This is a genomic window from Pseudomonas sp. B6002 (genome assembly GCF_013385985.1).
Lineage (GTDB): Bacteria > Pseudomonadota > Gammaproteobacteria > Pseudomonadales > Pseudomonadaceae > Aquipseudomonas.
Window position 1 is genome coordinate 100,873 of the sequence record NZ_JACAOY010000001.1, and the last position, 56,306, is coordinate 157,178.

General features: G+C 60.2%; 56 protein-coding genes, 1 tRNA gene and 1 pseudogene (2 of these 58 only partly in view). 23 read left to right on the plus strand and 35 right to left on the minus strand.

Annotation, left to right across the window (positions count from 1 at the left end):
* Positions 1 to 216 carry the 5' portion of a hexameric tyrosine-coordinated heme protein gene (locus HX792_RS00470; RefSeq protein ID WP_016973255.1) on the minus strand. It extends 15 nt beyond the left edge of the window, so only the first 216 of its 231 coding nucleotides appear in the window; it begins with the start codon at positions 214 to 216; its stop codon lies beyond the left edge, outside the window.
* Positions 217 to 251: 35 nt separating this feature from the next.
* The gene (locus HX792_RS00475) at positions 252 to 1,241 is read right to left on the minus strand and encodes a catalase family peroxidase (protein ID WP_176994298.1); all 990 of its coding nucleotides are present in this window, start codon (positions 1,239 to 1,241) and stop codon (positions 252 to 254) included.
* A gap of 156 nt (positions 1,242 to 1,397) precedes the next feature.
* Between HX792_RS00475 and HX792_RS00480 the strand changes: the two genes are divergently transcribed.
* The 5 genes from HX792_RS00480 to pstB all read left to right on the plus strand — a co-directional run bounded on the left by HX792_RS00480 (position 1,398) and on the right by pstB (position 5,891).
* Positions 1,398 to 2,018 carry an ArsR family transcriptional regulator gene (locus tag HX792_RS00480; RefSeq protein ID WP_176994299.1) on the plus strand — a complete coding sequence of 207 codons (621 nt, stop codon included), beginning with the start codon at positions 1,398 to 1,400 and terminating at the stop codon, positions 2,016 to 2,018.
* Positions 2,019 to 2,166: 148 nt separating this feature from the next.
* Entirely contained in the window at positions 2,167 to 3,183 is a 1,017-nt protein-coding gene (gene pstS / locus HX792_RS00485) for a phosphate ABC transporter substrate-binding protein PstS (protein WP_176994300.1), read from the plus strand.
* A 64-nt stretch (positions 3,184 to 3,247) separates the two neighbouring features.
* On the plus strand, positions 3,248 to 4,243 hold the full coding sequence (gene pstC, locus HX792_RS00490) for a phosphate ABC transporter permease subunit PstC (RefSeq protein ID WP_176994412.1): 996 nt from the start codon (positions 3,248 to 3,250) through the stop codon (positions 4,241 to 4,243).
* A complete protein-coding gene (gene pstA, locus HX792_RS00495) occupies positions 4,240 to 5,112 on the plus strand; it encodes a phosphate ABC transporter permease PstA (RefSeq protein ID WP_176994301.1) in 873 nt (290 codons plus the stop codon). Before pstC ends, pstA begins: the two co-directional genes overlap by 4 nt.
* Entirely contained in the window at positions 5,112 to 5,891 is a 780-nt protein-coding gene (pstB, locus tag HX792_RS00500) for a phosphate ABC transporter ATP-binding protein PstB (RefSeq protein ID WP_176994302.1), read from the plus strand. Before pstA ends, pstB begins: the two co-directional genes overlap by 1 nt.
* Positions 5,892 to 6,018: 127 nt before the next feature.
* Here the strand turns inward: pstB and HX792_RS00505 are convergent.
* The 18 genes from HX792_RS00505 to HX792_RS00590 all read right to left on the minus strand — a co-directional run bounded on the left by HX792_RS00505 (position 6,019) and on the right by HX792_RS00590 (position 19,769).
* A tRNA-Lys gene (locus HX792_RS00505) sits at positions 6,019 to 6,094 on the minus strand.
* 63 nt (positions 6,095 to 6,157) lie between these two features.
* A complete protein-coding gene (gene queC, locus HX792_RS00510) occupies positions 6,158 to 6,832 on the minus strand; it encodes a 7-cyano-7-deazaguanine synthase QueC (protein WP_176994413.1) in 675 nt (224 codons plus the stop codon).
* Between the two features lie 16 nt (positions 6,833 to 6,848).
* Complete coding sequence (gene queE, locus HX792_RS00515; protein ID WP_176994303.1) at positions 6,849 to 7,496, minus strand: 7-carboxy-7-deazaguanine synthase QueE; 648 nt, start codon at positions 7,494 to 7,496, stop codon at positions 6,849 to 6,851.
* A gap of 165 nt (positions 7,497 to 7,661) precedes the next feature.
* Positions 7,662 to 8,498: a tol-pal system protein YbgF gene (ybgF, locus tag HX792_RS00520; protein WP_176994304.1), complete on the minus strand. Its 837-nt coding sequence runs from the start codon at positions 8,496 to 8,498 to the stop codon at positions 7,662 to 7,664.
* Positions 8,499 to 8,504: 6 nt separating this feature from the next.
* On the minus strand, positions 8,505 to 9,005 hold the full coding sequence (pal, locus tag HX792_RS00525) for a peptidoglycan-associated lipoprotein Pal (RefSeq protein WP_003209827.1): 501 nt from the start codon (positions 9,003 to 9,005) through the stop codon (positions 8,505 to 8,507).
* A gap of 55 nt (positions 9,006 to 9,060) precedes the next feature.
* The gene (tolB, locus tag HX792_RS00530) at positions 9,061 to 10,341 is read right to left on the minus strand and encodes a Tol-Pal system beta propeller repeat protein TolB (protein ID WP_176994305.1); all 1,281 of its coding nucleotides are present in this window, start codon (positions 10,339 to 10,341) and stop codon (positions 9,061 to 9,063) included.
* A gap of 17 nt (positions 10,342 to 10,358) precedes the next feature.
* The gene (gene tolA, locus HX792_RS00535) at positions 10,359 to 11,432 is read right to left on the minus strand and encodes a cell envelope integrity protein TolA (RefSeq protein WP_176994306.1); all 1,074 of its coding nucleotides are present in this window, start codon (positions 11,430 to 11,432) and stop codon (positions 10,359 to 10,361) included.
* Positions 11,432 to 11,884 carry a protein TolR gene (gene tolR / locus HX792_RS00540; protein ID WP_161634127.1) on the minus strand — a complete coding sequence of 151 codons (453 nt, stop codon included), beginning with the start codon at positions 11,882 to 11,884 and terminating at the stop codon, positions 11,432 to 11,434. Before tolR ends, tolA begins: the two co-directional genes overlap by 1 nt.
* A gap of 23 nt (positions 11,885 to 11,907) precedes the next feature.
* Positions 11,908 to 12,603, minus strand: a complete 696-nt coding sequence (gene tolQ / locus HX792_RS00545; protein ID WP_010208111.1) for a protein TolQ — start codon at positions 12,601 to 12,603, stop codon at positions 11,908 to 11,910.
* A 1-nt stretch (position 12,604) separates the two neighbouring features.
* Complete coding sequence (gene ybgC, locus HX792_RS00550) at positions 12,605 to 13,060, minus strand: tol-pal system-associated acyl-CoA thioesterase (protein WP_176994307.1); 456 nt, start codon at positions 13,058 to 13,060, stop codon at positions 12,605 to 12,607.
* A gap of 139 nt (positions 13,061 to 13,199) precedes the next feature.
* Positions 13,200 to 14,258: a Holliday junction branch migration DNA helicase RuvB gene (gene ruvB / locus HX792_RS00555; RefSeq protein WP_176994308.1), complete on the minus strand. Its 1,059-nt coding sequence runs from the start codon at positions 14,256 to 14,258 to the stop codon at positions 13,200 to 13,202.
* Complete coding sequence (gene ruvA, locus HX792_RS00560) at positions 14,259 to 14,870, minus strand: Holliday junction branch migration protein RuvA (protein ID WP_034100169.1); 612 nt, start codon at positions 14,868 to 14,870, stop codon at positions 14,259 to 14,261.
* 67 nt (positions 14,871 to 14,937) lie between these two features.
* Positions 14,938 to 15,462 carry a crossover junction endodeoxyribonuclease RuvC gene (gene ruvC, locus HX792_RS00565; protein WP_105695400.1) on the minus strand — a complete coding sequence of 175 codons (525 nt, stop codon included), beginning with the start codon at positions 15,460 to 15,462 and terminating at the stop codon, positions 14,938 to 14,940.
* Between the two features lie 158 nt (positions 15,463 to 15,620).
* A complete protein-coding gene (locus HX792_RS00570; protein ID WP_176994309.1) occupies positions 15,621 to 16,367 on the minus strand; it encodes a YebC/PmpR family DNA-binding transcriptional regulator in 747 nt (248 codons plus the stop codon).
* A 135-nt stretch (positions 16,368 to 16,502) separates the two neighbouring features.
* Positions 16,503 to 18,278, minus strand: a complete 1,776-nt coding sequence (aspS, locus tag HX792_RS00575; protein ID WP_176994310.1) for an aspartate--tRNA ligase — start codon at positions 18,276 to 18,278, stop codon at positions 16,503 to 16,505.
* Between the two features lie 107 nt (positions 18,279 to 18,385).
* A complete protein-coding gene (locus HX792_RS00580) occupies positions 18,386 to 18,607 on the minus strand; it encodes an FmdB family zinc ribbon protein (RefSeq protein ID WP_176994311.1) in 222 nt (73 codons plus the stop codon).
* 164 nt (positions 18,608 to 18,771) lie between these two features.
* Positions 18,772 to 19,113, minus strand: coding sequence for a ribbon-helix-helix domain-containing protein (locus HX792_RS00585; RefSeq protein ID WP_176994312.1), 342 nt, complete (start codon positions 19,111 to 19,113; stop codon positions 18,772 to 18,774).
* A gap of 182 nt (positions 19,114 to 19,295) precedes the next feature.
* A complete protein-coding gene (locus HX792_RS00590) occupies positions 19,296 to 19,769 on the minus strand; it encodes a Dps family protein (RefSeq protein ID WP_176994313.1) in 474 nt (157 codons plus the stop codon).
* A 417-nt stretch (positions 19,770 to 20,186) separates the two neighbouring features.
* Between HX792_RS00590 and HX792_RS30470 the strand changes: the two genes are divergently transcribed.
* Positions 20,187 to 20,789, plus strand: a complete 603-nt coding sequence (locus HX792_RS30470) for a cold-shock protein (protein ID WP_176994314.1) — start codon at positions 20,187 to 20,189, stop codon at positions 20,787 to 20,789.
* Positions 20,790 to 20,869: 80 nt separating this feature from the next.
* Here HX792_RS30470 and HX792_RS00600 read toward each other — a convergent pair whose 3' ends face one another.
* Together HX792_RS00600 and HX792_RS00605 are read right to left on the minus strand one after the other, a co-directional pair.
* Positions 20,870 to 21,076 (minus strand): SlyX family protein, encoded by a 207-nt coding sequence (locus tag HX792_RS00600; RefSeq protein WP_015885618.1) that lies wholly within the window; start codon positions 21,074 to 21,076, stop codon positions 20,870 to 20,872.
* Positions 21,077 to 21,092: 16 nt separating this feature from the next.
* A complete protein-coding gene (locus tag HX792_RS00605) occupies positions 21,093 to 21,518 on the minus strand; it encodes an HIT domain-containing protein (RefSeq protein ID WP_176994315.1) in 426 nt (141 codons plus the stop codon).
* Between the two features lie 755 nt (positions 21,519 to 22,273).
* Here HX792_RS00605 and HX792_RS00610 point away from each other — a divergent pair.
* Positions 22,274 to 23,545 carry an OprD family porin gene (locus HX792_RS00610; protein WP_176994316.1) on the plus strand — a complete coding sequence of 424 codons (1,272 nt, stop codon included), beginning with the start codon at positions 22,274 to 22,276 and terminating at the stop codon, positions 23,543 to 23,545.
* 191 nt (positions 23,546 to 23,736) lie between these two features.
* Here the strand turns inward: HX792_RS00610 and HX792_RS00615 are convergent, their stop codons facing one another.
* Positions 23,737 to 24,579, minus strand: coding sequence for a mechanosensitive ion channel family protein (locus HX792_RS00615; protein WP_176994317.1), 843 nt, complete (start codon positions 24,577 to 24,579; stop codon positions 23,737 to 23,739).
* A gap of 136 nt (positions 24,580 to 24,715) precedes the next feature.
* Positions 24,716 to 25,201 carry a YajQ family cyclic di-GMP-binding protein gene (locus HX792_RS00620; RefSeq protein WP_010208088.1) on the minus strand — a complete coding sequence of 162 codons (486 nt, stop codon included), beginning with the start codon at positions 25,199 to 25,201 and terminating at the stop codon, positions 24,716 to 24,718.
* A 123-nt stretch (positions 25,202 to 25,324) separates the two neighbouring features.
* Here HX792_RS00620 and HX792_RS00625 point away from each other — a divergent pair, with 123 nt between their 5' ends.
* Genes HX792_RS00625 through HX792_RS00635 form a run of 3 tightly spaced genes read left to right on the plus strand, consistent with a single transcriptional unit; the run spans position 25,325 to position 28,906 of the window.
* Entirely contained in the window at positions 25,325 to 26,242 is a 918-nt protein-coding gene (locus tag HX792_RS00625; protein WP_176994318.1) for a putative 2-dehydropantoate 2-reductase, read from the plus strand.
* Between the two features lie 46 nt (positions 26,243 to 26,288).
* Positions 26,289 to 28,325 carry an ATP-binding protein gene (locus tag HX792_RS00630; RefSeq protein ID WP_176994319.1) on the plus strand — a complete coding sequence of 679 codons (2,037 nt, stop codon included), beginning with the start codon at positions 26,289 to 26,291 and terminating at the stop codon, positions 28,323 to 28,325.
* Positions 28,326 to 28,327: 2 nt separating this feature from the next.
* On the plus strand, positions 28,328 to 28,906 hold the full coding sequence (locus HX792_RS00635; RefSeq protein ID WP_176994320.1) for a cob(I)yrinic acid a,c-diamide adenosyltransferase: 579 nt from the start codon (positions 28,328 to 28,330) through the stop codon (positions 28,904 to 28,906).
* 110 nt (positions 28,907 to 29,016) lie between these two features.
* Here HX792_RS00635 and HX792_RS00640 read toward each other — a convergent pair whose 3' ends face one another.
* The 3 genes from HX792_RS00640 to secA form a co-directional block, all read right to left on the minus strand.
* Entirely contained in the window at positions 29,017 to 29,961 is a 945-nt protein-coding gene (locus HX792_RS00640) for a Nudix family hydrolase (protein WP_176994321.1), read from the minus strand.
* A gap of 13 nt (positions 29,962 to 29,974) precedes the next feature.
* The gene (gene argJ, locus HX792_RS00645) at positions 29,975 to 31,192 is read right to left on the minus strand and encodes a bifunctional glutamate N-acetyltransferase/amino-acid acetyltransferase ArgJ (protein WP_176994322.1); all 1,218 of its coding nucleotides are present in this window, start codon (positions 31,190 to 31,192) and stop codon (positions 29,975 to 29,977) included.
* A 124-nt stretch (positions 31,193 to 31,316) separates the two neighbouring features.
* The gene (gene secA, locus HX792_RS00650) at positions 31,317 to 34,052 is read right to left on the minus strand and encodes a preprotein translocase subunit SecA (protein WP_176994323.1); all 2,736 of its coding nucleotides are present in this window, start codon (positions 34,050 to 34,052) and stop codon (positions 31,317 to 31,319) included.
* A gap of 305 nt (positions 34,053 to 34,357) precedes the next feature.
* Here secA and HX792_RS00655 point away from each other — a divergent pair, with 305 nt between their 5' ends.
* Positions 34,358 to 34,813: a DUF721 domain-containing protein gene (locus HX792_RS00655; RefSeq protein WP_176994324.1), complete on the plus strand. Its 456-nt coding sequence runs from the start codon at positions 34,358 to 34,360 to the stop codon at positions 34,811 to 34,813.
* A gap of 4 nt (positions 34,814 to 34,817) precedes the next feature.
* On the opposite strand, the gene HX792_RS00660 is transcribed toward HX792_RS00655, so the two are convergent.
* Complete coding sequence (locus tag HX792_RS00660) at positions 34,818 to 36,296, minus strand: helicase HerA-like domain-containing protein (RefSeq protein ID WP_176994325.1); 1,479 nt, start codon at positions 36,294 to 36,296, stop codon at positions 34,818 to 34,820.
* A gap of 204 nt (positions 36,297 to 36,500) precedes the next feature.
* Between HX792_RS00660 and HX792_RS30510 the strand changes: the two are divergent.
* Both HX792_RS30510 and HX792_RS30515 read left to right on the plus strand, forming a co-directional pair.
* A pseudogene (locus HX792_RS30510) lies at positions 36,501 to 37,532 on the plus strand (cache and HAMP domain-containing protein); the annotation flags it as partial.
* 93 nt (positions 37,533 to 37,625) lie between these two features.
* Entirely contained in the window at positions 37,626 to 38,390 is a 765-nt protein-coding gene (locus tag HX792_RS30515; protein WP_371319318.1) for a methyl-accepting chemotaxis protein, read from the plus strand.
* A 13-nt stretch (positions 38,391 to 38,403) separates the two neighbouring features.
* Here the strand turns inward: HX792_RS30515 and HX792_RS00670 are convergent, their stop codons facing one another.
* Together HX792_RS00670 and purU are read right to left on the minus strand one after the other, a co-directional pair.
* Positions 38,404 to 38,574, minus strand: coding sequence for a hypothetical protein (locus HX792_RS00670; RefSeq protein WP_176994327.1), 171 nt, complete (start codon positions 38,572 to 38,574; stop codon positions 38,404 to 38,406).
* An 86-nt stretch (positions 38,575 to 38,660) separates the two neighbouring features.
* Complete coding sequence (gene purU, locus HX792_RS00675; RefSeq protein WP_176994328.1) at positions 38,661 to 39,509, minus strand: formyltetrahydrofolate deformylase; 849 nt, start codon at positions 39,507 to 39,509, stop codon at positions 38,661 to 38,663.
* A gap of 350 nt (positions 39,510 to 39,859) precedes the next feature.
* On the opposite strand from purU, the gene mvaT reads away from it, so the two are divergent.
* A complete protein-coding gene (gene mvaT, locus HX792_RS00680) occupies positions 39,860 to 40,234 on the plus strand; it encodes a histone-like nucleoid-structuring protein MvaT (RefSeq protein ID WP_016970296.1) in 375 nt (124 codons plus the stop codon).
* 89 nt (positions 40,235 to 40,323) lie between these two features.
* On the opposite strand, the gene sbcB is transcribed toward mvaT, so the two are convergent.
* Positions 40,324 to 41,751, minus strand: coding sequence for an exodeoxyribonuclease I (gene sbcB / locus HX792_RS00685; protein WP_176994329.1), 1,428 nt, complete (start codon positions 41,749 to 41,751; stop codon positions 40,324 to 40,326).
* A 166-nt stretch (positions 41,752 to 41,917) separates the two neighbouring features.
* Here sbcB and HX792_RS00690 point away from each other — a divergent pair, with 166 nt between their 5' ends.
* The 6 genes from HX792_RS00690 to HX792_RS00715 are packed head-to-tail and all read left to right on the plus strand — an operon-like array spanning position 41,918 to position 48,591.
* The gene (locus tag HX792_RS00690; protein ID WP_176994330.1) at positions 41,918 to 42,610 is read left to right on the plus strand and encodes an RDD family protein; all 693 of its coding nucleotides are present in this window, start codon (positions 41,918 to 41,920) and stop codon (positions 42,608 to 42,610) included.
* On the plus strand, positions 42,607 to 43,587 hold the full coding sequence (locus HX792_RS00695; protein WP_176994331.1) for a stage II sporulation protein M: 981 nt from the start codon (positions 42,607 to 42,609) through the stop codon (positions 43,585 to 43,587). The genes HX792_RS00690 and HX792_RS00695 overlap by 4 nt, the downstream gene beginning before the upstream one ends.
* Positions 43,574 to 45,103, plus strand: a complete 1,530-nt coding sequence (locus HX792_RS00700; RefSeq protein ID WP_176994332.1) for a DUF4129 domain-containing protein — start codon at positions 43,574 to 43,576, stop codon at positions 45,101 to 45,103. The genes HX792_RS00695 and HX792_RS00700 overlap by 14 nt, the downstream gene beginning before the upstream one ends.
* Positions 45,100 to 46,260, plus strand: coding sequence for a DUF4350 domain-containing protein (locus tag HX792_RS00705; protein WP_176994333.1), 1,161 nt, complete (start codon positions 45,100 to 45,102; stop codon positions 46,258 to 46,260). The genes HX792_RS00700 and HX792_RS00705 overlap by 4 nt, the downstream gene beginning before the upstream one ends.
* Positions 46,257 to 47,252 carry a MoxR family ATPase gene (locus HX792_RS00710; protein WP_176994334.1) on the plus strand — a complete coding sequence of 332 codons (996 nt, stop codon included), beginning with the start codon at positions 46,257 to 46,259 and terminating at the stop codon, positions 47,250 to 47,252. The genes HX792_RS00705 and HX792_RS00710 overlap by 4 nt, the downstream gene beginning before the upstream one ends.
* Before the next feature lie 7 nt (positions 47,253 to 47,259).
* On the plus strand, positions 47,260 to 48,591 hold the full coding sequence (locus tag HX792_RS00715; protein ID WP_176994335.1) for a DUF58 domain-containing protein: 1,332 nt from the start codon (positions 47,260 to 47,262) through the stop codon (positions 48,589 to 48,591).
* A gap of 57 nt (positions 48,592 to 48,648) precedes the next feature.
* Here the strand turns inward: HX792_RS00715 and HX792_RS00720 are convergent, their stop codons facing one another.
* Both HX792_RS00720 and HX792_RS00725 read right to left on the minus strand, forming a co-directional pair.
* The gene (locus tag HX792_RS00720) at positions 48,649 to 49,008 is read right to left on the minus strand and encodes a PilZ domain-containing protein (protein WP_176994336.1); all 360 of its coding nucleotides are present in this window, start codon (positions 49,006 to 49,008) and stop codon (positions 48,649 to 48,651) included.
* 220 nt (positions 49,009 to 49,228) lie between these two features.
* Positions 49,229 to 49,603, minus strand: coding sequence for a tol-pal system YbgF family protein (locus tag HX792_RS00725; RefSeq protein WP_176994337.1), 375 nt, complete (start codon positions 49,601 to 49,603; stop codon positions 49,229 to 49,231).
* A gap of 173 nt (positions 49,604 to 49,776) precedes the next feature.
* Here HX792_RS00725 and pyk point away from each other — a divergent pair, with 173 nt between their 5' ends.
* Entirely contained in the window at positions 49,777 to 51,228 is a 1,452-nt protein-coding gene (gene pyk / locus HX792_RS00730) for a pyruvate kinase (protein ID WP_176994338.1), read from the plus strand.
* A gap of 167 nt (positions 51,229 to 51,395) precedes the next feature.
* On the opposite strand, the gene HX792_RS00735 is transcribed toward pyk, so the two are convergent.
* Entirely contained in the window at positions 51,396 to 52,145 is a 750-nt protein-coding gene (locus HX792_RS00735; protein ID WP_176994339.1) for an enoyl-CoA hydratase-related protein, read from the minus strand.
* Between the two features lie 30 nt (positions 52,146 to 52,175).
* A complete protein-coding gene (locus HX792_RS00740; RefSeq protein ID WP_176994340.1) occupies positions 52,176 to 53,108 on the minus strand; it encodes an iron-sulfur-binding ferredoxin reductase in 933 nt (310 codons plus the stop codon).
* Between the two features lie 217 nt (positions 53,109 to 53,325).
* Between HX792_RS00740 and HX792_RS00745 the strand changes: the two genes are divergently transcribed.
* Together HX792_RS00745 and HX792_RS00750 are read left to right on the plus strand one after the other, a co-directional pair.
* Complete coding sequence (locus tag HX792_RS00745) at positions 53,326 to 54,849, plus strand: fumarate hydratase (RefSeq protein ID WP_176994341.1); 1,524 nt, start codon at positions 53,326 to 53,328, stop codon at positions 54,847 to 54,849.
* A gap of 249 nt (positions 54,850 to 55,098) precedes the next feature.
* Positions 55,099 to 56,306 carry the 5' portion of an ATP-binding protein gene (locus tag HX792_RS00750; RefSeq protein ID WP_176994342.1) on the plus strand. It continues 559 nt past the right edge of the window, so 1,208 of the gene's 1,767 nt are visible here — the first part of the coding sequence; its start codon is at positions 55,099 to 55,101; its stop codon lies beyond the right edge, outside the window.

A 56,306-nucleotide genomic window follows, 5' to 3' on the forward strand; every position in this document is an offset into this window, starting at 1 on the left:
TTTATTGGCCGCCGCGATGGTTGCGAATTCTGTCGCCACCACCTGGCCGATGCTGATCAGCATCGCCGCGTCATTGGCGTACACATCGCGCAAGCGGCCACGCACCGCCTCGTCGGGTTGGGTGGCCTTGATCACCAGCCGCGCCATCTTGATCGCCAGCTCACGCCCCTCTTCCGGGGTGGCGGTGATCAGTGAATTGTTCGGTATCAGACTCATCAGGGCGTTCCTCTTATTATCGGTAGGGCGACGACTTACTGCCGACGGCCGAATGAAACAGGATAGGCGGCGGAACGCGCATTGATCATCGGATCCTGCGGTTCAATGCCGGCCGGCACGTTGTTGGGCAGGAACATCAGGCTTTTCTGCGCGGCAACGTTGTCGGCCACGGCCCGGGTGATTTCAAGCGTGCCCAGCTCCACCACCGGGCGGCTGGCGGGCCAGGCGATGGACGGATCGTCCAGCTTGTCGCCCTCGGCAGCTTCCTGCACCACCAGCTTGAAACGCACGGCGCCCTTGGCGATGCGCTGCTGGATCTCGTCGCTCAAATAATCCGGTGTGGCCTTGGCGGTTTGCGCCTCGCTGAGGAAGTGACTGCCGCTGACCGGCAGGAACTGGTAGCGACCGAAGGTGACCTTGCCCGCCGCGTTGATGAAGCGGAACGTGTTCACACCGTAGTACGGCAGCGTGGCGAAGCTTTGCGGCGCCGGCTTGGGGGCGGTGAGGAAGGCCTTGGCCACCGGGTGCGTGCCGAGGTAGCCGTCCAGCGGTGTGGGCTTGGCGACGTCCGGGCCGCTGGTGCCGAGGGCAATCAGCAGGTCGCGGAAATCATCGGCGGTGGGCGACGGAAAGCCGTTGAACGAGTGCGCGACGATATCGGTGCTGCCACCGCCCGGCAGGCTGAAACGCACCGCCAAGCCGCGTGGGCTGGCCAGGGCGTGGTTATCCGGAATGTCCGGGATACCGGCGAAGTTGGAGAACCGCACGGTCACCGGCACTGCAGTGTCCTGCAGGTGCGGCGCCTTGCTGATGGCCGCGGCGGAAGGGCTTGGGGTGAACCGGCCTTCGAGCACGATGCCTTTGGCATGCACCGCGCGAGCTCCGGCGTGTTTACCGAAGACGCCGTTCAGGGCGTCCACCAGTTGGGTGGGCGTGGACGGTGGCGGTGGGTCTTGCGCCAGGGCGCTGCCTATCAAGGTGAAGGCGAACGGGAGCGCGATCAACAAGCGTTGGGCGTTTTTCATGGGACGGACCTGCGGGTGGGTGGGTGATTTCGGCGAATTCTAAACACCTAACGACAATAATGACAATATGTTTTGTCATTATTGTTTTTCCTCTTCGATCCACCCCTTAAGGCGTTATACTCGGCCTCCCTCAAACCCCAGCGAACCGAGCCACTCGTGAGTACCAAAAGTGACATCCTGCACCTCCTTCAGCGCGAACCACTTACGGTGGTGCAACTGTGCGAATCCCTGGCGGTCACGCGCAATGCGGTGATCGTGCAGCTCAAGCAACTGGAGGCCGAAGGGCTGGTGCGGCGCAGCAAGGTTCGTCCGCGCAACACGGTGGGCAAGCCACCGGTGGTGTTCGAAGCGGCGCCGGGCAGTGAGGACGTGACGTCCACGGCCTACCAGGTGTTGCTGACCCAATTGCTCGCCACGCTCAAGGATCGCTACGACGTCGACGAACTCGGCGATGTGTTGGAACAGACCGGTCGACAGCTGGCGCAACGTGCTGGCCTGGCCAACCCCGTCACATTCGACAGTGGCCTGCGTGCCGCCATGGCCGCCGCCGATGCGTTGGGCGCCAGCACCGAGGCCGTGCCGCAGGAAGGCGGCGTGATGGTGCGCAACTTCACCTGCCCGGTGGGCAGCGTGGTGCGCGAAGAACAATGCGTGTGCCGGGCGATGGCGGCGTTTTTCTCCGAGGCCACGGGGATGCCGGCGAGTGAACAGTGCCTGCGTGAAGATCGGCTGATTTGCCAGTATTTCATCGAACAGCAGCAGGCAACGGCTGAATAAGGCGCTCGGCACCGTCAATCGCAAACATTTCTAAATGTTTCTTCATAAAGCCAAACCGTCATCAAAAAGACACATATCGGGAATTAAATCGTCACGTCTTAGACAGGTGGACCCTTCCACTTACCCCTTCCCTTGAGGTGTTGTCGTGATGTTGCCGACTAAAAAAAGTCTGTCTGTTTTGTTGACCGCCCTGTGCCTGAGCGGCGTCGCCCACGCCACCGACGTGACCGGTGCCGGCTCCAGCTTCGTGTACCCAGTGCTGTCCAAGTGGTCCCAGGACTACAGCAAGAATTCCAGCAACCGCATCAACTACCAGTCGATCGGTTCGGGCGGCGGCATCGCCCAGATCAAGGCGGCCACCGTTGACTTCGGCGCCTCCGACGCCCCGCTGTCGGCTGACGACCTGAAAGCTGGCGGCCTGGGCCAGTTCCCCAGCGTGATCGGCGGCATCGTGCCGGTGATGAACGTCGAGGGCGTGGCCGCTGGCCAGCTGAAACTCGACGGCGACACCCTCGCGAAAATCTTCCTCGGTGACATCAAGGCCTGGAACGATCCGGCCATTGCCGCCCTCAACCCGGGCGTGAAACTGCCAAGCGCAAACATCACCGTGGTGCATCGCTCTGACGGTTCGGGCACCTCGTACAACTTCACCAACTACCTGTCCAAGGTCAGTGACAGCTGGAAAACCAAGATCGGTTTCGGCACCACCGTACCCTGGCCAGTGGGTGTGGGCGGCAAAGGCAACGAAGGTGTTTCGGCCTACGTGAAGCAGATCAAGAACTCCATCGGCTTCGTGGAATACGCCTACGCGCTGCAGAACAAAATGACCTTCGCCCAACTGAAGAACGCTTCGGGCAAATTCGTCGAGCCTAACGCCAAGGCCTTCCAGGCGGCTGCAGACACCGCCGACTGGGCCAGCGCCAAGGACTTCAATCTGATCATGACCAACGCCCCGGGCGAAGGCGCATGGCCAATCACGGCCACCACCTGGATCATCATGTACAAACAACCGAAGAACGCCGAGCAAAGCCAGGCGGCTTTCAACTTCTTCAAGTGGTCGCTGGAAAAAGGTCAACAGCAGGCGGCGGCGCTGGACTACGTAGCACTGCCGGACTCCCTGGTGTCGCGAATCGAAGGTTACTGGAAGTCTGACTTCACCCACTGATTCGCCCTACGACCACCGCCCTCAGTCACCTGGGTGATTGAGGGCGACGGTGAGCACATCTGATATGAACGACACCGTCCAACCTCTGGTTATGACCACTCACGCCAGCGACACACACGGCGACCGCCGCGCCGCTCGTGATCAACGCCACGATCTGTGGTTCAAACGCTCGATGTTCGGGGCCGCCATGCTGGTGCTGCTGTTGCTGGCCAGTATCGCGGCCTCGACGCTTTGGGGCGGAGGCCTGGCCTTCCGCACCTTCGGTTTCGACTTCATCACCAGCACCGAGTGGGATGCGGTCAATAACCACTTTGGCGCCGTGGTGCCCATCTACGGCACCCTGGTGACCTCTTTCCTGGCCTTGCTGATTGCGGTGCCGGTGAGTTTTGGCATCGCGATCTTCCTGACAGAAGTGGCACCGCCCTGGCTGAAAATGCCGGTGGCATCGGCCATCGAGTTGCTGGCTGGCATTCCATCGATCATCTACGGCATGTGGGGGCTGTTCGTGTTCGGGCCGTTCATGGCCGAGCACTTGTCCCCGCTGATCAACGATTACTTGGGCGCGCTGCCCTTCGTCGGCTCGCTGTTCCAGGGGCCACCGTTGGGGATTGGCATGCTGACCGCAGGCATTGTGCTGGCGGTGATGATCATGCCGTTCATCACGTCGGTGATGCATGAAGTGTTTCGCAGCGTGCCGACACAGTTGAAGGAATCGGCCTACGCCCTGGGCAGCACGACGTGGGAAGTGGTGTGGGACATCGTCCTGCCCTACACACGCTCGGCGGTGGTCGGCGGCATCTTCCTCGGCCTGGGCCGGGCCCTCGGGGAGACCATGGCGGTCACCTTCGTGTTGGGCAACGCGCAGCAGTTTTCTGCGTCGTTGCTGATGCCAAGCAGTTCGATCGCATCGGTCATCGCCAACGAGTTCAGCGAGGCCTACACCGACCTGCACCGCTCCGCGCTGATCGCCCTGGGCTTCCTGCTGTTTATCGTGACCTTTGTCGTGCTGGCACTGGCCCGGCTGCTGCTCATGCGTCTGTCCCGCAAGGAGGGGTTATGAGTCCCAACGAACGCCTCTACCGCAAGCGCGCACTCAAAAATGGCGTGGCGATGTTCCTCAGTTGTGCCGCCACGGCCTTTGGCCTGTTGTGGCTGGCGTGGATCCTGCTGACAACCATCATCAACGGCTTCCAGGCGCTGAACCTGCGCCTGTTCAGCCAGATGACGCCACCGCCCGGCACCGAAGGCGGCCTGGCCAACGCGTTTTATGGCAGTGCGCTGATGTCGGCGATTGCCTTGCTGATCGGTACGCCCATCGGTTTGATGGCCGGTATCTGGCTGGCCGAGTTCGCGCGCCACTCACGCCTGGGTACCACGGTGCGGTTCATCAACGACATCCTGCTGTCCGCGCCGTCGATCGTGCTGGGGCTATTTGTCTACACCGCCGTCATCTTGCCGCTGAACCTGCTCACCAATCACCAAGTGGGGTTTTCCGCCATCGCCGGCGCGTTGGCCTTGGCCCTGCTGGTGATTCCGGTGGTGGTGCGCACCACCGATGAAATGCTCCAGCTGCAACCCTCGACCATGCGTGAAGCGGCGCTGGCCCTGGGTGTGCCGCAATGGAAGTTGACGCTGCAGATCGTGCTGAGGGCGGCCAAGGCCGGTGTGGTGACGGGCATCCTGCTCGCCTTGGCCCGGATCACCGGGGAGACCGCGCCCCTGCTGTTTACCGCCTTCGGCAACCAGTTCTGGAGCAGCAACCTGCTCAAGCCGATTGCCAGTGTTCCCGTGGTCATTTTCCAGTACGCCATGAGCCCGTTCGAAGACTGGCACGCCCTCGCCTGGGCCGGTGCATTGGTCCTGACGTTGTTTGTGCTGCTGCTCAGCCTGGCATCTCGCCTGATCCTTTTACGCAATAGGTCTCACTGATGGACGCCACCGGCATAGATCACGAAAAAACCAAAATCCGTGTGCGTGGGTTGGAGTTTTTCTACAACAACCAACGCTCCCTGAAATCCATCGACATTGATATCCCGGAAAAACGCATCACCGCCATCATCGGCCCGTCGGGCTGCGGCAAGTCCACGCTGCTGCGCGTGTTCAACCGCATCTACTCGATGTACCCGAAGCAGGAAGCGCGCGGCGAAGTGCTGCTCAATGGTGAGAACATCCTGGCCCCTGGCTATTCGATGAACCGCCTGCGCAGCCACGTCGGCATGGTGTTCCAGAAGCCTGTGCCGTTCCCGATGTCGATCTACGACAACATCGCCTACGCGGTGCGCCATCACGAGAAACTGTCGCGGCGCGAGATGAATGACCGTGTCGAACAGGCCCTGCGCGGTGGTGCCCTGTGGGACGAGGTGAAGGACAAGCTCAACCAGAGCGCCCAGAGCCTCTCAGGCGGTCAGCAGCAGCGTTTGTGCATCGCCCGCACCATCGCGCTGCGCCCGCAGGTATTGCTGCTGGACGAGCCTACGTCGGCACTCGACCCGATCTCGACCGGGCGCATCGAACAATTGATCACCGAGCTGAAGACCCAGTACACGGTGATCATCGTGACCCACAACATGCAGCAGGCGGCGCGGGTGTCGGACAACACCGCGTTTATGTTCATGGGCGAGCTGATCGAGTATGGCAATACCGATGAGATCTTCACCAAGCCGACGATGAAGCAGACCGAGGACTACATCACCGGGCGCTTTGGCTGATAGCCGCAAGGCCAAAAAAAACGGGGGAGCCCTTAAGGGGGCTCCCCCGTTGTGTTTTCGCAAGGCAAAAAAAAACCCGGAAATCCTCACTTGCGTGGGCCTTCCGGATTTTCTAAACCGCCAAATATGGTGGGTCGTGTGGGATTCGAACCTACGACCAATTGGTTAAAAGCCAACTGCTCTACCAACTGAGCTAACGACCCGCTGTGTGGTGGCGCGTATAATACTGATTTCTAAGGATTATTCAACACCTTATTTTAAATAAATCAGAAATAACGCGTTGGGTCCGCAATTCCGGCCGCTTGGAAGCCTTCTGCACGCAGTCGGCAGCTATCACATTTCCCACAAGCACGGCCGTCATCGTCTGCCTGATAGCAGGAAACAGTCAGCGAGTAATCGACGCCAAGTCCTACGCCAGCCTTCACGATATCGGCCTTGCTCAGGTTCTGCAGCGGCGCGAGGATACGGAAGCCCTGCCCCTCTACACCGGCCTTTGTCGCCAGGTTGGCCATGCGCTCGAACGACTCGACGAACTCCGGACGGCAGTCCGGATAGCCGGAATAGTCCACTGCATTCACGCCAATAAAGATGTCACGGGCGTTGAGCACTTCGGCCCAACCCAGGGCCAGGGACAGGAACACGGTGTTGCGAGCCGGCACGTAGGTGATCGGGATGCCTTCACTCGGTGCTTCCGGCACATCAATGCTGCTGTCGGTCAACGCAGAGCCGCCGATACCGTTGAGGTTGAGGCCAATCACCTTATGCTCGACTACGCCCATCTCACGGGCCACGCGCGCGGCAGCGTTCAGCTCGGCGCGATGGCGCTGGCCGTAATCGAAGCTCATGGTGTAGCAGCTGTAGCCTTCGGCCTGGGCCATCGCGACCACGGTGGCGGAGTCGAGGCCACCGGACAACAGGATTACAGCGCGTTTTTGATCAATCGTGGGTTCAGTCATATCAGCGTCCCGGCTCGTCATTCCAAAGGTATTTGTGTAACTGCAACTGCAGGCGTACGGGCAGGTTGTCGGCAACCACCCAGTCGGCCAGGTCCCGTGCGTTCAGGTCGTGATGGCTGGGAGAGAACAGCACCTCGCCCGCGCGACGATCCAGGCCATATTGGATCAGCTTGGAGTTCGCCCAGTCGTAGTCTTCACGGGAACAGATGACGAACTTGACCTGGTCGTTGGCCGTCAGCAGCTCGATGTTCTCGTAGCGGTTACGGTGCGCTTCCTTGGAGCCCGGGGTCTTGAGGTCGACCACGCGGCTCACACGCGGGTCGACCGCGGAGATATCCAGGGCGCCGCTGGTTTCCAGGGAAACCTCGTAACCGGCGTCACACAGCTGCTGGAGTAAAGGGATGGCATTGGGCTGGGCCAGGGGCTCGCCGCCCGTCACACAGACATAGCGCGGCCGGTAGCTGGCAACCTGCTCCAGGATGTCTTCGAGGGTGCGCACAGTGCCGCCACTGAAGGCGTAGGCGCTGTCACAGTATTGGCAACGCAAAGGGCAACCGGTCAGCCGCACAAATACAGTGGGCAGGCCAGCAGTTCGCGTTTCACCCTGTAACGAGTAAAAAACTTCGGTGATGCGTAATGTGTCTTGCATAGTCGCCACGGGCGTAACAGCTAAACAGGCTGTCCGCCTCCGTCAGGCACTTCAAGGGATCCCGCCAACGCGTAAACCCCAAGGAGCGTGTTTCATAAAAGGGCGTGGATTCTAACGAAAAAACCCGCGCCAGGCGCGGGTTTCTTCTAAACGGGCAAACATCGCTTACAAGCGCTGCAGATCCCGTTGGGCCAACTGGGCAGCGGAAGTCCCCGGATACTGGGCCACCACCTGCTGCAGAATGCCTTTGACCTTGTCGGTATGACCCAGGCGGCGCTCTACGTCAGCGAGTTTGTACAGCGAATCCGGCACCTTGGCGTGCTTGGGGTACAGCTGGCTGACCTTGGCAAAGGCCTGGCCTGCGGCTTGCAGATCCCCCTTGGCCAGGTTCACCTCACCCAACCAGTACTGGGCGTTGCCCGCGTACTGGCTGTTTGGGTATTTGCGCAGGAATGCGGTAAAGGCCTGGCTGGCCTTGTCGAAATCCTTGGCTTTGATCAGGTCGAAGGCTGCGTCGTAATACAGCTTTTCCTTCGCCGGATCACCCGGTTCGCTGCTGGCGGCAGGGGCTTGGCTAGCCGCCGCGGCCCCTGCTGCGGCACCACCGGCAGCAGCGCTTGGCGCGCCACCGGCAGAAGAATTATCAGGAGTTGCGGCAGGTTGAACGCCGGCTCCAATGCGTCGGTCAAGATCCTGGTATCGCTCCAGGCCTTCTTGTTTCAGCTGGTTCACTTGATTCTGCAGAACTTCAATGGTGCCTTGTTGCTGCGCCAATTGATCCTGCATACGTTGCAGCTGGTTGAACAGTTCGCCCTGTGCCGAGGGAGCGGACGTAGCCGCTCCCCCCGCATAGGCGCCGTTCGTGCCATAACCCGCTGGCGGATAACTGCTCCCGCTATTGTTATAGCCAGAGTTGCTATCTTCCACAGGAACCGCAGCCCACACCGCAAGCGGTGCGAGGCTGAGAGCCAATACAGTTAGAGCACGACGGCACGTTCGCATGACGAATTACTTACGCAGTTCGACGCGACGGTTTTGAGCCCAGGACTGCTCGTCGTGGCCAGTTGCAACTGGACGCTCTTTACCGTAGGAAACCAGTTCCAGTTGGCCTGGAGCAACACCTTGCAGTACCAGGTAGCGCTGAACGGCTTTCGCACGACGCTCGCCCAGTGCCATGTTGTACTCACGAGTACCACGTTCGTCAGTGTTACCTTCCAGAACAACGCGAGCGCCGTTAGCTTTCAGGTCCTTCGCGTGAACGTCCAGAGCGCGCATGGCTTCTGGCTTCAGGTCCGAACTGTCGTATTCGAAGTAGAAAGTGGTGATAGCGCGCAGAGCAGCTTCTTCGCTCAGGGAGCCGTCAACTGCACCAGTGTTAGCGCCGTAACCAGCGTTTGGATCAACAGCTGCGCCTTCACCGGCATTGTCGCCGCCTTTAGACGAGCAACCAACGGCTACGGACAGAGCCAGAGCCAGAGCAGCAAACTTACCAAACTTCAGCATTTCCATCGTGAAACTCCTAATGAACCCCAGTGTGTTAAGCAAATCTTTTTGTAGCGCCGCGTCAGTTCAGGTAAGGGGACCAGGATGGTTCTCTGACTTCGCCTTGAGCGGTAGGAAGTGGGAGCCTTACACGTCCATTAATGGACACGAGCATCAAGACTCCCCGGCCCTGCTGGCGGGTGGCGTAGATTACCATGGTGCCGTTGGGCGCAACAGTGGCTGACTCATCAAGGTTGGTATCTGTAAGGATTTTTACCGTTCCACGCTGCAAATCCTGGGCCGCAACCCGGAAATTAGTGAAACCATCCTGACGGTGAATCATTACCAACGTCTTTTCATCGGCCGAAAGTTTAGGGTTGGCGTTGTAGTTACCAATAAAAGTAACGCGCTCTGCACCACCACCGTTCACGTTCGCCTTATAGACCTGAGGCTTGCCGCCACGGTCGGAGGTGAAGTAGATGGTCGAACCATCCTTGCCCCAGAACGGTTCGGTGTTGATGCCCGGGCCGCTGGTTGCACGGGTGATCTGGCGAGTGGCCATGTTCATCACGTAGATATCCGGGTTGCCATCCTTGGACAGCACGAACGCCAGGCGCGAACCATCCGGCGACCAGGCAGGCGCGCCGTTCAGGCCTTCGAAGTTCGTGATCTGCTCACGACGGCCAGTATCGATGTGCTGGACGAAGATACGCGGACGCTTCTGTTCGAAAGACACGTAGGCAATACGCTTGCCGTCCGGCGCAAAGCGCGGCGACAGGATGGGCTCACGGGATTGCAGCAAGGTCACGGCACGGGCGCCGTCGTAGTCCGAACGCTGCAAAGTGTAACGAGTGTTGTCTACAGAGAAACGTTCAGCCGTGACGTACAGCAGGCGTGTCGAGAACGCGCCCTTGATACCGGTGAGCTTTTCAAACGACTGGTCCGAAATGTAGTGGGCCATGTCGCGAATCTGCTCGGCAGTACCCGAGACGCTGCCGGTCAGGACCTGCTGCTCGGTCGCCACGTTGAACAAGGTGTAGGTAATTTGCAGACGACCACCGGCCGGCGTGATATTGCCCACCATCAGGTACTGCGCGCCCACGGCTTTCCAGTCGCGGAAGATGACTTCGCTGGCCTGGGTCGGCTGGCTGATCATGTTGCCTTTGTCGATTGGCGCGTAGTAACCGGAGTTGCGCAGGTCGTCGCTGACGATCTGGGCCATGTCGTCCGGCAGCACGCTGCCGCCCTGCCAGCCAAACGGTACGACAGCAATCGGGGTCGCCCGATCGCTACCGCTGGTGACCAGGATGTTCTTTTCATCCGCCGCCGCTATCCCTGCCATACAGCAAATAACGACAAGCATTCCTCGAAGAATGTTTCTCACGGGGCTAGATCCTCAGGTGTGAATGTCATCTTGAATGAACGATAGGGAGCGAAGTCACTTGGTTTCATTCCCTGCATCTCGGTCAACCGGCCAATGTTCTTGACCGCTGCAACCGCCGAACTGTCGAACGATCCATCGCCACTGGAACTGGCCACGCCGACCGAAGCCACCGTACCGTCCGGCAACATACCGATCTGCAGTACCACTTTCATGCCTTTGCGTGCCGAAGGAGGACGTGTCCAGCCTTCTGCTGCGCGCGCTCGAATCAGGTCGTCGAAACTGCCCGCAACTTGATCACCCTGCTCATCGGCCAAGGCTTGCTGACGCTGCGGCGTGTCGGAGAGCAAGTCTGCCAAGGCCTGGGCCTTTTTCTCTTCGGCGGATTTGCGCGCTGCTTCCTGGGCCTTTTTCTTGGTGGCGTCGGCGGCAGCTTTCTTCTTCGCGTCGTCGGCGATTTTCTTCTTCGCCTCGTCTGCTTCAGCTTTTTTCTTGGCGTCTTCGGCGGCTTTCTTCTTCGCGTCTTCGACTATTTTCTTCTTGGCGTCTTCAGCGGCCTTTTTCTTGGCCTCTTCTTCAGCAGCTTTCTTCGCTTCGTCTTCGGCTTTCTTCTTGGCTATATCAGCCAATTGTTTCTCTTCGGCCTTTTTCGCTTCGGCAGCTTTCTCGGCTTTCTTGGCTTCATCAGCCTTTTTCGCCTCGTCGGCCTTCTTCGCTTCGTCAGCCTTTTTCGATTCCTCGGCCTTTTGAGCCGCCTCTTCTTTCTTTTGTTCCGCAGCAGCCTTCACCGCTTCCTGCTCGACCTTCTTCTGTTCCATCTGCTCGACTTCAGTCTGGCGCGCAGCCGACTTCTGGGCCTCACCCGCAATCTTCTGATTGGTCTGGGTGGTGGCCTGACTTTTCGATTTCAGCTGATACAGGGTCGCCTGCACGATCGGCTTGGCTGGCGGCAGGTCCGGAGTCATGGCAAAGCTGACGAACAGCATGCCAAACACCAGGACGTGCAGGGCAATTGCCCAGACGCTAGGCCAGAAGTAGCTTTCCGAGGCGGACGGCTCTCGCTGTTGCTGCATCAGGGCGCCTCGGTAATCAAGCCAACGTTACCCACGCCGGCCTTCTGCAGCCCGCCCATGGCGCCCATGACGGAGCCGTAGTCGACCGCCTTGTCACCGCGGATGAAGACCTGGGTGTGCTTGCCGCCTTCGTTGCCGGAGCGAATGATCTTGGTCACCGCATCGGTCATTGCCGGCAAGGTCAGCGCCTTGTCCTGCTGCTTCTGAGTGTCGACTTCGCTGCCAAGGTTCCAGTAATAGGTCTTGTCAGACTTGATCGAAATGGTCAGCACCTGGGTGTTGTTGTCCTGGGGCAAGGCTTCGCTGGAAACCTTGGGCAGGTCAACCTTCACACCCTGGTTGAGCATCGGCGCGGTCACCATGAAGATCACCAGCAGCACCAGCATCACGTCGATGTAAGGCACTACGTTCATCTCGGCGACCGGCTTGCGCTTGGTGCGTGCTCGAGTGATTAAAGCCATCGGGAAATACCTGCTTATTCTTCGCTGGTGTGCACTTTACGGTGCAGGATCGCCTGGAATTCATCGGCGAAGGTGTAGTAACGGCCAATCAGGTTTTCGCCACGGGCGGCAAAACGGTTGTAGGCAATTACTGCGGGGATGGCAGCGAACAGGCCGATCGCGGTGGCGATCAGGGCTTCGGCGATACCCGGGGCCACGGTGGCCAGGGTCGCTTGCTGCGCCTGGGCCAGGCCACGGAAGGAGTTCATGATGCCCCACACGGTACCGAACAGGCCGATGTACGGGCTTACGGAACCGACGGTGGCGAGGAACGGCAGGCTCTGTTCCAGTTTCTCTTCTTCGCGGGAGATGGCAACGCGCATGGCACGGGCCACGCCTTCCATCACCGCTTCCGGGTCAACACCGGGCTGCTGGCGCAGACGGGAGAACTCCTTGAAGCCGGCGCGGAAGATCTGCTCGACACCCGAATCCGGGTCCGGGTTGCTGCCGGCCTGGCGGTACAGCTTGGACAGGTCGATCCCCGACCAGAAGCGCTCCTCGAAGCTCTCCAGGGCACGTCGACCGGCACGCAGCAGGTTGCTGCGCTGAAAAATCATGACCCAAGAGGTAACCGATGCGGCTACCAGGGTCAGCATGACCAGTTGAACCACAACACTGGCATTGCTGACCAGGCTCCACATGGAGGAATGGTCGACGACGGTAGGTTCCACGCTAAATCTCCTGCTTTGATTGTTTACCCGCGCCGCTTACGTCGGCAAAGGCCGCACGTAGAGCTTCGGGAATGGCCCGGGGTTTCAAACTATTGGTGCGCACACACGCCACCAGGAACTGCCCCTCACAGAGCAGCGTTGCATCCGATGCCCGCCTGACCTGCTGTTTGAAGCGCAGGCTGACACGGTTCAATTCGATTACTTCAGCGCTGACCAACAATTCGTCGTCCAGCCGCGCCGGCGCGTGGTACCGCGCCTCGCTGGAATGCACGACGAATAACAGGTCCTCCCCTGCCAGCTGGGATTGGGCAAAGCCCAGCTCCCGTAGCCGCTCGGTTCGAGCCCGCTCCATGAACTTGAGGTAGTTGACGTAATACACGATGCCGCCCGCATCGGTGTCCTCGTAATAAACGCGACAGCGATGTGCGAACGACTGATCCCCGTTTTGCGCGCGCATACTCTAGTGCTTACTCCTCAGGTTGCCAATCCGGCTGGGCAACTGTTTTTTCATCCATCGAAACATTTTCGGTGACTGAATGACGCCACCAGCCACTAGGACAGCACAAACTTCAGATAAATCGACTGTCGCGACCTTTTTAATCGTCCACTGCATCGAGGAATTCGTCTACCACGGGCATCTCCCCCAATCGTGACGGAATGTTTAACCCAAAGTGCAAATAGGCATGGCGTGTCACTACCCGCCCCCTTGGCGTGCGCATGATGTAGCCCTGCTGGATCAGGTACGGCTCCAGCACGTCCTCGATGGTATGACGCTCCTCGCTGATGGCCGCCGCCAGGCTGTCCACACCTACCGGACCACCGTCGAACTTCTCGATCATGGTCAGTAGCAGACGCCGATCCTGGTGATCAAAGCCATGCTCGTCCACGTCCAGCAGGTTCAAGGCCAGGTCGGCCACGGCCTTGGTGATGTGCCCCTTGGCCCGCACTTCGGCAAAGTCGCGCACACGGCGCAGCAAACGGTTGGCAATGCGCGGCGTGCCACGGGCGCGACGGGCGATTTCAAAGGCGCCTTCCGGGTCCAGCGGCAAACCGAGAATGCCCGCCGAACGGCTGACAATGGTCGCCAGGTCGCCGGTGCTATAGAACTCTAGACGTTGAACAATGCCGAAACGGTCTCGCAGCGGGTTGGTCAACATGCCCGCACGGGTCGTCGCCCCCACCAGGGTGAACGGCGGCAGGTCGAGCTTGATCGAACGGGCCGCAGGCCCCTCGCCGATCATGATGTCGAGCTGGAAGTCTTCCATGGCCGGGTACAGCACTTCTTCGACGATTGGCGAGAGCCGGTGGATTTCGTCGATAAACAGCACGTCGTGGGGTTCAAGGTTGGTCAGCAGCGCTGCCAGGTCACCCGGACGCTCCAGCACAGGGCCGGAGGTGGACTTGATCGACACGCCCATTTCCTGGGCGATGATGTTGGCCAGGGTGGTCTTGCCCAGGCCTGGCGGGCCGAAGATCAGCGTGTGGTCCAGCGACTCGCTGCGCCCGCGCGCGGCCTGGATGAACAACTCCATCTGCTCGCGCACGGTGGGCTGGCCGATGTAGTCGGCCAGGCTCAGGGGGCGGATGGCCCGGTCCTGGATTTCTTCACGGTCGCGTGGGCCGGTGGCCGCGATCAGACGATCAGCTTCAATCACTTAAATCATTCCCTTCAGGGCTCGGCGGATCATGTCTTCGCTGCTCAGGTTCTTGTCCTTGATGGCCGATACGGCCTTGCTGGCCTCCTGGGGTTTGTAGCCCAGGGAGATCAACGCGCTGACCGCATCGCTTTCGGCACTGGCCACCTGGCTCGCCGGCATGTCCGGCTGGTTCGGCACCAGGGCAAACATGCTTGGCACGACTTCCCAGGCCTTGAAGCGGTCCTTGAGCTCTACCAGCAGGCGTTCTGCGGTTTTCTTGCCCACGCCCGGCACCTTGGTCAGGGCCGAGGTGTCCTGGGCGGAAACGGCACGCACCAGTTCATCCACTTCCAGACTCGACATCAGCGCCAGGGCCAGCTTGGGTCCCACGCCGTTGAGGCGGATCAGCTCACGGAAGAAGTCACGGTCGCGCTTGCCAATGAAACCATAGAGCAATTGCGCATCTTCGCGCACAACGAGGTGGGTATGCAGGGTCAGCGGCTCGCCGACTGACGGAAGGCGATACAGGGTGGTCATGGGCACTTCCAGCTCATAGCCCAGCCCGTTCACATCCAGAATCAGGTGCGGCGGCTGTTTCTCAGCCAGGGTGCCGCGCAAGCGTCCTATCACGGTTCGAATCCTTAAAGCGTAGGGTCAGATCAAGGCCTGACCGGAAAAAACGATTGCGCTGATGCTATCAGAGACGCAGCCGCCCGCCACGACTGCGTGCAGTGCCCAGGCCGTGAGGCAGCAGGCTGGAGCGGGTATGGGCGTGGCAAATGGCGATAGCCAGGGCGTCTGAGGCGTCGATTTGCGGTTTGGCGGTGAGCTTGAGCATGTGCATGACCATCATCTGCACCTGCTCCTTGTTGGCCGCACCGGTGCCGACCACGGCCTGCTTGACCTGGGTCGCGGTGTATTCGGCGATTTCCAGGCCCTCCTCCGCCCCGGCAACGATGGCCGCGCCACGGGCCTGGCCAAGTTTCAGCGCGGAGTCAGCATTTTTTGCCATGAACACCTTTTCGATGCCCATGGTGACCGGCCCGTAGGTCTGGATCACCTCCCGTACACCGCGATAGACGATCTGCAGGCGCTCGGCCAGCTCGCCTGCGCCGGTGCGGATGCAACCCGAGGCGACATAGATGCAGCCGCGAGGGGTTTGTTGCACCACGCCAAAACCGGTGATGCGCGAACCGGGGTCGATACCTAGGATTAAAGTCATAACGCCTGCAGGTTGGGTAAACACAATTTCTGCTACAAAGAAGATCCAATGTGGGAGCGGGCTTGCCCGCGAAGACGGTGGATCAGCCAACATTTTCAGCGACTGGTACACCGCATTCGCGGGCAAGCCCGCTCCCACATTTTGATCTACGTCATACCTCAGACTAGCTGCGCAGCCACATCCTCCGGGATGTCGGCATTGGAATACACATTCTGCACATCATCCAGGTCTTCGAGCATATCCAGCATCTTCAGCACTTTCTGCGCGCCTTCCAGGTCCAGTTCGGCGCTGGTGGTCGGCAGCATCACGATTTCTGCGTCAGTGCCTTTGAAGCCAGCGGCCTCAAGAGCATTACGCACGGCGTAGAAACTGGCAAACGAAGTGAACACGTCGATGGAGCCGTCTTCGTTGGTGACCACGTCATCGGCATCGGCTTCCATGGCCGCTTCCATCAACGCGTCTTCATCCGTACCCGGTGCGAAGGAAATCTGCCCCTTGCGCTCGAACAGGTAGGCCACCGAACCGTCGGTGCCGAGGTTGCCGCCGCACTTGCTGAACGCATGGCGCACGGCCGCTGCGGTGCGGTTGCGGTTGTCGGTCATGCACTCGACCATCACCGCCACGCCACCCGGGCCGTAGCCTTCGTAGCTCAGCTCGACCATGTCGTCCGTATCGGCAGCACCGGCACCACGGGCCACGGCGCGGTCGATGATGTCGCGGCTCATGTTCGCGCCAAGGGCCTTGTCCAGCGCCAGGCGCAGACGCGGGTTGGAACCCGGGTCACCACCGCCCTGGCGGGCAGCGACGGTCAGCTCGCGGATCCACTTGGTGAAGATCTTGCCTTTCTTGGCATCCTGACGCTCTTTGCGGTGCTTGATGTTCGCCCACTTGGAATGGCCAGCCATAACACAACTCCGAAATTCTGTAGAAACCTTGATCAACCCCGCCCCAGGCGGGAGGTAGTCCTTTAACGCAAAGGCGCATCCGAAGATGCGCCTTTTTAGACTGCGTAAACCTCAGTGCGCTTTCACGCAGCAGCCTTACTCAGCCTTTGGCGTCTCGCGCAGACGGATGTGCAGTTCGCGCAGAGCCTTGGCATCCACCACGCCCGGAGCCTGGGTCATGACGTCCGCAGCACTCTGGGTTTTCGGGAAGGCAATCACTTCACGGATCGACTGGGCGCCGGTCATCAGCATCACCAGGCGGTCCAGGCCGAAGGCCAGGCCACCGTGCGGCGGTGCGCCGTATTTCAGGGCGTCGAGCAGGAAGCCGAACTTCTCTTCCTGTTCCGCTTCGTTGATGCCCAACAGGCGGAATACCGCTTGCTGCATCTCTTTGCGGTGAATACGGATCGAACCGCCACCCAACTCAGTGCCATTGAGCACCATGTCATAGGCGCGGGACAACGCGCCAGCCGGGTTGGCTTCCAGCTCGGCCGGGGAGCACTTCGGCGCGGTGAACGGGTGGTGCAAGGCGCTGAAGCTGCCGTCGTCGTTCTCTTCGAACATCGGGAAGTCAACGACCCACATCGGGGCCCACTCGCAGGTCAGCAGGTTCAGGTCGTGACCCAGCTTGATGCGCAGAGCGCCCAAGGCTTCGCTGACGATCTTGGCCTTGTCGGCGCCGAAGAACACGATGTCGCCGTCGACGGCACCCACGCGGTCGAGGATCGCGTTCAGGTTGTCCAGCGGGATGTTTTTCACGATCGGCGATTGCAGGCCGTCAATGCCGTTGGCGCGCTCGTTGACCTTGATGTACGCCAGACCCTTGGCACCGTAGATGCCGACGAACTTGGTGTAGTCGTCGATCTGCTTGCGCGGCATGCTCGCGCCGCCTGGTACTCGCAGGGCGGCGATGCGGCATTTAGGGTCGTTGGCCGGGCCGCTGAACACCTTGAACTCGACTTCTTTCAGTTGATCAGCCACGTCCACCAGTTCCAGCGGGTTACGCAGGTCTGGCTTGTCGGAACCGTAGCGGCGCATGGCTTCTTCGAAGGTCATGTGCGGGAAATCACCGAACTCCAGGTTCAGCACTTCCTTGAACAGGTTGCGGATCATCTGCTCGGTCAGGCCCATGATCTCTTTTTCATCGAGGAAGCTGGTCTCGATGTCGATCTGGGTGAATTCCGGCTGGCGGTCGGCGCGCAGGTCTTCGTCGCGGAAGCACTTGGCGATCTGGTAGTAACGGTCGAAGCCGGCCACCATCAGCAGTTGCTTGAACAGCTGCGGCGATTGCGGCAGGGCGAAGAACGAACCGGCGTGGGTACGGCTCGGCACCAGGTAGTCACGCGCGCCTTCCGGGGTGGCCCGGGTCAGGATCGGCGTTTCCACGTCCAGGAAGCCGTTTTCGTCGAGGAAGCGGCGGATGCTGGTGGTCATGCGCGAACGCAGGCGCAGCTTCTCGGCCATTTCCGGACGACGCAGGTCCAGGAAGCGGTAGCGCAGGCGGGTTTCTTCGCCCACGTCGGAGTATTCGTTGAGTGGGAACGGCGGGGTTTCCGATTCGTTCAGCACTTCCAGTTCGTAGCCCAGTACTTCGATGCCACCGGACGCCATGTTCTTGTTCACGGCACCGGCCGGACGCAGGCGAACCTTGCCGGTGATCTTCACGACGTATTCGCTGCGCACGCGGTCGGCAGCGGCGAAGCTTTCGGCGCGGTCCGGGTCGAACACCACCTGGGCCAGACCATCACGATCACGGATATCGAGGAAGATCACCCCGCCGTGGTCGCGGCGACGGTGAACCCATCCGCAAAGGGTGATTTCCTGACCTTCCAGGGTCTCGTTCAGTTGGCCGCAATAGTGGCTGCGCATCATGGTAGTGGTTTCACTTCTCGTAATTCGAAATTCGGTGGAGGCCTGCCTCGTCACCGTACATTAAAGCAGGGGACGGATAATGCAGGAGCCTGCGCGTTGAGTTCAACTCAGTCTGCTTTGTCGCCGCCCGCCAGATTCTTCTTCGAGCCGGTCTTGAAGTCGGTCTCGTACCAGCCGCCGCCACTCAAGCGGAAGCCTGGCATGGACAACATCTTCTTGAGTTCCGGCGCCTGGCAGGCCGGGCAATCGACCAGCGGCGCTGCGCTGATCTTCTGAATGGCTTCCAGCTGATGACCACAGGAAGCACATTGATAGTCGTACATGGGCATGGCGATGTCTCGGCGATCGAACGTTACTGCGCCACGCCTGTTCCGGGGCAGGCCCGGCATGCGCAGCAAAGCGCGGGATTATATCTGTTAAATCGAGGCAGCGCAGCCGGCTTTCTGCCCGGGGCTTGCCCACCAGTGAAGCGGGCCGACCCCGGGCAGTCGGATTACTCCGGGTTGTGCGAACAGGCCCGGCCCGTCAGCACATGAACCACGCACACCACCCTGACCAGACCGCTGAAGTTCTTCACCCCGCCATGGCGCAAATGCACTTCCCGGTCGACGTAGGACAACAACGCACTGACCGAACAGGTGTTGATCCTGGCGATCTCCGTGAGGATGTTCCAATAGATCTGCTCAAGGCGCAGGCAGGTGGAAAACCCATTGAGCCTCACCGAACGGGACAGCGGCTTGGCCAGCCCCATGTCGAACCCCTTGGCAAAGGGATCGATTTTTATCTTATGGAAACCACCGATTTCCATCACTCCATTACCCACTCCGCGTGACATACACCTGACACTCCATTGCCAAACAGCCGCCCATGGGTTTCTCCCATTGGGCAATGGGCCTTATCAAACAGCAGGCAACAAAAGGCAGCCAGAAGACGGGGAGTTGAAAGGTGTAGGACAACGCCAGGAAGCACGGAGAAACAAGCGAGCGGCGCCCGGACGGCGCCACCCGGAAGGTAGGGTTACTGATTCTCGAGCAGGGAACGCAGCATCCACGCGGTTTTCTCGTGAACCTGCATGCGCTGGGTCAACAGGTCGGCCGTCGGCTCATCGCTGACCTTGTCGAGCAGCGGGAAGATGCCCCGTGCGGTGCGCGTGACCGCCTCCTGGCCCGCAACCAACTGCTTGATCATCTCCTCGGCACTGGGCACGCCCTCTTCTTCCTTGATCGAAGACAGACGGGCATAGATCGAATAAGCGCCCGGCGCCGGGAAACCCAGGGCGCGGATACGCTCGGCAATGGAGTCCACGGCCAGCGCCAGTTCGTTGTACTGCTCTTCAAACATCAAGTGCAGCGTGCGAAACATGGGGCCCGTGACGTTCCAGTGAAAGTTGTGGGTCTTCAAATACAGTACATAGGTATCGGACAGCAGCCGTGAGAGCCCATCGACGATGGATTTACGGTCTTGTTCACTGATACCAATATCGATTGCCATGTTTTTCCCCTTCAATTGACGAGCATTCATTGATCAGGTGCAGGACCACTCTAGCAAGAGTGCAGGCGGCATGCAGCCCAAGGCCCTGGTCCAGGATGCGACAAATCGCCCACGCTTAGGAATGACGGTGCTCCTCACCATGTAGGAAACATCGCCAAAAGCGCGTCGAAAAGCACGCACCTGTCTAGGACAAGTGTTTGACGCAGAAATGCCCCACCCGCCGCAACACCCCGAAATGCTTGATTTGAGTAGGCACAGCCTTTGCTGTTAAATAGGCGGCGTGTGGCTGCCGTTATCGTTCTGCGGCACGCCACATAGGCTGATACCCGCGCACGTGCTCAACGCCTCCCATTGTTCAGAAGCGAACCGTGCCAGTCAGCTCTTCCTTGTGATCCGTCTTAACGTGAGTTAATCAAAATGTTGAAAATCGTCCACCTGCTAACGGGCGTTGCAGCTTTGCTGCTGTCCTTTATCCCGAGCCTGCAGCCTGAAAGCCTGCCGTATCTGGAACAACACGACGCCCTGTACCTGGCCTTGTTCGGCCTTCTTAACCTGACGCTGGCACCGGTAATTCCTTATTGGAACAAAGGCACGCGTCATCAACTGCAAAACCTGGTCAGCGCGCTGCTGGTGCTCACCGTTGTCGTACAAACCCTCACCCTTCTGGCACCGATGCCTGAAGTAGGCGGCCATCCGGCTATCCTGCTCAGCCTGGTGATTGCTGTGGTCGCCATCGTTCTTCACCTGGCCATCAGCTTCTATCGTTCGTCCCCTGCCGCTGCGTCGCAAACCTACGACATGACCAACCGGGATACCGGGACCGTCAAGTGGTTCAACACCTCCAAAGGCTTCGGCTTTATTTCCCGCGATTCGGGCGACGACATCTTCGTCCACTTCCGGGCCATCCGTGGCGAAGGCCATCGCGTCCTGGTCGAAGGCCAGCGCGTGGAGTTCTCCGTCATGAACCGTGACAAGGGTCTGCAAGCCGAAGACGTGATCGCGGCACTGCCGCGTCGCTGATTGCTTCCCGTCACAAAAAAACCGCGACCCAGCCCAGCTGGATCGCGGTTTTTTAATGCCTGCTATTAATGTCGACTTCATTAATAGTGAGGCGGCGGTGCCTCTTCTTCGGAGGTTTCGAACTGGCCACCCATTTCTTCCTGGCGTTTCAACAGCGCGGTCATCTGCAGTTGCAGGCGTTCGACCGCCCGCTGCTGGGTGACGAGGATGTCATTGAGGGTCTCGATGGTGTCGTCCTGAAAGGCCAGGCGGCTTTCCAGATCCGTCACACGGTCTTGCAAATCCATAAGTCAGTCCTGCAGTTCAAGCTTGGGAAAAGATGAAGTCGGCCGGTAACAACTCACGCAAGCGCGCGCGAATCGCCGCCACTTGGTCCTCTGTGTACGGCTGAGCCGGATGCTTGCCCCACACCGGCGCAGGCCAGGCGGCGTCATCGCGTTTGCGCACGATCACGTGCACGTGCAACTGGCTCACGACGTTACCCAGCGCGCCAATGTTCATCTTGTCAGCCACCCAGCCTTCGTTGAGCCATTGCGCCAAGGCGGTCGTTTCCTGCCACAACGCTTGTTGATCGGCGACATCCAGTTGAAACACTTCGCTGATACCGTTGATGCGCGGCACCAGGATGAACCATGGGTAGTTCGAATCATTGGACAGCAGCAGGCGGCACAGCGGGAAGTCCCCGATGACCAGTGTGTCTTGTTGCAGGCGTTGATCTAGGGCGAACACCACGGGCACTCCGTTCGGCAGGTCAGTTTCAGGGGCCCAGCATACCCGCGAATGCCCAGCGCTTCACGACGAATGCACGCTACGCAGGCAGCGTTTGGCCCCGGGACGACAAAAAAACTGCACCCTTTCGAGGCAGTCGAATATTTGAGCTACGCTAAACCGGGCTTCGACGGGATGCACCAAAATGACCCACCTGTGCCTCAAAGGGATCCGCCAAGTACCCACTCGTGAGGGTGAACCGGTAACATTTTTGTCTCAGGCAGGTTTTGTGCGTTCCCAAACAGGTGAAGCACCTGGGCGTCAAGCCCAAACCAAACGGCGTAAAAAGCCCGTGCTTATGCGGTTTTTACACTGTCGTAATGTTTTTCACGAAAAAATGACATTCAGTTACCGATTTGTGCACGCTTGTTGCATTCACCCCCACATCGTCGGCAACGACACCCGCCAGGAAGCAGGTGTTTCGCGATAAAAAACAGTAGCGTTTCAATGTGTATCGAGGATGGATTCAAACTTTAAAACGGGTTTGAAAACACTATTGAAGTTGTCAGTCCGGTGACACTCGGACTGTGAATTTGCGACATGGAGCTAGCAATTTACGACAGCCTCGTAAAGAAGCTGAAAGGATAGATGGGTAAGTATCGTCAATAGAGTCTGCGTGATATAACTTTGCGCCGACACAAAAAAGAAAGAGCCGCCCAGATAAAAATACAGGTGGGACGGCAGTACTCTTCCTAAAACCAAAGGAGCAAATCACGATGCGCGTGATGAAGTGGAGCATGATCGCCCTGGCTGTTTCAGCAGGCACCTCGCAGTTCGCAATGGCGTCCGCCCAGGACGATTCCAAGGGCTTTGTTGAAGACAGCACGTTCAGCATCAACACTCGCCTCCTGAACTTTGGTCGCGACTTCCGTAACAACGACACCGGCAAAAGCCGCGTCAACGAAACCGGCCTGGGCTTCAACGGCCTGTTCCAGTCGGGCTACACCCAAGGCACCATCGGTGTCGGTGTTGACGTCATCGGCCTGCTGGGCGTGAAACTGGACAGCGGCAAGGGTCGCTCGGGCACTGGCCTGTTCCCTACCGGTTCGGACGGTCGCGCACAAGACGATTACTCCAAAGGCGGCGGCGCTGTTAAGTTCCGCATCTCCGATACCGTGCTGAAAGTGGGCGACCAATACACCACCGCTCCTGTCTTCGCTTCCGATGACAGCCGTTTGCTGCCAGAGCTGCCACAAGGTATCTCGATCACCAGCAACGAAATCAAAGGCCTGAAACTGGAAGGCGGTCACTTCACTTCCAGCGTGGCACAAGCACAGACTTACCGTGACAGCCTGGGCCTGACCAAAACCGACTTCATCGGTGGTGTCTATGCCCTGACGCCGGAAGTCAGCGCCAGCCTGTACTACGCGAAGACCGAAGACTACTGGAAGAAAACCTACGCCAACCTGAACTGGACTCACGCGCTGAGCAACGACCAGTCCCTGGCCGTTGACTTCAACATCTACAGCACCAAGAGCGATGGCGCCGGCCTGCAACGCGCAGAAAAAGACGGCACCACCAAACTGGATAACCGTGCATACAGCCTGCAAGGCGCGTACACCATCCAGGCTCACACCTTCACCCTGGCCTACCAGAAAGTCAGCGGCGACGGTGACTACGGCTACGGCGTAGACGGCGGCGGCACTATTTTCCTGGCCAACTCCATCGCCCGTTCCGACTTTAACGCCGAAGACGAAAAATCCTGGCAAGCTCGCTATGACCTGAACATGGCCACTTTCGGCGTGCCAGGCCTGAGCTTCATGACTCGTTACGTCAGCGGTAGCGGCGCCAACACCGCCACCACTTCGAACGGTAAAGAGTGGGAACGCGACATCGAAGCCAAATACGTGATCCAGAGCGGCCCAGCCAAAGACCTGAGCCTGCGCGTACGTCAAGCGACCTATCGTTCGTCTGACGGCGTGTACTACGGTTCGGCGTCTATCGACGAACTGCGTCTGATCGCGCAATACCCGCTGAACATCTTGTAATTGGCAGTTTGATTACAACGATGGCTTAAGGCTTCGGCCTTAAATAAAAAGCCGCCCCCTTGCAAACAAGGGGGCGGCTTTTTTATTGCCGTTTTATTTCAATCGAAAAATAACTAGCAAGCTAACTAACGAGATTAACCCGTCGACCTCGAACCTGACCTTTTGGCCAAGTTCGAGGCCCTTGCACTTAGTTACTTCGTAACACTTTCCTGCATCACTCGAATAACCCGCTGTGGAAATGGAATATCAATCCCGGCAGCCTTTAAGCGGTCACGTGCAAGTTCATTCAGCATGAACACTACATCCCAGTAATCCGGGGTTTTGGTCCAGCAACGCAGGGAAACCGTGATCGAGCTGTCCCCCAGGGTCGACACCACTGCTACCGCAGCCGGGTCGGCCAGCACGCGTGGGTCTTTGGCCAGTTCCAGCAGCACTTCACGGGCTTTCTGAAGGTCGGCGTCATAGTCCACGCCCACGTCGAACACCACTTTGCGCGTCGGCTGACGGTTGGTGTTGGTGATCAGGCCGTTGGACAGGCTGCCGTTGGGGATGATCACCGTCTTGTTGTCACCGGTGCGCAACACGGTGTGGAAGATCTGGATGCTGTCGACGGTACCCGACGTGCCCTGGGCTTCGATCCAGTCACCAATGCGGAATGGGCGGAACAACAGAATCAGCACGCCACCGGCGAAGTTCGCCAGGCTGCCTTGCAAGGCCAAGCCAATTGCCAAGGTGGCGGCACCAATCGCGGCAACGAACGAGGTGGTCGCCACGCCGATCATCGACGCCACGTTGACCACCAGCATGACCTTCAGCGCAATGTTCGCCAGGCTGGTGATGAAGTGTTGCAGCGCCAGGTCTGCATTACGCAGGGCGAGCAAACGCCCCACGCGGTGAGTCAATACGTTGATCAGCCACCAGCCGATGGCCAGGGTGATCACCGCCAGCAAAAACCGGCTGCCGTATTCCATGATCATCGGGATCCACGACTCGGAGGTCTTGATCAAGTGATCCACTTCAGCGTTCAAATCCATCTACATTCTCCTGTCTAGCGGACGTTCGGTATTTTCAGGCGCCCAAAAATGCAATTGAGCCCCGTAGGGCTCAATAGTAGGCAGTGGCTCTGGGGCGTGGGACGTCAAAAACGTCCTCAGGTTCCCCAAATGGCCATCAGTCGCGGAAGTTATTGAACTGCAGCGGCATGTCGAAGGTCTTGGCGCGCAGGGCAGCAATGGCCTCCTGCAGGTCGTCACGCTTCTTGCCGGTCACACGCACCTGCTCACCCTGGATGGCGGCCTGGACTTTCAACTTGGCGTCCTTGATATGGGCCACGATCTTTTTAGCCAGCTCTTTATCAATGCCTTCCTTGAGAATGGCTTCCTGCTTCATCAGCTTGCCGGAGGCGTAGGCGTCCTTGATTTCAAGGCATTGCGCGTCGATCTTGCGCTTGACCAGGGACAGCTTGAGGATTTCGATCATCGCTTCCAGCTGGAAATCGGCTTCAGCGGTCAGGTTGACAGTCAGTTCCTTTTCCTTGAACTCAAAGCTGCCCTTGCCTTTCAAGTCATAGCGACGGTCCAGCTCCTTGACGGCGTTCTCGACGGCGTTGGTGACTTCGTGTTTGTCCAGTTCGGATACCACGTCGAACGAAGGCATGTCATTTCTCCAATATAAGGGGCGGGCTCAGTAGAGATGGAGCGCGCCCGAGCTAAAATGCCGGGGCATTATAGCGGTTCTTTCGCCCCGTTCATCGTGGGCGACCCAACGGAGCACAAACAGATGTCGACCACCTGGCACATTCTCGGCGCGGGCAGCCTGGGCACACTCTGGGCCACACGCCTGGCCCGTGCGGGCGTGCCCGTCCGGTTGATCCTGCGCGATGAAGCGCGCCTGGCCAGCTACCAGGCGGGAGAAGGCCTGACCCTGGTGGAACAAGGCGTCTCGCACACCTACCCGGTAATCGGCGAAACACCTGACAGCCCTGGGCCGATTCATCGCCTGCTGGTGGCGTGCAAAGCCTACGACGCCCAAAGCGCCGTCGCACAACTGCAGCACCGGCTTGTACCGGACGCCGAACTGATCCTGCTGCAAAACGGCCTCGGCAGCCAGGACGCAGTGGCCGCCCAGTTGCCCCAGGCCCGCTGCATTTTCGCCTCCAGCACCGAAGGCGCGTTTCGCGACGGCGACTGGCGCGTGGTGTTCGCCGGTCACGGTTATACCTGGCTGGGCGATGGAGCCCACCCCACACCGCCTCTATTGTTGGAAGACCTGCAAGTAGCTGGCATACCCCACGAATGGAGCACCGACATCCTCACCCGCCTGTGGCGCAAACTGGCCCTCAATTGCGCCATCAACCCGCTGACCGTGCTCTATCAATGCCGCAATGGAGGCTTACAGGCCCATCAATGCGAAGTGGCCACACTGTGTGCGGAACTGGCCGAACTGCTGGAATGTTGCGGTCAACCCGCTGCCGCCCAACACTTGCACAGTGAGGTGGACCGGGTGATCCAGGCCACCGCCGCCAACTACTCCTCGATGTATCAGGACGTGGCCAACGCCCGGCGCACCGAAATCAGCTACCTGCTGGGGTACGCCTGCCTCGCGGCAGCTCGCCATCAATTGGTCCTGCCGCATCTGCAACAGGTGCAAGCGCGCCTGGTCGAGCTGTTGCGCGCACGCGGATTGCCCAGCGACTGAACCACGCGCTACCCTGCCCACTTGTCTATTGCCTGCGAAAAACCTGATGCCACTGCGCCAGCGTCTAGAAAACCTACCGGTCGGGCAGAAACTGCTGGCCGCCTTGCTGGTGCTGCTCACCACCGTGTTGCTGGTGGCCAACCTGACGTTCATCAGTGCGGCCTACTGGATCTCCCAGGAAAGCATGGCCCCCCAGGCGCTCCAGGCCATTGGTCGGCTGGTGTCCAACCCGGCCCTCGCCGCCGAAGCGCTTGAATCCCCCGCCAAGGCCGACGCGCTCCTTAACGAACTGACCAGCTATTCACCGCTACGCGCCGCCGCGCTGTACGACGGCGAAGGCAACCGCCTGGCGCAGATGCAACATGGCGATCGCCTGCACCTGCCGGACAACTACCGGCATATCGAAGCCTGGCGCGTCACCGAATTTCGCAGCAACCAGGTCATCACCCTGCCCCGCGCCGGCCAACCTTCCGGGCACCTGCTGCTGGTGGCCAGCAGTGAGCTGCCGGTGGCCTTCTATACCGGCACCTTGACCGCCAGCCTGGGCATCCTGATTTTCAGCGTGCTGTTGTGGCTGATCATCGCCCGGCAGATCAAACGCCTGATCACCCGGCCGATCCACGAACTGGAAGAGCTGTCGCGCCAGGTCACCCGCGAAGAAAACTACGCCCTGCGCGCCGGCCGTGGCAACCACGACGAAATCGGCAGCCTGGCCGAAGCCTTCAACACCATGCTCTCGCGCATCGAAGCCCGCGAGCAACAGCTCAAGCGCGCCAGGGACGATTCCCAGGCCGCCTACGACCAGGCCCAGGGCCTGGCGGAAGAAACCCGCCACACCAACCGCAAGCTGGAACTGGAAGTCCAGGTGCGCAGCAAGATCGAGAAAAAACTCACCGGCTTCCAGAACTACCTCAACAGCATCATCGACTCGATGCCCTCGGCGCTGATCGCCCTGGACGAACAACTCTACGTGACCCAGTGGAACCAGGAAGCCAGCGCGCTTTCCGGTACGCGCCTGGATGAAGCGCTGAACCAGCCGATTTTCCTGGCCTTCCAGCCGCTCAAACCCTATCTGCCGCAAATCAAGGCCACCGTCGAGCAGCACACGGTGGAACGCATCGAGCGGGTCACCTGGGTCAAGGATGATGAGCCCAAGCATTACGCCCTGACCTTCTACCCGCTGATGGGCGGAGCCGGGCGCGGCGTGGTGATCCGTATCGACGACATTACCCAGCGCCTGTCCCTGGAAGAGATGATGGTGCAGTCGGAAAAAATGCTCTCGGTCGGTGGCCTCGCCGCCGGTATGGCTCATGAGATCAACAACCCCCTGGGCGCAATCCTGCACAACGTACAGAACATCCGCCGCCGTCTGTCCCCCGATTTGCCCAAGAACCTGGAGCACGCCGAACAAGCCGGCATCGAGCTGGACACCGTCAACCGCTACCTGCAAAGCCGTGAGGTGCCGCAGTTGCTCGATGGCATCCAGCAAGCCGGTGCACGGGCAGCGAAGATCGTTACCCACATGCTCAGTTTCAGCCGGCGCAGCAACCGGCAGATGGCGCCGTGCGACCTGCCCGCGCTGATTGACCAAGCGGTAGAGATCGCCGGTAACGACTTCGACCTGACCATCGGTTTCGACTTCAAGGGCCAGGCGATCATTCGCCAGTTCGACCCGCAACTGGGCCCCGTGCCCGGCACCGCCAACGAATTGGAACAGGTGCTGCTCAACCTGCTGAAAAACGCCGCCCAGGCGATCCACCTGCGCGAAGACGACAGCGAGCCGGGGCGCATCATCCTGCGCACCCGCCTCAACCCTCCGTGGGCGGAGATCCAGGTGGAAGACAACGGCATCGGCATGAGTGAAAACGTGCGCAAGCGCACCTTCGAGCCGTTCTTCACCACCAAGGAGATCGGCCAGGGCACCGGGCTTGGGCTGTCGGTGTCGTACTTCATCATCACCAACAACCACAAGGGCCAGATGGAAGTGCACTCCACACCGGGCCAGGGCACGTGCTTTACCCTGCGTCTGCCCCTGGCCGGCAGCCAACTGCCCCCTTACGAACTTACCCAACTGGAGCACTGACCATGGGCTTTCGCCTGTCGAAGATCTACACCCGTACCGGCGACAAGGGCGAAACCGGCCTCGGCGATGGCCGCCGCGTGCCCAAGGACCACCCACGGGTGGAGGCCATTGGCGAGGTCGATACGCTGAACAGTCAGTTGGGGTTGCTGCTGGCCAACCTGGAAGAACAGAGCGGCAAGCACCCGGAACTGAAGGATGTGATCGAAGTGCTTACGCCGTGCCAGCATCGTTTGTTCGACCTGGGCGGTGAGCTGGCGATGCCGGTGTACAAGGCGTTGAACGCGGCGGAAGTGGATCGGCTGGAAGCAGCGATTGACCGCTGGAATGAGGAAGTGGGGCCGCTGGAGAACTTCATCCTGCCCGGTGGTTCGGCGCTGATTGCCCAAGCCCATGTATGCCGCAGCCTGGCGCGCAGTGCAGAGCGGCGGTGTCAGCAGTTGAATGCGGTGGAACCGTTGGAAGGCGTGGGGTTGGCGTATATCAATCGGCTGTCGGATTTGCTGTTTGTGGCGGCGCGGGTGATTGCCAAGCGCCAGGGTGTGGCGGAGGTGTTGTGGCAGGCGGCTGCCAAGCCCCACTGAGGATTGTGTATTGACTGGTCTGGCGCCATCGCCGGCAAGCCGGCTCCTACAGGGGAATGCATTTCAACTGTAGGAGCCGGCTTGCCGGCGATGGCGTCTTCAAGGCCACATCAAACCTCAGGCCAAAACGCCCGAATGCCAGCCACACCCTGAGCCCCAGCGTCCCAAGCCTGTTCACGCTCAGCCGGCCCCACCCCACCCAGCAGAAACACCGGCTTGCTGAACCCACTGATCAACTGCGCCGCCTGCTCCCAACCCAACGGCTGCGCATCAGGATGAGTCTGGGTCGGTTGCACCGGTGACAAGGTGACAAAATCCACGTCCATCAACTCGGCCAGCGCCAGTTCTTCAGCGTTGTGGCAAGAAGCCGCCAACCAGCGGTCCTTGGGCAGCGGCCGGCCTTTGCTCGCGTATTTGCGCAGTTGCGCCGAGGTCATGTGCCAGCCCGCCGAGGGGAAATCCCCCAACCATTCAAATGGCCCTTTGAGCATCAATTGCGCCTTGCCTGCGCACAGCCCCACTGCATCCACCGCCAGGTCACGGTACTTGGGGTCGTAGCCATTGGGCGCTCGCAGTTGAACCAGCTTGATGCCGCCAGCAATGGCTTTCTGGATACCGCGCAACAATGCGGGGGTTTCCAGCTCGCCAGGCGTGATCAAGTACTCGGCCGGCAAACGCGCGGCTGCAACGATGGGCGCATTGGCAGCCGGGAATTCATAGTTGATCAGGTCTCGCGGCGCCACCCATTCCAACGGCTGCCCTTCGGCACCATGGGGTTCGCCGGTAAAGGCCGAGACTTCCCAGACATCCAGCAACACCTGCTTGTCCGGGTAGTCATGCTGTACTTTGATCAACGGGCGTGCCGTGGTGACCTGGATGCCCAGCTCTTCCTGCAATTCGCGGGACAGTGCGGTTTCGACCGATTCGTCGGCCTCCACCTTGCCCCCGGGAAACTCCCAGAGACCGCCCTGATGCTGGGTATCGGCGCGGCGCGCCAGCAGGATCCTGCCGTCGACACCGCGGATCACCGCTGCTGCTACATGCACTCGTTTCACCGCGCTTATCCTCTTAGGTACGGTATTCCGCGTTGATCTTCACGTACTCGTGGGACAGGTCGGTGGTCCAGATGGTTTCGCTGCACTCACCGCGCCCCAACTCGATGCGGATGGTGATTTCTTCCTGTTGCATCACCGCCGAGCCCTGGGCTTCGGTGTAGGTCTCGGCACGGGCGCCACGGCTGGCGATGCACACGCCGCTGAGGAATACGTCGATCTTGCTCACGTCCAGGTCCGGCACACCGGCACGGCCGACGGCCGCCAGGATACGGCCCCAGTTCGGGTCGGAGGCGAACAGCGCGGTCTTGATCAGCGGCGAGTGCGCCACGGTGTAACCCACGTCCAGGCATTCCTGGTGGTTGCCGCCGCCATTGACTTCAACGGTAACGAACTTGGTCGCACCTTCGCCGTCACGCACGATGGCCTGGGCCACGTCCATGCACACTTCAAATACCGCCTGCTTCAACGCGGCGAACAGCGGGCCGCTGGCCTCGGTGATTTCCGGCAGGTTGGCCTGGCCGGTGGCGATCAGCATGCAGCAGTCGTTGGTGGAGGTATCGCCATCGATGGTGATGCGGTTGAACGACTTGTTGGCGCCGTCCAGGATCAGGCTGTGCAGCACGTCGCGGGAGACTTTGGCGTCGGTGGCGATGTAGCCGAGCATGGTGGCCATGTTCGGACGGATCATGCCCGCGCCCTTGCTGATGCCGGTCACGGTGACGGTCACGCCGTCGTGCACGAACTGGCGGCTCGCGCCTTTTGGCAGGGTGTCGGTGGTCATGATGCCGGTGGCAGCGGCAGCCCAGTTATCCACAGACAGGTCGTCCAGTGCGGCTTGCAGGGCACCTTCGATTTTTTCGACAGGCAACGGCTCGCCGATCACCCCGGTGGAGTACGGCAGCACTTGGCTGGCATCCACGCCCGTCAGTTGGGCCAGCTTGGCGCAGGTGCGCGCAGCGGCCACCAGGCCTGGCTCGCCGGTACCGGCGTTGGCATTACCAGTGTTGGTCAGCAGGTAACGAATGTTGCCGGCTACACGCTGCTTGGCCAGGATCACCGGCGCTGCGCAGAACGCATTGAGGGTGAACACGCCAGCGACGGTTGAACCTTCGGCACAGCGCATCACCACCACATCCTTGCGCCCCGGGCGCTTGATGCCGGCCGAAGCGATACCGAGTTCAAAACCGGCAACCGGGTGCAATGTGGGCAAAGGACCAAGACCAACAGCCATGAATGCGCTCCTTAAAAATGAGGTGATATCTGTGCCGTCGTGAGCGACGGTGAAATTAATGGCAAAACGCCGCGACGGCAAAGGCCGGTCGCGGCGCGGGGTGTTGCAGCGTCAGGCAAAAATCTTAGTTGATTTCGCCGTGGCAGTGTTTGAACTTCTTGCCCGAACCGCACCAGCACAGTTCGTTGCGGCCCAGCTTCTGGTCGTTGCGAACCGGCGTCTGAGCCAGGGCCACATCGACCTCTTCGCCCAGCACTTCAGGTTGCTCAAGACCCGGGGCTTCGTCGTGCTGGAACTGCATGCGCGCAGCCAGAGCCTCGGCTTCCTGACGCAGGCGTGCCTCTTCCTCGATCGGGTCTTCGCGACGCACCTGAACGTGGGACAGCACGCGAATCGAATCGCGCTTGATCGAATCCAGCAATTCGGAGAACAGCGTGAACGACTCGCGCTTGTACTCCTGCTTCGGGTTCTTCTGGGCGTAGCCGCGCAGGTGGATACCGTGACGCAGGTGATCCATGGTCGACAGATGGTCTTTCCACAGGTCGTCCAGCACACGCAGAACGATTTGTTTCTCGAAGGTGCGCAGTGCTTCGGCACTCGCCTGCTCTTCTTTCTCGTTGTACGCGGCCAGCAGCTCGGTCATCAGCTTCTCGCGCAGCGTCTCTTCGTACAGGTGGTCGTCTTCGTCCAGCCATTGCTGAACCGGCAAGTCCACACCGAAGTCGCTCTTGAGCGCCGCTTCCAGGCCAGCAACATCCCACTGCTCTGGCAGGGACTGTGGCGGGATGTGTGCGCTGACGGTAGCGTTGAGCACGTCCTGACGGAAATCCGCGATGGTCTCGCCAATGTTGTCGGCGGCCAGCAACGTGTTACGCATGTGATAGATCACTTTACGCTGTTCGTTGTTGACGTCATCGAACTCGAGCAGTTGCTTACGAATGTCGAAGTTGCGGCCTTCAACCTTGCGCTGCGCTTTCTCGATGGCGTTGGTCACCATGCGGTGCTCGATCGCTTCACCGGACTGCATGCCCAGGGCCTTCATGAAGTTCTTCACGCGGTCCGAGGCGAAGATGCGCATCAGGCTGTCTTCCAGCGACAGGTAGAAGCGGCTGGAACCGGCGTCACCCTGACGACCGGCACGACCACGCAGCTGGTTGTCGATACGGCGCGATTCGTGACGCTCGGAAGCGATCACCTGCAGGCCGCCGGATTCCAGCACGGCCTGGTGGCGTTTCTGCCAGTCGGCCTTGATCTGGGCGATCTGCTCGGGGCTCGGGTTTTCCAGGGCCGCGACTTCCACTTCCCAGTTGCCGCCCAACAGGATGTCGGTACCACGACCGGCCATGTTGGTGGCGATGGTCAGTGCGCCTGGGCGACCGGCCTGGGCGATGATCTCGGCTTCTTTTTCGTGGAACTTGGCGTTGAGGACCTTGTGCTCGATGCCTTCCTTGTTGAGCAGGTTGGACACGTGCTCGGAAGTCTCGATGGTGGCAGTACCGACCAGGATCGGGCGACCCTGGGCCATGCCGTCCTTGATGTCATTGATGATTGCCGCGTATTTCTCTTCGGCCGTCAGGAACACCAGGTCGTTGAAGTCTTTACGCGCCAACGGCTTGTTCGGCGGGATGACCATCACGGCCAGGTTGTAGATCTGGTGGAATTCGAACGCTTCCGTGTCGGCCGTACCGGTCATGCCGGACAGTTTGTTGTACAGACGGAAGTAGTTCTGGAAGGTGGTGGACGCCAACGTCTGGCTTTCGGCCTGGATGTTGAGCACTTCCTTGGCTTCGATGGCCTGGTGCAGGCCTTCGGACAGACGACGACCCGGCATGGTACGCCCGGTGTGTTCGTCGACCAGGACCACCTGGCCATCCTGCACGATGTATTCGACGTTGCGGTGGAACAGCTTGTGGGCGCGCAGGCCGGCGTAAACATGGGTCAACAGGCCCAGGTTATGCGCCGAGTACAGGCTCTCGCCTTCAGCCAACAGGCCGATCTGAGTCAGCATGTCTTCGACGAACTGGTGACCGGCTTCGTTGAGTTCGACCTGGCGGGTCTTCTCGTCGATGGTGAAGTGACCTTCTTTGGTCACCACGCCTTCGACTTCTTCAACGTGCTGGGTCAGGCGCGGAATCAACTTGTTGATTTCGGTGTACAGGCGCGAACTGTCTTCGGCCTGGCCGGAGATGATCAGCGGGGTACGGGCTTCGTCGATGAGGATGGAGTCGACTTCGTCGATCACGGCAAAGTTGAGTTCGCGCTGGAATTTTTCTTCCATGCTGAACGCCATGTTGTCGCGCAGGTAGTCGAAACCGAATTCGTTGTTGGTGCCGTAGGTGATGTCGGCAGCGTAGGCCGCGCGTTTTTCTTCCGGCGGCTGGAACGGCGTTACCACGCCGACGGTCAGGCCGAGGAATTCATACAGCGGGCGCATCCAGTTGGCATCCCGGCGAGCCAGGTAGTCGTTCACCGTCACAACATGCACGCCCTTGCCGGACAATGCGTTGAGGTAAACGCCCAGGGTTGCTACCAGGGTCTTGCCTTCACCGGTACGCATTTCGGCAATCATGCCTTCATGCAAGGTCATGCCGCCGATCAACTGAACGTCGAAGTGGCGCATGCCCATGACACGCTTACCGGCTTCACGGGCGACCGCAAAGGCTTCGGGAAGCAGCTTGTCGAGGGTTTCACCTTTGGCTATGCGGGCCTTGAACTCTTGGGTCTTGGCGCGCAATTGGTCGTCCGAAAGGGCAACCATCTGCTCTTCGAAGCCATTGACCAGCTGCACCGTCTTGAGCATGCGTTTAACTTCGCGCTCATTCTTGCTTCCAAAAAGTTTCTTTAACAAAGGCGCAAACATATCGGCAGGTTCTTCCACACATAGGGATGGAGGGCGCACCGTGAGTGGCCCGAGCAGCCCTCACGGCCGCATGCGAACGCGCATTCTACCCGGATTCGTGGGTGAGGAAAGTGGCGTTGTTCCCCGATGCTGGCATGGTGCTGTGAGAGGGCTTGTTTAAAATAAGGGCTTTTGCTGGAACTTCAACCCATGGCGTGCAGAAGTTACCTATTGATTTTGCGGTCTTTGGCCTGTCATTGCATTGCCAGGGGGCCTGCGGGCGCTTTCTGTTAAGATGGCAGCTCTGTTACTTAAGGTGTCTAAACATGGCATTTCGCCCTCATACAGCTCGCATTCCCAGCGTGTTGCTCCGCGAAGCCAAGCCGTTGAAAGCCATCTTTGGCCACGCGCAACGCCTGGGCCATTTGCAGCGCCTGCTCGAAAGCCAATTGCAACCGGCCGCACGTGAACATTGTCATGTGGCGTCCTGGCGTGAAGGCAATTTGCTGTTAATTGTCACCGACGGTCATTGGGCCACGCGTTTGCGTTACCAGCAAAAGCGCCTGCAGCGTCAATTGATGGCGTTCGATGAATTCGCCAACCTGATGCGCATCCAGTTCAAAGTGCAGCCGCCCACCGTGCAACAGGGCGCAGTGGGGCACACAATGGACTTGTCGGTGAATGCCGCCGAAACCATCCAGGCGACGGCCGACGGCATCAGCGACCCGGGCTTGCGCGCCGCCCTGGAACGGCTCGCCGCCCACGCCAAGCCCAAGGCCTGAACCGTTACTTGCGCTTGCTGCCCCCCAGCAACGATCCCAGCAAACCGCGCACCAACTGACGCCCCATCTGATTGGCCGCCTGCTGCATCGCGGATTTCAGCGCCTTGCCTGCCGTGGTGCCCAGAAAGGCACCCGCCTTGTCCGTAAAGCTCGGCTCTTCGGCAGCCGGCTTGGCCTCTTCGGTCGGCCCAAGCTCCTTGCGCGCCATCAGCACTTCATAGGCCGATTCCCGGTCAATCGGCTTGTCGTAGCGCCCCAGCAACGGCGAACTGGCGATCAGCGCGGCGCGTTCGGCCTCGCTGAGCGGCCCGATACGCGACTGCGGCGGCGCCACCAGTACGCGCTGGACGACTTCCGGCGTGCCTTTTTCCTGCAGCGCGCCCACCAAGGCCTCACCCGTGCCCAGCTCGGTCAGCACCGCCAGGGTATCGAAGGTCGGGTTGGGCCGAAAACCGTCTGCCACTGCCCGCAGGGACTTCTGTTCTTTGGTGGTGAACGCCCGCAGGCCGTGCTGGATGCGCAGGCCCAATTGCGCCAGGACCGTGTCAGGCAAATCCCCCGGAGACTGTGTGACAAAGTAAACGCCAACGCCTTTGGAGCGAATCAACCGCACCACTTGCTCCAACCGCTCCTGCAACGCCTTGGGCGTATCGGCAAACAGCAAGTGGGCCTCATCGAAGAACAGCGCCAACAACGGTTTATCGGCATCGCCGCGTTCAGGCAACTGCTCGAACAGCTCCGCCAACAGCCACAGCAGGAAGGTCGCGTACACCTTGGGCGCCTCATGCACCAGACGGCTGGCGTCGAGCAGGTGGATACGCCCTCGCCCATCACTGGCGGGTTGCAGAATGTCTTCCAGCTGCAAGGCTGGCTCGCCAAACAAGGCTTCCGCGCCCTGTTGCTCCAACACGGCAAGACGCCGTAACAGGGCCTGGCTGGAGCCGGTGGTCATCAGCGCCGCGTCGTCGCCCAGCAGTTCCGGGTGGTAACGCAGGTGGTTGAGCAGTGCTTTCAGGTCTTTGAGGTCCAGCAGCAGCAAGCCTTCGCGATCGGCCACTTTAAAGGTCGCATAGAGCGCTGACTGTTGGCTGTCGGTAAGTTCCAGCAGCGCGCCGAGCAGCAATGGGCCCATTTCACTGATGGTGGTGCGCAATGGATGACCGGATTGCCCGTGGATATCCCACAACGTCACGGGGTAGGCCTTGGCCGTGTACCCCAGGAAAGGCATGCCGGCGATGCGCTCGGCCACCTTGCCCTGCGGATTGGCTGCGGCCCCGAGGCCACACAGGTCGCCCTTGATGTCCGCCGCAAATACCGCCACGCCCGCGTCACTGAAGGCTTCCGCGAGGCGCTGCAAGGTGACGGTCTTGCCCGTGCCGGTCGCACCGGCAATCAGCCCATGACGGTTGGCCAGGCGCATGGCCTGGGCGACGGGTTGGCCGTCCAGGCCCGCGCCGATAAGGAGTTGCGTGGTATCAGGCATTTCGTCACCTCTGGTTAATCTTTAGTGCCGCCAGGTCGATATAGAGAGGTGTGAGACCCACAAAGTCTAAAAATAGGTCGGATAGTTCCTACAGGGACCAACGGAGCTATCGCAAGAAATATCACACCTTTTTTGACGCTGCCATTTTGCGCATCCCATAAGGACGCGCTTCGGATAATAAGACCTTAGCGGACCCTACAAGCCATGAATAAAAATCTGCGCTTCAGCCACAAAATCCTGCTTGCAGCCTCCCTTATCGTCATCGCCGCTTTTGCGCTGTTTACCCTCTACAACGACTACCTGCAACGCAACGCCATCCGCGACGACCTCAACAATTACTTGCATGAAATGGGTGATGTCACCGCCAGCAACATCCAAACCTGGCTTACCGGGCGCATTGCCCTGGTTGAAAACGCCGCGCAAAACATCGCCATCAACCCCGAGCCCTCCGCCGTTGCCAGGCTGCTGGAGCAGAAAGCCCTGACCTCCTCGTTCATGGCGACCTACGTGGGTGACAGCAAGGGCGCGTTCACCATCCGCCCCGACACCAAGATGCCGGACGGCTTCGACCCGCGTGTCCGCCCCTGGTACAAAGGCGCCCAGGCCAGCAACGGCTCGACGCTCACCGAGCCCTACATCGATGCCGCGACCGGCAAACTGATTATTTCCATCGCTACCCCCAGCACCCAGGGCGCCCAGAGCATTGGTGTCGTGGGTGGCGACCTGAGCCTGCAAACCCTGGTGGATAACATTGGCGCGCTGAACTTCGGCGGCATGGGTTATGCGTTCCTGGTCAGCGCCGATGGCAAGGTGCTGGTGCACCCGGACAAGAACCTGGTGATGAAGACGCTGGCCGATGTGTACCCAAAAAACACGCCAACGATCAGCACCGGCTTCAGCGAGGTCGAGGCCAACGGCAAGGACAACATCGTGACCTTTACACCGATCAAGGGTCTACCCTCGGTGAACTGGTATCTCGGCATTTCGGTGGATAAAGACAAATCCTTCGCCATGCTCAGCGAATTCCGCACCTCAGCGGTGATTGCCACGGCCATTGCCGTGGTGATCATCATCGCCCTGCTCGGCATGCTGATCCGCATCCTGCTGCAACCACTGCACGTGATGACCCGCGCCATGCAAGACATCGCCGACGGTGAAGGCGACCTGACACGCCGCCTGGCGATCCAGAACCACGACGAATTCGGCACCTTGGGGAACGCCTTCAACCGCTTCGTAGAACGTATTCATACGTCGATCCGCGAAGTGTCCTCGGCCACCGAGCAGGTCAATGAAGTGGCGTTGCGCGTGGTGAGCGCCTCCAACTCATCGATGGTCAATTCCGATGAACAGGCCAACCGCACCAACAGCGTGGCGGCCGCCATCAACCAACTGGGCGCCGCCGCCCAGGAAATCGCGCGCAATGCGGCGCAAGCCTCGCACCAGGCCAGCGATGCACGGCACCTGGCCGAAGATGGCCAACAGGTGGTGGAGCGCAACATCAAGGCGATGAATCAGCTGTCCGAGATGATCAGTGCCTCCAGCAGCAATATCGAGGCGCTCAACAGCAAGACGGTGAATATCGGGCAGATTCTCGAGGTGATCACCAGCATTTCCCAGCAAACCAACTTGCTGGCGCTCAACGCCGCGATCGAAGCGGCCCGTGCCGGGGAAGCGGGTCGCGGGTTCGCCGTGGTGGCCGACGAGGTGCGCAACCTGGCCCATCGCACCCAGGAGTCGGCGCAACAGGTGCAAAAGATGATCGAGGAGTTGCAGGTCGGAGCCCGTGATTCGGTCAGCACCATGGGTGAAAGCCAGCGTCACAGCCATGACAGCGTGGAGATCGCCAACCTGGCCGGTGAACGCCTGAACAGCGTGACCCAACGCATTGGCGAGATCGATGGCATGAACCAATCGGTGGCCACCGCCACCGAGGAGCAGACCTCGGTGGTCGAGTCGATCAACATGGACATTACCGAGATCAACACCCTCAATCAGGAAGGCGTCGAAAACCTGCAATCCACCCTGCGCGCCTGCGCAGACCTGGAGCAACAGGCGGCGCGCTTGAAACAGTTGGTGGGCAGCTTCCGGATCTGACCCGCGTGGGGTGTTACTTGCCCTCCGGTTCGACCTTGCCCTTCTCTTGCTCCCACAGCTCGGCGGCCCCCGGAAACTCGGTGCCGTCGTCGCTGCTCAGTTCTTCCGGGTCAAACCGGCTCAAACAGCCCTCCCCCAGGGTGGCGGGTGCCTTGGAAGTGGCTTTGTCCAGGGGATCGCTCATGGTCCGAACCTCTACGCCAAACAAAGAAAAAGGGCCTGGGACGATTTAACGCCCAGGCCCTTCATTCTTCAATCAAAACCCTTGGATCAGAACACGACGGTCTTGTTGCCGTGTACCAACACGCGATCTTCCAAGTGGTAACGCAGGCCACGGGCCAAGACCATCTTCTCGACGTCACGGCCGAAACGCACCATGTCTTCGATGCTGTCACTGTGGCTGACACGCACCACGTCCTGCTCGATGATCGGGCCGGCGTCCAGCTCTTCGGTGACGTAATGGCACGTCGCGCCAATCAGCTTCACGCCACGCAGGGAGGCCTGGTGATAAGGCTTGGCACCAATGAACGACGGCAGGAAGCTGTGGTGAATGTTGATCACCTTGCCCGCGTACTCACGGCACAGTTCCGGTGGCAGGATCTGCATGTAGCGCGCCAGCACCACCACATCCGCTTCATGCTGCTTGACCAGGCGGGAAACCTCGGCGAACGCCGGTTCCTTGTCCTGCGGGTTGACCGGGACGTGGTAGTACGGGATGCCGTGCCATTCGACCATGCTGCGCAGGTCGTCATGGTTGGAGATCACACAGGCGATTTCACAGTCCAGCTCGTCGCTGTGCCAGCGGTGCAGCAGGTCGGCCAGGCAGTGGGACTCGCGACTGGCCATCAATACCACGCGCTTCTTCTGCTCGGTGTCGGTGATCTGCCAGGTCATCGAAAACTCTTCGGCGATCGGCGCAAACGCCTCGCGAAAAGCCTCAAGACCAAACGGCAGTGTGTCGGCACGAATCTCGTGACGCATGAAGAACCAACCGCTGAGATTGTCCGAGTGATGGCTCGCCTCGGTGATCCAACCGTTGTGGGAAGCCAGAAAGTTACTGACCTTGGCAACGATGCCAACCCGGTCCGGGCAAGCAATCACCAGCCGAAAAGTGCGCATTAGGGGGAAACTCCAGAACTTCACAAAGGCCGCCATTCTAGCGATTGCGCAGAAAATCTGCAGTATTCCTTGTGGCTTATTCTGATCCTTCGCGCCGGCCACGCCCCTTAATAGCGTAAGGTTTTACGATCGCTACATGACCGTAAAACGGCAAACCCCACGAAATATCAAAAAACAACGGTGATTATCTTTAGCGCTACGACCTACTAATTAACTCGATTGCATAGCTTCACCACAAACATTCAAAGTAATTCACATAAATGCCTTGTTAAATGTTTACTTGATGAAATTGCCTGACTATTATTGGCCCATTCCCCCTGTCAACCCGCGCTCTACATAAGGTAGTCCACATGTCTCTGATCAACGAATACCGTGCCACCGAAGAAGCTATCAAAGAGCTGCAAGCCCGTTTGAAGAACCTGTCCCAAGACGACAAGCTGCAAACCGAGCTGGAATTCGAAGGCAAACTGCGCGCCCTGATGGGTGAATACTCCAAATCCCTGCGTGACATCATCGCGCTGCTGGATCCTGAGTCGAAAGTTAAAGCTCCACGCGGCGCTGTAAAAACTACCGGCACCAAGCGCGCTCGCAAGGTCAAGCAATACAAGAACCCGCACAACGGCGAAGTGATTGAAACCAAAGGTGGCAATCACAAGACCCTGAAAGAGTGGAAAGCCAAGTGGGGCGGTGATGTGGTTGAAGGCTGGGCAACCCTGCTGGGCTAAGCCTCATCGGGCTTGCGCCTGATACGCCACACATTAAAAACGCCAGCCTGCTGGCGTTTTTTATTGCCTGGGTATTTGTTATTACCCGATTACAGGTTCAGGCGAGCCGCTAAAGAATCGGCATAATCCTGCCATTGGTCGAGCACCTGGCGCTGATGCGACGTAGCACTAACAGCCAACTCCTGCGCGGCCTGTTTAAATGCCTCAAGGGTATTGGGCGCGCCCCATTCCTCGCTCGACAAACGCTGCTGACAAAATAGTTGCCAGCGTTGTTGTTCCTCGCTGTTCAAGGTTTCAGGAAAGTTACGCGCACGGTAGCGAAACAATAATTCCGGCAAGCGATGATCATCGAACGGCCACTGCTGGCGCGCTAACTCCAGCGGCTCAGCAGCCCGTACTTGTTCACATAAACGACGATCGCGATCACCGATAAAACCATCGTAGAGCTGCTGCTCCGGGTCCGAACTCGGTTCAAAATCTTCCTCGGCGTAAATGGTCGCCAACTTGTCCTGCCACACTTCCTGTGCGTCAGTAAGTCGCAGTGCATTCGCCAGACAAGCGTCCTTATCCAACTGAAGTCGCTGGAGGTCTGGCCCACGCAACACATTCAACGGGGCGACGACCGGACAACGGTTGATATGCAACAACTTGAGCGGCACCGGTAACTCACCGTCGGCCAATTCATCACGGCGAGTGTAAAGGCGCCTGCGCAGCGTATCCGCATCGAGTTCCAGCAAACCTTGCGGGTCCTGGCCCAGGTCGCACACGATCAGCGCATTGCGATTGCGCGGGTGCCAGGCCAGCGGCAGCACGACACCCAGGTAATGACGCTCGGCAGAAAAACGCCCCGATATGTGCACCATCGGTTGCAGCAGGCGCACCTGATCCATCACCCGTTGCTTGCTGCGCAACTGAAACAGCCACTCATACAGCTTGGGCTGTTTTTCACGAACCAGACGCGCCAAGGCGATGGTGGCGCGCACATCAGACAACGCATCGTGGGCCTGGCCATGGTCGATGCCGTTGGCTTCGGTCAGCCGTTCCAGCTTGAGGGTGACGCGCCCATCTTGCTCGGGCCAGACAATCCCCTCAGGCCGCAACGCGTAGGCGGTACGAACCACGTCGATCAGATCCCAGCGGCTGTTGCCGCCCTGCCACTCACGGGCGTAGGGGTCGAAAAAGTTGCGATAGAGGCTGTACCGCGTCATTTCATCGTCGAACCGCAGGGTGTTATAGCCGGCACCACAGGTTCCCGGGGCGGCCAGTTCTGCATGTACGCGGGTCATGAAGTCGGCTTCAGCCAGCCCCTTCTCGGCAAGGATGCCGGGCGTGATACCGGTGATTGCGCACGCGGCCGGGTGAGGCAGGATGTCGTCGCTGGGCTGGCAGTAAAGATTGACCGGCGGACCGACCTCGTTGAGTTCGAGGTCGGTACGAATCCCGGCCACCTGCAGCGGGCGATCGCTGCGCGGGTTGATACCGGTGGTTTCGTAGTCGTACCAGAAAATGGTGGTCACGGGCTGTTCCTGTGCTGAAGATCGACAGAGTCTAGGCGTTGAAAGGCGTCAGAGGCCAGCGATAGATAGCTGTACAAATACCCAGTAAAAACTTGAATGGTTGCTTCCACCGTCGACACTGCTAGCATCCGTGTCACTCAGCCGCTACGCACTGCCAAGGATCGCAATGCCATCAGTCCCGTTGGATACCCGCTACCAGATCGAGACCCCGGAGGGTATCGATCTGCCCTTGCGCCCGGCAGGCTTGCTGCCCCGCGCACTAGCCTTTGCCTTTGACCTGGGTGTACGCGGGCTGATCATGGGTATCCTGCTCGTGCCTTTGGCCTTGTTGGGCAATATTGGTATCGGCCTGGGCTCATTGCTGCTGTTTCTGGTCAGCTGGTGGTACATGGTGCTGTTCGAAGTACTGAACCAGGGCAGTTCTCCCGGCAAGCAAGTCATGGGCTTGAGGGTCGTGCAGGATGACGGCACGCCCGTTGGCTGGTCCGCGTCACTGATCCGCAACCTGCTGCGTTTTGTCGACATGCTGCCCTTCGGCTACTTCCTCGGTGCCATCAGTTGCCTGCAACACCCTCATTTCAAGCGCCTTGGCGACCTGGCCGCAGGCACGCTGGTGATCTACCGCGAACAGCCACTGGCTCGCCCACAGGTGCCTCAAGCCCAGCCGTTGCGCCTGCCATTCCCACTGGAGTTGAGTGAACAGCGAGCGATCCTTGGTTTTGCCGAACGCCAGGGTGAACTGTCTGCCGAACGGGTGCATGAACTGGCCTCCATCCTCGCCACCCCCCTGCAGGTGTCTCCGGCCCGCGCCGTCGAACAACTCAATGGCGTGGCCCGCGGACTGTTGGGGCCAGCATGAAGCAGAGCCTCTTCGAAAGCCGTCACCAACGCCAATGGCAGTCCTTTGCCGAGCAGTTGAAACAGTTGGAGCAAGGCAAAGCCAGGGCGAGTGACATGGCGGACTTCCCCCACCACTATCGAAGGTTGTGCCAGCACCTCGCCCTGGCCCAGGAACGCGGCTATAGCAGCTACCTGGTCGATCCCCTTCAGCAACTCGCCCTGCGTGGCCACCAGCAGTTGTATCGTCATCGCAGCCAACTGACGGCGAATGTCCTCGGCTTCATCCTGGCGGGCTTTCCACGCCTGGTACGCGAGCAATGGCGCTTCGTGCTGATCGCAAGCCTGCTGTTCTTTACCAGCCTAGTGGGCATCGCCTTGCTGGTCTATCTGTTCCCCGACCTGATCTACAGCATCGTCAGCCCCCAGCAGGTCGCCGAGATGCAAGCCATGTACAACCCCGATGCCAGCCGTCTCGGCCGCGCCGCCGACCGTGCCTCCAGCGAAGACTGGATGATGTTCGGCTACTACGTGATGCACAACATCGGCATCGCTTTCCAGACCTTCGCCGCCGGCCTGCTGTTTGGCCTGGGCAGCGTGTTCTTCCTGATATTCAACGGTTTGATCATCGGAGCAATCTCCGGGCACCTGACCGAAATCGGTTACGGCCAGACCTTCTGGTCGTTCGTCATTGGCCACGGTGCCTTCGAATTGACGGCCATCGCCCTGGCTGGTGCGGCAGGCTTGCAACTGGGCTGGGCGTTGATTTCGCCAGGGCCACTCACCCGGGGCGAATCCCTGCGCCTGGCCGCACGCAAAAGCGTGCAGATGCTCTGCGGCGTCATGATCTTCCTGTTGATCGCAGCGTTTATCGAAGCGTACTGGTCTTCCACGACGACGATCGCGCCCTGGGTCAAATACCTCGTGGGCGCCACACTCTGGCTGCTGGTAGCCGCTTATTTGACCTTTGCCGGGCGGACCTCTCATGCGCCTGAGTGATGCCAGCGTCGTGATCCGCCCACGTACTACCTGGGAAGCCATGGACCTCGGCGTACTCATGGCTCGCCAGCATCGTGGGCTGTTGATGAGTAGTTGGGCGCTGGTGACCTTGCCAGTCTTTGCGCTACTCACCGTTTTGCTCTGGGACTTCCCCACGCTCGCCATGATCCTGTTCTGGTGGCTCAAGCCCGCCTTCGACCGGCTTCCCCTGTACATCTTGTCCACCGCACTGTTTGGTGACACCCCAAGCCTCAAACACGCGGTGCGCCACTGGCCAAGGCTGCTCAAAGGCCAGTTGCTGGTCAGCCTGACCTGGCGCCGGTTCAGCCTCAGTCGCAGCTTCCTGCTGCCGGTCAGCCAACTCGAAGGGTTGGACGGCCAGGCACGCCAGCGACGCCTGGGCGTGTTGCTACAGCACAACGCCGGGGCTGCACGATGGCTTACCCTCCTCGGAATGCATCTGGAAATCGGCCTGTGGTTCGGCTGCATGGCCCTGTTCTACTTCTTCATTCCCCAGCAGGTCGAAATGGACTGGGACTGGCAACGGCTGGCACTGGCGACCGCCTCCGAAGGCTTATGGCTGGAACACCTGGGCAACGCGTTCTACGCCCTGGTGCTGGTGTTCTGGGAGCCCATCTACGTTGCCTGCGGCTTCAGCCTTTATCTCAACCGCCGCACCCTGTTGGAAGCCTGGGACCTGGAACTGGTGTTTCGCCGCCTGCGCCAGCGCCTGGCCAACGTTGCGACGTTGATGTTGCTCGTGGTCGGGTTGATGCTCATCCAAACCAGCTCTCCGGCCTTGGCTGGGGAGCCCAATAGCAGCAAGCCGCTAAGCACCCAAGCCGCTAGCCAGTCGATCAAGGCACAGTTGGAAAAGCCTCCTTTCAAAAACCCGGAAACCGTCACCCGGTACCGCTTCGGCGAGGAAAAAACCGCCGTCAAAAACCGCACGCACAGCGAAGGCAAGTTACCCGCCTGGCTGCAGGCACTGCTGGACAGCTTCAACAGCACTACCTTCAAGCACGCGGCCCAAGGCCTGGAAGTCATCCTGTGGAGCGTGCTGATCGGTGGCCTGGCGCTGTTGGTCTGGCGCTATCGGGACTGGGTTCGCGCCTTCGTCAGCCGACGCCCCACTCTCCCGCACAAAACGCCCAAGCTGGCTCCTGCTCAATTGTTTGGCCTTGATCTGGGCATCGAAACGTTGCCCGAGGACATCGCCAGCACCGCCGAAGCACTCTGGGCGACGCGTCCCAGGGAGGCCCTTGGGCTGCTGTATCGCGGTTTGCTCAGTCGACTGCTTCACGACTTCCACCTGCCGCTTAAAGAAGCCGACACCGAAGGCCAGGTCCTGGAGCACGTTCACCACCTGCAACAACCACAGTTGCTGGCCTTCAGTGATGAACTGACTCGCCACTGGCAGAACCTCGCCTATGGCCACCGCCTGCCACCCGCCGCAGCCCAGCAAAAGCTGTGCAGTGATTGGCGTATGCTGTTCAGCTCGGGGGCCGCACGATGAATCGGCTACTGCTGTGGACGGGACTGTTGCTGGCATGCCTGCTGGGGGCCGGTGCGTTTTACGCCTGGCACAAGGCAATCCCCTATGAAGAAGTCGTCGACCGGGGGCCATCGCCGGAAGCCCAGGCGAACCCTTACCTGGCGGCCGAACACTTTCTGCGCCAGCAGGGCCTGGCCGTGGCACATGCCAATAGCCTTGAAGGGCTCGCCGACCTGCCGCCCAAAGGTAATAGCCTGCTGTTACTGGGTGAACGCAGCACGATGACGCCAGGCCAGGTGAACCAACTGCTCGACTGGGCAAAGTCCGGCGGCCATCTGTTGGTGGTTGCCGAAGCCTTGTGGGATGAAGAGACCGGCACCAGCGGCGACCTGCTGCTCGATCGCTTGAATATCCATCAGGCATTGAGCGAGGCATTCGACGAACCGGCTTCACCGCGCAACAAAAAGAAAGCGCCAGACCTGACCAAGCTGTATGTCGACAATGAAACCGCTCCGGCCTATTTCAACTTCGACACCGACTTCAACCTCACCGACCCCAAGCACCTGGCGCAATTTTCTGCCAACAGCGCCAAGTCCAGCCACCTGATGCAACTGGACTTTGGGCAAGGCAGCGTGACCGTGGTGACCGACAGCGATGTATGGAAGAACGCTGCTATCGGCCACTATGACAATGCCTGGCTGCTCTGGTACTTGAATCAGGGCACGGATGTGACCTTGCTGTTCCATACCGATGTGGACAGCCTGCTCACCCTGCTGATGCGTTACTTTCCCCAGGCGGTGGTGGCACTTGTCGCGCTGATAGCCCTGGCACTCTGGCATGCCGGTATGCGCCAGGGCCCTATCCAGGCGCCGGCCCCCAGGGCTCGCCGCCAATTGCAGGAACACCTTCAGGCCAGTGCCGATTTTCTGCTCCGGCGCGTCGGCCAAGGTGCCTTGCTACGTGCATTGCAACAAGACATTCAACGCGCCGCCCGCCGTCGTCACCCAGGCTTTGAACATCTCGAAACAGCAGAACAGTGGCAGGTGCTCGAACGCCTGACGCACCAACCCTTGCACGTCATCAGCCAGGCCCTCGGACCACTTGCGGCAAAACGGCTTAACAGCGCCGATTTCAGCCGTCAGGTGGCATGCCTGCAAACCCTCAGGAATGCCCTATGAGTGATTTTCCAACGGCGAGTGCCCTGCCCACCGAAAGCCTTCAACACGCCAGCAGACAGGCGCAGGATCTGCGCATTGAACTGCGCAAGGCGGTGATCGGCCAAGACCAGGTGATTGACGATGTGCTGACGGCATTGATTGCCGGTGGCCACGTGCTGCTCGAAGGCGTACCTGGCCTCGGCAAGACGTTGCTGGTGCGGGCGCTGGCGCGGTGTTTTGGCGGTGATTTCGCGCGCATCCAGTTCACGCCCGACCTGATGCCCAGCGATGTGACCGGCCATGCCGTGTACGACCTGCACAGCGAACAGTTCAAGTTGCGCAAAGGCCCGCTGTTCACCCATCTGTTGTTGGCCGACGAAATCAATCGCGCGCCCGCCAAGACCCAGGCCGCACTGCTCGAAGCGATGCAGGAGCGCCAGGTCACTCTTGAGGGTGAAGCACTGCCTCTCGGCCAGCCGTTCATGGTATTGGCAACCCAGAACCCCATCGAACAGGAAGGCACCTACCCCCTGCCCGAAGCCGAGTTGGACCGGTTCATGCTCAAGGTGCGCATGGATTACCCGGATGCCCAGCAGGAGCTGGATATGGTGCGCGAAGTCACCCGCTCGTCCCGAGCCGACATGCTCGACGTGCAGCCATTACGCACCGTGCTTCAGGCCCAGGACGTCGTGCAATTGCAGCAAATCGCCAGTGAATTGGCCTTGGATGAGCAGGTGCTCGACTATGCCGTACGACTGGCCCGCGCCACCCGCAGCTGGCCGGGCTTGACTATCGGTGCAGGCCCACGAGCCTCCATTGCACTGGTGCGCGGTGCCCGGGCCCGGGCCTTGTTGCGCGGCGGCGAATTCGTCACCCCGGACGACATCAAGGGTTGTGCATTGGCAGTATTGCGCCATCGGGTACGCATTGCGCCAGAGCTGGACATCGACGGGTTGGAGGTCGACCAAGTGCTCCAGCAGTTGCTGGATCAGATCCCGGCGCCACGGCAGTGATCCTTCCATGAAACCGACGCGACTGTTGTTGAGCTGGTTGGGGGTGCTGCTAGGCCTGAGCATCCTGATCGGCACAGCTGAGGCATTGCAGCTCAAGGTGCCCGGCACTCTGCACTCCATAGCCTGGGGTCTATTGCTCGCACTCTTGTTGATGGCCGTACTGGATGCCGTACGGTTGTGTCGTCGGCCGTCCGTACAGGTAGAACGCCTGATGCCCGGCAGCCTGGCACTCGGGCGATGGAGTGAGGTGCGCCTGAGCTTGACACACCATTACTCACAGCCCCTGACAGTCACCGTATTCGACCACGCCCCCGATGGCCTGAGCGTAGAAAACCTGCCCCAATCCATCGCGCTGAACCCAGGTGAGCGCAGCGAACTTGGCTATCGCCTGCGCCCCCTGCGCCGTGGCCACTTCAGTTTCAGCCGTTGTGAGGTTCATCTGCCCAGCCCTTTTGGGTTGTGGTCGGCGCGGCGGTTTGTTGAAGTAAGCGACGCAACCCGCGTGTACCCGGACTTCGCTCGTTTATATGGCGCGCAGCTGTTGGGTGTGGATAACTGGCTAAGCCAGCTGGGCGTGCGACAACATCAGCGCAGGGGGTTGGGGTTGGAATTCCATCAACTGCGTGAGTTTCGTGAAGGCGACAGCCTGCGCCAGATCGATTGGAAAGCCACTGCCCGGCAACGCACCCCCATCGCCCGCGAATACCAGGATGAACGCGACCAACAAATTGTATTCATGCTCGATTGCGGTCGGCGCATGCGCAGCCAGGACGATGAACTCTCCCACTTCGACCATGCGCTCAACGCCTGCCTGCTGCTCAGCTATGTGGCGTTACGCCAGGGTGATGCGGTGGGGTTGTGCACCTTTGCCAGTGAACAGCCGCGATACCTGGCACCGGTCAAGGGCAGCAGTCAGCTGAACCTGTTGCTCAACGCGGTATACGACCTGGACACCACCCGACACACGGCCGACTACGAGGCTGCCGCCAGCCAACTGCTGGCTCGGCAAAAGCGCCGGGCATTGGTGATCATGGTGACCAACCTGCGGGACGAGGACGATGAGGCACTGATGACCGCGGCCAAGCGTATTGGTCGACAGCACCGGGTGCTGGTGGCCAGCCTGCGAGAAGAAGTCCTCGACCACCTGCGCCAGGTGCCCGTGCAAACCTTGCCTGAAGCACTGGCTTACAGCGGCACGGTCGACTACCTCAATACCCGAGATGAATTGCACGACAGGCTGAGCGCACAGGGTTTATCGCTGCTGGACGCCTTGCCTTCAGCATTGGGGCCCGCCCTGGTGACACGTTATCTGGGCTGGAAAAAAGCCGGGGTGTTCTAAAGCACGCGTCGACCCCGGCCAGGGCTCCCCCAGAACCGAGTCGACAGTGCGCAGTGGCTAGGCGGATGCCTGCAAAGGATCGAAACTGAAATAATTCAACAGGGCGCTGATCAACTGCGCGTACTCGTCGGACGCCTGAGTCACACTGAATCCCGAGTCGTAGTGCTGAGGGTTTACATCTTCATGGCTCCACAGGCATGTCGCCGTGATGTCAATCGCATGAAAATCGCCCTCAGGCCCCGGGATCTTAAAGCGCAGCTCGAAGTCCACGTCGACCATCATGGGCAATTGGCTGATCAACATCAGGCCATCTTCAGAAACATTGCCCAAATAACCGATAGGCTTATCCGTGCGGCGATTAAACACCTGCAGGAAATAAGGAAGTTGATGCCGCTCAATCCGTCGTTCGGTAAACATGGTCGTCATCCCATGGCCATGAGTCAGGCCGTGCCAGTGATTCGGAACAGGCCAATGGCCCACTCTCCCCGGGTCTCGGTGTGACAATACGCATCCTGCGTGTCACTAGACTGCTGCCGAATCCAGGCCTTGCTTGCGTTCGAACAAAAACTTGTACAAACGGACATTCGAAGGATAGACCAAGACTGGCGACGGGCCAGCTATTAGATGACAAATATCATTACAAAGACGCCGGACGCGGCTGCGCAACACTGGCGCCGGGGTAGTGCCCCAACTGTTGCAAGGTGTCGAGCCGGGCGCGAGCACGGTATGCGTACTCACTCGACGGGTACTGGGTGATGATGAATTGATAGGTTTGAACCGCATCGACAAACAACTTCTGCCGCTCCAGGCATTGCCCGCGCAACATCGACACTTCCGGCTGCACATAACGACGGGTGCGGCTCTCACGGTCGACCTGCGACAACTCCAGGGTGACGCGCTCGCAATCACCCACCCCATAGGCACGGTAAGCATTGTTCAAATGGTGGTCCATCGACCAGCGGGTACAGCCGACAACACTGACGGCCAGGGCAGCAACGAGCAAAATTCGCATGAGGGTTCTCCTGTCTTGTGCAGTGTATCGACCCCTCGTCGAAAATCTTCAAGGGTGTTCGTATTCACTCGCAGCAAAAACAAGTCAATCGTCGATAAGTAGTGCAAACGAACAATGACTACAACGAAAGAGCATAGTAGCCTTCCTCAGCGCTTGAACTCAGGAGTCTGTGCATGTCCGTCCGTCGTACCAAAATCGTCGCCACCCTTGGCCCGGCCAGCAACTCGCCGGAAGTCCTCGAACAGCTGATTCTGGCTGGTTTGGACGTTGCCCGTCTGAACTTCTCCCACGGCACCCCGGACGAGCACAAGGCTCGCGCCAAGCTGGTGCGTGACCTGGCTGCCAAGCACGGCCGCTTCGTGGCGCTGCTGGGTGACCTGCAAGGCCCGAAAATCCGTATCGCCAAATTCGCCAACAAGCGGATCGAGCTGAAGATCGGTGACAAGTTCACCTTCTCCACCAGCCACCCGCTGACCGAAGGCAACCAGCAAGTCGTGGGTATCGACTACCCGGACCTGGTCAAGGACTGCGGCGTCGGCGACGAACTGCTGCTGGACGACGGCCGCGTGGTCATGCGCGTCGACACCGCCACACCGACCGAACTGCATTGCACCGTGATCATCGGCGGCCCGCTGTCCGACCACAAAGGCATCAACCGTCGTGGTGGCGGCCTGACCGCACCGGCCCTGACTGAAAAAGACAAGGCTGACATCATTCTCGCCGCCGAAATGGAAGTGGACTACCTCGCCGTGTCCTTCCCGCGCGACGCCGCCGACATGGAATACGCCCGTAAACTGCGCGACGAAGCCGGCGGCACCGCCTGGCTGGTGGCGAAGATCGAACGCGCCGAAGCCGTGGCCGATGACGAAACCCTCGACGGCCTGATCAAGGCGTCCGACGCCGTAATGGTTGCCCGTGGTGACCTGGGCGTGGAAATCGGCGATGCCGAGCTGATCGGTATCCAGAAGAAAATCATCCTGCACGCACGCCGCCACAACAAGGCGGTGATCGTGGCGACCCAGATGATGGAGTCGATGATCCAGAACCCGATGCCGACCCGCGCCGAAGTGTCTGACGTGGCCAACGCCGTGCTCGACTACACCGACGCCGTGATGCTCTCGGCTGAAAGTGCTGCCGGCCCGTACCCGCTGGAAGCAGTGCAAGCCATGGCGCGTATCTGCCTTGGCGCTGAAAAGCACCCGACCAGCAAGACCTCCAGCCACCGCATCGGCAAAGAGTTCGAAAGCTGCGACCAGAGTATCGCCCTGGCGGCCATGTACACCGCCAACCACTTCCCGGGCGTGAAGGCGATCATCGCCTTGACCGAAAGTGGCTACACGCCGCTGATCATGTCGCGTATCCGTTCTTCGGTACCGATCTACGCGTTCACTCCACACCGTGAAGCCCAGGCTCGCACGGCGATGTTCCGTGGCGTGTACACCGTTCCGTTCGATCCGGCTTCGCTGGCACCGAACGAAGTCAGCCAGAAGGCCATCGACGAGTTGGTCAAGCGCGGCGTTGTGGAGAAAGGCGACTGGGTCATCCTGACCAAAGGCGACAGCTACCACACCACCGGTGGCACCAACGGCATGAAGATCCTGCACGTGGGCGACCCGCAGGTTTGAGTGAGCGTTGAATGAGAAAGCCCCGACTGGTTCGGGGCTTTTTTATGCCTGGGTTTTTGTGTGGCTGCAGAGTGCCTCATCGCGGGCAAGCCCGCTCCCACAGTTTGACCGCGATCCCCTGTGGGAGCGGGCTTGCCCGCGATGAGGCCCGACCAACCAACACACCTCTACCGCCGAGTGATAAAGGCCGACAACGCCGCCACAGCCTCCGGCGACCGCAACCGCTGGGTGAACAGCGCCCCCTCTTCCTCAATCACCTGCCGTAACTGCTCGCGATCAACGCTCTTCATCAACTGCTTGGTCACCTGCACCGCCCCCGGCGCCAGGTCTTCAAAACGTTCGGCCATTGCCCGCGCCTTGGCCAACGCCGCTTCACCGCTGCCCAGCGCCTCAGTGGCAATGCCCCACGCAGCCGCCTGTTCGCCGGTAAACCCCTCGCCCAGCAATAATAACTCAGCCGCTTTCGCATGGCCCAACAAGCGGGGCAGGATCAGGCTCGAACCAAACTCCGGGCACAGGCCGAGGTTGACGAACGGCATGCGCAAGCGCGCATCACGACTGATATAGACCAGGTCACAATGCAGCAACAGCGTCGTGCCGATCCCCACCGCCGCGCCTGCCACGGCCGCGATCACCGGCTTGCGGCAGTTGATCAGGCTTTTCATGAAGTGAAACGGTGGGCTGTCGAGATCGCTGAGGGGCTGTTCGAGGAAATCGCCGATGTCATTGCCGGCGGTAAAGCACTCACTGCTGCCCTGGATCAGCACGCAGCGGATGTCGGCATCCGCGTCAGCGCCTTCCAGCGCCTCGGCCAGTTGGGTGTACATGGCGCGGGTCAGGGCGTTTTTCTTGTCCGGTCGATTGAGCTGCAAGGTCAGCAGCCCGCGCTCGCGTTGTTGCAGGATGGCATCGGTCATGGTGAGTCTCGCGACGGTGGAATTCAGCGCTCAACCACGGGGCAGGAACACGTCGGCCAGCAGTTGATTGCGCGGCAGCCCCGCCAGGAACAGGCGCTTGGAGAACGCCTCGACATTGCCAGGGTGCCCGCAGAGTAAAGCCAGAGTTTGCCGCGAAACAAGCCGCAGTTGCGCCAATGCCTGGGTCGACTCGGCCGCGGTCCACAGCTCCACTGTCAGGTTCGGGTACTGCGCGGCCAGCTGCGTCAGGGCTTCGGCCAGGTAATGTCCGTTGGCATCATGGGCCAGGTGAATCAGGCGGATCGCGCCCTGGTGATCCTGACGCAACGCCTCACGCAACACGCCCCACAAAGGTCCCAGGCCTGTACCGGAAGCCAGCAGCCACAGCGGCCGGGCGTGCCAGTCCGGGTCGTAGTGCAACGCGCCGCCGCGCAGTTCGCCCAAGCGCAGAGGGTCTCCCACTTGCAGTTGACGGGCCAGGTCGCTGAATTCGCCGGGTTGGCGGCAATCAAGGTGAAACTCCAGGAACGGGTCCTCCTGGGGCAGGCTCGCCAGGGAATACGGCCGGGCCACCTGCCCGGCCCACAACACCAGGTGCTGGCCGGCGCGATAACGCAGGCCGCGCTCCGGTTGCAGGCGCAGGCGCAGCACCGTCGGGTTCAGCCAGTCGGCCCCCACCACGCGAGCAGGCAGGCCATCGCGCTGCGGGTCAAAGGTTTCGACCTGCAAATCCCCCAGGACCTGGCACTGGCACGCCAAACGCCAGCCGTCCTGGCGTTGCGTGGGGCTCAAGGCCTCGGGCTGCTTGTCTTCGACATCGCCCCGGCAACGCACCAGGCAGGCATGGCAACTGCCGGCGCGGCAACTGTAGGGCACGGCCACACCCGCCTGGTTCAGCGCATCCAGCAGGTTGCTGCCGGGGGCGACCGACCAGTGGCGTTCGCCGACGTGCAGTTCAGGCATATAAAGGTCTCAGACACAGGGGACGCGCACAGGGAATCATGCCTGCGACAGTTTGACCATAGTCGGGTGTATCGGCCACCGAGCCGGGTTATACTGCCGCGCCTTTTTAGCGTCGCGCCTGCACCATTTTGGCGTGCCTTGGAAAGGTGGCTTCAGCCGACCGATGCAACACTGAAACCACCTTTATTGAATGTTCCCTTATAGAGGAGCGCGACTCATGACCGTGATCAAGCAAGACGACCTGATTCAGAGCGTTGCCGACGCCCTGCAATTCATTTCCTACTACCACCCCGTTGATTTCATCCAGGCCATGCACGAAGCCTACCTGCGCGAAGAATCGCCAGCGGCCCGTGACTCCATCGCCCAGATCCTGATCAACTCGCGCATGTGCGCCACCGGCCATCGCCCGATCTGCCAGGACACCGGTATCGTCACCGTGTTCGTGCGCGTGGGCATGGACGTGCGTTGGGACGGCGCCACCATGGGCCTGGACGACATGATCAACGAAGGCGTGCGTCGCGCCTACAACCTGCCGGAAAACGTCCTGCGTGCATCCATCCTCGCCGACCCGGCAGGCGCGCGTAAGAACACCAAGGACAACACCCCCGCGGTCATCCACTACTCCATCGTCCCGGGTAACACCGTGGAAGTGGACGTGGCGGCCAAGGGCGGCGGTTCCGAGAACAAGTCGAAAATGGCCATGCTCAACCCGTCCGACTCGATCGTTGACTGGGTCTTGAAGACCGTTCCGACCATGGGCGCCGGCTGGTGCCCACCGGGCATGCTGGGCATCGGCATCGGCGGTACCGCCGAGAAAGCGGCGGTGATGGCCAAGGAGGTGTTGATGGAGTCCATCGACATCCACGAGCTGAAAGCCCGTGGCCCGCAGAACCGTATTGAAGAGATGCGCCTGGAGCTGTTCGAGAAGGTCAACCAACTGGGCATCGGCGCCCAGGGCCTGGGTGGCCTGACCACCGTGCTCGACGTGAAGATCATGGACTACCCGACCCACGCCGCCTCCCTGCCGGTGTGCATGATCCCCAACTGCGCCGCCACCCGTCACGCGCACTTCGTGCTCGACGGTTCGGGCCCGGCGTCGCTGGAGGCGCCACCGTTGGACGCCTACCCGGAAATCGTCTGGGAAGCCGGCCCGTCGGCCCGCCGCGTCAATCTCGACACCCTGACCCCGGAAGAAGTGCAGAGCTGGCAGCCAGGTGAAACCGTGTTGCTCAACGGCAAGATGCTCACCGGTCGCGACGCTGCGCATAAGCGCATGGTCGAGATGCTGAACAAGGGCGAAACCCTGCCGGTGGACCTCAAGGGTCGTTTCATCTACTACGTCGGCCCGGTTGATCCGGTGCGCGAAGAAGTGGTTGGCCCGGCCGGCCCGACTACCGCAACGCGGATGGACAAGTTCACCCGTCAGATCCTCGAGCAAACCGGCCTGCTGGGCATGATCGGCAAGTCCGAGCGCGGCCCGACTGCGATCGAAGCGATCAAGGACCACAAAGCCGTGTACCTGATGGCTGTGGGCGGCGCTGCTTACCTGGTGGCGCAAGCCATCAAGAAGTCACGCGTTGTTGCCTTCGCCGAACTGGGCATGGAAGCGATCTACGAGTTCGACGTGAAAGACATGCCGGTGACCGTTGCAGTTGATAGCAAAGGTGAGTCGGTGCACATCACCGGTCCTGCGATCTGGCAGAAAAAGATCAGTGAAAGCCTGGCGGTAGAAGTGCAGTAAGCACCTGACCGTTTGAATGAAGGCGACTGCGGCCCTAGGCCCCAGTCGCCTTTTTTATGCCTGACACTTTTTAGGTGGGAGCTGGCTTGTCGAATCGTCGCACCGCTGCGATGCAGGCACCTCGGTTTTTCAGTGACGCCGAGGGGATGCCATCGCAGGCAAGCCAGCTCCCACAAAAGCGGGCCCGCCACAAGATCCTGGCCGCGCATGGTATGGTGCTCACCCCTTACTGTGCCTGCCCCTCACCGTATGATCGTGATCCCTCGCCCGCTGCGCCTGACCTTCTATTCGCTGCTGATCATCGCCGGCGCGGTGCTCGCCGCTGCCCTGGCTACACGCCACGCCGAGCGCCAGGCCCTGGTGGACGATGCGGCCCGCGCCAATCAGCAGTTGGCGCTATACGCCAACTCCTTGCACACCCTGATCGAACGCTACCGCGCCCTGCCCGCCGTGCTGGCGCTGGACTCGGAAATGATCCGCGCCTTGAAAGGCCCGCTGGATCCCGGCACCCAGGACTTGCTCAACCGAAAACTGGAACGCATCAACGGCGCCGCCCAATCCTCCACCCTGGAGTTGATGGACCGCACCGGCCTGGCCGTGGCCGCCAGTAACTGGAACCTGCCGAGCAGTTACGTCGGGCACAACTACGCGTTTCGGCCCTACTTCAGCCAGACCCTGAGCCAAGGCACCGGGCGCTTTTATGCCGTGGGCGTGACCACGGGCATCCCCGGTTATTTCCTTTCCAGTGCGGTGGTGGATGAGCACGAGCAATTCCTCGGCGCTATGGTGGTGAAACTGGAGTTTCCCGAGCTGGAACGCGAATGGGCCCAGGGCAATGACCTGCTGCTGGTCAGCGACGCGCGAGGCATTGTGTTCATCGCCAACCAACCGGGCTGGCGCTACCGCAACCTGCGGCCGCTGTCGGAGCAGGACCTGGCGGAGCTCAAGGCCACCCGTCAATACGACAAAAAACAGCTGCAAGCGCTGGAAAGCCAGCCCCTGCAACGCTTCGACGACAACAGCCACCTGATGCGCGTCAACGGCCCCGACGGCAGCGCTAATTACATCTGGGAATCCCTGCCGCTGAAGGCCGAGGGCTGGACGTTGCACCTGCTGCGTAAACCGCAGTTTGCCTTTGAAGACCAGCGCAACGCCGGCCTCGCCGCCGCCGGTTCCTGGCTGGCCCTGGTGTTCCTCGTGCTGTTCCTTACCCAGCGCTGGCGCCTGGCCCGTTTGCGCCAACGCAGCCGTGAAGAGCTTGAGCAATTGGTAGAGGAACGCACCCAGGCCCTGCGCACCGCACAGGACGGCCTGGTGCAATCAGCCAAGTTGGCGGCACTGGGGCAGATGTCTGCCGCCCTCGCCCATGAAATCAACCAGCCACTGACGGCCCAGCGCATGCAACTGGCCACCTTACGCCTGCTGCTGGACCATGGCCGCGTAGACGACGCCTACAC

Bases quoted from the DNA above. Each gene is read 5' to 3' on its own strand.
- HX792_RS00475 (WP_176994298.1), bottom strand. From the start codon at position 1,241: ATGAAAAACGCCCAACGCTTGTTGATCGCGCTCCCGTTCGCCTTCACC.
- pstS (WP_176994300.1), top strand. From the start codon at position 2,167: ATGTTGCCGACTAAAAAAAGTCTGTCTGTTTTGTTGACCGCCCTGTGC.
- pstC (WP_176994412.1), top strand. From the start codon at position 3,248: ATGAACGACACCGTCCAACCTCTGGTTATGACCACTCACGCCAGCGAC.
- pstA (WP_176994301.1), top strand. From the start codon at position 4,240: ATGAGTCCCAACGAACGCCTCTACCGCAAGCGCGCACTCAAAAATGGC.
- pstB (WP_176994302.1), top strand. From the start codon at position 5,112: ATGGACGCCACCGGCATAGATCACGAAAAAACCAAAATCCGTGTGCGT.
- queE (WP_176994303.1), bottom strand. From the start codon at position 7,496: ATGCAAGACACATTACGCATCACCGAAGTTTTTTACTCGTTACAGGGT.
- ybgF (WP_176994304.1), bottom strand. From the start codon at position 8,498: ATGCGAACGTGCCGTCGTGCTCTAACTGTATTGGCTCTCAGCCTCGCA.
- pal (WP_003209827.1), bottom strand. From the start codon at position 9,005: ATGGAAATGCTGAAGTTTGGTAAGTTTGCTGCTCTGGCTCTGGCTCTG.
- tolB (WP_176994305.1), bottom strand. From the start codon at position 10,341: ATGCTTGTCGTTATTTGCTGTATGGCAGGGATAGCGGCGGCGGATGAA.
- tolA (WP_176994306.1), bottom strand. From the start codon at position 11,432: ATGCAGCAACAGCGAGAGCCGTCCGCCTCGGAAAGCTACTTCTGGCCT.
- ybgC (WP_176994307.1), bottom strand. From the start codon at position 13,060: ATGCGCGCGCAAAACGGGGATCAGTCGTTCGCACATCGCTGTCGCGTT.
- ruvC (WP_105695400.1), bottom strand. From the start codon at position 15,462: ATGACTTTAATCCTAGGTATCGACCCCGGTTCGCGCATCACCGGTTTT.
- HX792_RS00570 (WP_176994309.1), bottom strand. From the start codon at position 16,367: ATGGCTGGCCATTCCAAGTGGGCGAACATCAAGCACCGCAAAGAGCGT.
- aspS (WP_176994310.1), bottom strand. From the start codon at position 18,278: ATGATGCGCAGCCACTATTGCGGCCAACTGAACGAGACCCTGGAAGGT.
- HX792_RS00580 (WP_176994311.1), bottom strand. From the start codon at position 18,607: ATGCCCATGTACGACTATCAATGTGCTTCCTGTGGTCATCAGCTGGAA.
- HX792_RS00585 (WP_176994312.1), bottom strand. From the start codon at position 19,113: ATGTCACGCGGAGTGGGTAATGGAGTGATGGAAATCGGTGGTTTCCAT.
- HX792_RS00590 (WP_176994313.1), bottom strand. From the start codon at position 19,769: ATGGCAATCGATATTGGTATCAGTGAACAAGACCGTAAATCCATCGTC.
- HX792_RS30470 (WP_176994314.1), top strand. From the start codon at position 20,187: ATGTTGAAAATCGTCCACCTGCTAACGGGCGTTGCAGCTTTGCTGCTG.
- HX792_RS00600 (WP_015885618.1), bottom strand. From the start codon at position 21,076: ATGGATTTGCAAGACCGTGTGACGGATCTGGAAAGCCGCCTGGCCTTT.
- HX792_RS00610 (WP_176994316.1), top strand. From the start codon at position 22,274: ATGCGCGTGATGAAGTGGAGCATGATCGCCCTGGCTGTTTCAGCAGGC.
- HX792_RS00615 (WP_176994317.1), bottom strand. From the start codon at position 24,579: ATGGATTTGAACGCTGAAGTGGATCACTTGATCAAGACCTCCGAGTCG.
- HX792_RS00620 (WP_010208088.1), bottom strand. From the start codon at position 25,201: ATGCCTTCGTTCGACGTGGTATCCGAACTGGACAAACACGAAGTCACC.
- HX792_RS00625 (WP_176994318.1), top strand. From the start codon at position 25,325: ATGTCGACCACCTGGCACATTCTCGGCGCGGGCAGCCTGGGCACACTC.
- HX792_RS00630 (WP_176994319.1), top strand. From the start codon at position 26,289: ATGCCACTGCGCCAGCGTCTAGAAAACCTACCGGTCGGGCAGAAACTG.
- HX792_RS00635 (WP_176994320.1), top strand. From the start codon at position 28,328: ATGGGCTTTCGCCTGTCGAAGATCTACACCCGTACCGGCGACAAGGGC.
- argJ (WP_176994322.1), bottom strand. From the start codon at position 31,192: ATGGCTGTTGGTCTTGGTCCTTTGCCCACATTGCACCCGGTTGCCGGT.
- secA (WP_176994323.1), bottom strand. From the start codon at position 34,052: ATGTTTGCGCCTTTGTTAAAGAAACTTTTTGGAAGCAAGAATGAGCGC.
- HX792_RS00655 (WP_176994324.1), top strand. From the start codon at position 34,358: ATGGCATTTCGCCCTCATACAGCTCGCATTCCCAGCGTGTTGCTCCGC.
- HX792_RS00660 (WP_176994325.1), bottom strand. From the start codon at position 36,296: ATGCCTGATACCACGCAACTCCTTATCGGCGCGGGCCTGGACGGCCAA.
- HX792_RS30515 (WP_371319318.1), top strand. From the start codon at position 37,626: ATGGTCAATTCCGATGAACAGGCCAACCGCACCAACAGCGTGGCGGCC.
- HX792_RS00670 (WP_176994327.1), bottom strand. From the start codon at position 38,574: ATGAGCGATCCCCTGGACAAAGCCACTTCCAAGGCACCCGCCACCCTG.
- purU (WP_176994328.1), bottom strand. From the start codon at position 39,509: ATGCGCACTTTTCGGCTGGTGATTGCTTGCCCGGACCGGGTTGGCATC.
- mvaT (WP_016970296.1), top strand. From the start codon at position 39,860: ATGTCTCTGATCAACGAATACCGTGCCACCGAAGAAGCTATCAAAGAG.
- HX792_RS00690 (WP_176994330.1), top strand. From the start codon at position 41,918: ATGCCATCAGTCCCGTTGGATACCCGCTACCAGATCGAGACCCCGGAG.
- HX792_RS00695 (WP_176994331.1), top strand. From the start codon at position 42,607: ATGAAGCAGAGCCTCTTCGAAAGCCGTCACCAACGCCAATGGCAGTCC.
- HX792_RS00700 (WP_176994332.1), top strand. From the start codon at position 43,574: ATGCGCCTGAGTGATGCCAGCGTCGTGATCCGCCCACGTACTACCTGG.
- HX792_RS00705 (WP_176994333.1), top strand. From the start codon at position 45,100: ATGAATCGGCTACTGCTGTGGACGGGACTGTTGCTGGCATGCCTGCTG.
- HX792_RS00710 (WP_176994334.1), top strand. From the start codon at position 46,257: ATGAGTGATTTTCCAACGGCGAGTGCCCTGCCCACCGAAAGCCTTCAA.
- HX792_RS00715 (WP_176994335.1), top strand. From the start codon at position 47,260: ATGAAACCGACGCGACTGTTGTTGAGCTGGTTGGGGGTGCTGCTAGGC.
- HX792_RS00720 (WP_176994336.1), bottom strand. From the start codon at position 49,008: ATGTTTACCGAACGACGGATTGAGCGGCATCAACTTCCTTATTTCCTG.
- HX792_RS00725 (WP_176994337.1), bottom strand. From the start codon at position 49,603: ATGCGAATTTTGCTCGTTGCTGCCCTGGCCGTCAGTGTTGTCGGCTGT.
- pyk (WP_176994338.1), top strand. From the start codon at position 49,777: ATGTCCGTCCGTCGTACCAAAATCGTCGCCACCCTTGGCCCGGCCAGC.
- HX792_RS00735 (WP_176994339.1), bottom strand. From the start codon at position 52,145: ATGACCGATGCCATCCTGCAACAACGCGAGCGCGGGCTGCTGACCTTG.
- HX792_RS00740 (WP_176994340.1), bottom strand. From the start codon at position 53,108: ATGCCTGAACTGCACGTCGGCGAACGCCACTGGTCGGTCGCCCCCGGC.
- HX792_RS00745 (WP_176994341.1), top strand. From the start codon at position 53,326: ATGACCGTGATCAAGCAAGACGACCTGATTCAGAGCGTTGCCGACGCC.